Genomic DNA, 57346 nt, shown 5'->3' on the forward strand with positions numbered 1-57346 from the left:
CGGGGCGGAGCAGCGGCGGGCAGCGCTGAGGCCGGAGGCCGGGCAGCGACGGGCAACGCCGAGGCCAAAGGCCGGGCAGCGACGGGCGGCACCGAGGCCGGGGGCCGGGCAGCCGTGGGCGGTGCCGAGGCGCGGGGCGGAGCAGCGGTGGGCGGTGCCGAGGTACGGGGCGGGGCAGGGACGGGGAGTGGGCACATTCCCGTCTTTCTGTATCACGCCGTCATGGACGATCCGCCCTCCTGGATCGCCGAGTTCACCGTCACCCCCAAGGAGTTCGCCGCGCATCTGGACGCGATCGCCGACAGCGGTCTGACGCCCGTCACGATCAGCGCCCTCGCCGACCACCTCGCGGGCCTGGCGCCCCTGCCGGCCAGGCCGGTGCTGCTCACCTTCGACGACGGCTTCGCCGACCTTCCGGGTCCCACGGCCGAGACCCTGGCCGAGCGGGCGATGCCGGCCACCGCCTATCTCACCACCGGCGCCATCACCCCGGGCGGCCGCAGTCTGCTGCCACCGGCCCCGATGATGACCCTGGACCGGGCGGCCGACTTGGAGAGCGCCGGCATGGAGATCGGCAGCCACACCGTCACCCACGCCCAGCTGGACACCCTGTCCACCAGGGACCTGGCCCACGAACTGCGCGATTCCAAGGCCGTCCTGGAGGACGCCCTCGGCCACCCGGTCCGCCACCTGGCCTACCCGCACGGCTACAACAGCGGCAAGGTGCGCTCGCTGTCGGCCCGCGCCGGGTACGAGACGGCGACCGCCGTGCGGCACGCGCTCAGCTCGGACCGCGACGAGCGGTACCGGATCGCCCGGCTCATCGTGCGGCAGAGTCACACGGTCGCCGACGTCCGGGCGTGGCTGGCGGGACGGGGCGCCCGGATCGCCCCCTACCGCGACGGCCCGAAGACCGTGGCGTGGCGGTGGTACCGGCGTGGCCGCGCCCTGGTCCGGGGCCCCGAGTTCGCGGGCTGACCGGCGCGGTCACTTCAGTGGCTGGTTGAGGTAGGGGTCGGCGGCCACCTTGCGCAGGCTGGCCCACGCCCGGTCGTTGGCCACCGCCAGATTGCAGTGCGGCCCCGGGTCGCGGTAGTTCCACTGGAGGGCGGCCTTGACCCCCTCCAGTCCCTTCAGCACCCGGGGCACCTGCGCGTACCAGTCGGCCTGCCGGTCCGGCCGGTCGGCGTCGAAGGCGCTGCCGAACTCCGAGAGCATCAGCGGCTTGTCGTCGGAGAGGTGGGTGCGGATCCAGTCGTGCGTGGCGTTCTGGGTCTGGGCGAAGGACAGCCATTCCGTCTTGTGGCAGCGGTAGTAGTTGTACTGGTTGTAGCCGATCCAGTCGACGTACTCGTCCCCCGGGTACATCTGCTTGAACAGGTCGGCATGGTCCAGGTAGCCGGTGATGATCCAGGTCCACACGACGTTGTCCACGCCCAGCTCGCGGAACCGGTCGTGGATGTGCCGGTAGGCCCGGACGTACTCGGCGGGCGTGCCGGCGTCGGGCGTGCGGGTGTCCATCTCCAGGTCGAAGGAGAGGAACACCTTCTTCCCGGTGCGCTCCCCGTACTCCTTCACGCGCTGCGCCTGGACGTCGATCACGGAGGCGTCCAGGTCGCCGTCGGCGATCTGCTTCCAGGTGGGCTGCTGCTTCTTCGTGCCGCCCCACCACTTGCTCTCCCAGGACAGCAGCAGCATGCGGTCCTCGCCGACGCGCTGTTCCTGCTCGGTCAGCAGCTGGCCCTCCAGCCGGGTGCCCTCGACCGCGGACATGTCGTGGTAGGTGTACACGATGTCGAGCCTGCGGCCCACGTTCTTCTCGTAGGCCCGGACCTTCTCGGCGAGGTTCGCCTTGTCGTGCGGGACGAAGGCGCCGAACCAGGCGCCGCAGGGCGGTTCGAGGAGTGCGGTCGGGCGGCATCCGGCGTCGGCCGCCGGTTCGTCCGGTCCGGACGCCTCGCGCAGGGCGAGCATGGCGAGCAGGGCCGCGCAGGTGGCCGTGGCGGACGTGACCAGCAGCCGGCGCCGCCGGCTCGGGGCCTTCGGCCTGCGGTGCTGCCCGGTGGTCGTGGAGTCGGCGGACGTACGGCGGAACGGATGACGGCGAAGAGAGTCGCTGCGAAACGGATTACGGCGGTCGGGGCGGGCGAACCTCACAGAGTGGAACCCTTCCGTGTCCTCGGCGCCGCCCCCGGCGCCGTCCTCGGCGTCGGGGAGGCGCGCAGGCGCGGGCAGAACCCGGCGAGCGTGGTCAGCAGCGTGAGCGTCAGCAGCACGCGCTCGCCGCTGAAGGCGTGCGCGGCGATCAGCACCGTCGAGACGAGCATCACGGCGCTCACGCTCAGGAAGACGGCCAGCATCAGCCGCTCCAGCAGATCGGACTGGCGCTCGAAGTCCGCGTCCCGGCGCTCGACGGGTCCTTCGGCGCGGCGCGCCCGCAGCGCGGGCCCGCAGATCCTGACCAGGGCGGCGCCCGGCCCGGCGGCCAGGAAGACGGCGACCGCCGCCCCGCGCAGCGGTGAACCGCCGGGCAGGGCGAGCGCGGCCAGGGCGAGCCAGCCGCCGAACGGGGGCAGCATGCGGATCACGAGGTCCTGAGGTGTCATGGCTGTGACTCGCTCCCCTTCTCAGCTCGCCGGCTTCAGGACGTACAGCACGCCGGCGCTGTTCTCCGCCACGCGCTCGAAGCGCGGCGATGTGGCGACGGACTCCCGGATGCGGTCCAGCTGGGCCTTGTCGAGCTGGCCGTTCATCTCCGAGTTGGCCACCTGGCCCTGGGTGAGCAGGAAGTAGGCCCGGGCCGGACGCTCCACGGCGGCCATGTCGCGGGCGAGCGTGGTGGCGGGGTTCCGCACGATCTCGTCGACGTGACGCCGGTCGTCGTCGAGGAACCAGTAGTGGTCGACGCGCCAGTACGAGTCGTAGGCGAGCGGATAGTTCCGGTTCGCGGCGACCACGAGGGAGCCGTCGGGCGCCTGGTCGAAGAGCTGCCGGACGAGGGCCACTTCCCGTTGCGGGAAGTAGTTGATGCGGTCCTTGCCGGAGTAGCTCGGCACGAACGCGAGCGTGCCGGCGACCAGCGCGAGCAGCGGCATCCACGCCCCGTACCGCAGCCGGGGCAGGGGGAGGCCGCGGCGCCGGGCGGTGCCGGCGCGCGCTCTCCCGTCCCTCTCCGCCGCGGCGGCGTCGGCGGCCAGCGTGCGCACCTTGGGCAGCAGCGCGGCCGCGGCGAAGAAGGCCGCGCCGGGCAGCATGAACATCAGGACCCGGAAGATCATCTCGCTGCCGTAGCTGCTCGCCACGAACATCGGCAGCGGGGCCGCCGCGATCAGCAGCAGCGGCAGCGCCCGGTGTCTGAGCACCCGCTGGCGCAGGACGCCCACCAGCGCCAGCAGCAGCACCGAGCCCGACAGCAGCCGGGCCGCCCAGGAGGTCGCCACCGCGCCGGTGCCGGTCGGGGTGGCCCCGTAGCCGGTCTCGACGTTGGCGCCGACGTCGCCGATGGAGCGGATCATGTCCGGCATGGCGGCGGACAGGAAGGGCAGCGCGGCCGTCAGGCACCAGGCCAGGAAGATGACGACCGCCGTGACCACCGGGACCCAGTCGCGGTAGCGGCGCGTGAGGCACAGCGCGAGCAGCGAGACGACCAGCATGCCGGGCGTCAGCTGGTGCGAGACGACGATGGCGGTGACCAGCACGGTGACCAGCACCGTCCACACGGCCTGCCCCTGCCGTCCGCGCCGCCCACCGGAACGGCCGTACCGGCGCAGCACGACCGCCAGGACGCCCACGTGCAGGGCGAACGCGACGGACTGGGGCGAGAAGTAGTCCTGGCCCACCCAGTTGGCGACGAAGAACAGCCATACGGCGGTCCAGATCAGTCGCCGGTCCTGGGTGAAGGTGCGGTAGATCAGCAGCAGCGGGAGCAGCAGCATCAGGCTGGAGACCAGCGGCCACCACGCCATGTACATCGCGGTGCTGTCCACGCCGAGCAGCCGCACCAGCGCGGCCTGGGCGGCGAAGAAGCCGGGCCACTGGTCGTACACGGCCATGTCGCCGAGCTGGTCCTCCGTCTGGAGTCCGCCGGACGTGAGCAGGTGGTCGATGACCGCGTCGTGCTTCCACGCCCAGGCGTACAGGGGGGTCGGGTAAAGCACGGCCTGGGTGGCGCGCTCCATCACCAGCAGTCCTAGGACGTACGCCAGCGACCAGCCGTTGCCGCGCCGCGGGTTGCGGACCGTGAACCAGAAGCCGGCGGTGAGCACGACCAGGCCGGCCCAGAAGGCGGGGTGGAGTGCGGTGACGAGTCCGTAGTCGTCGAGGGCCGAGACGTCGGTGTGCCGCATCGCGTAGGCCCACAGGGCGAGTGCGGCGAGCAGGGGCAGGGCCGGCCAGGCCGCGGCGACGCGCCCTGGCCAGGCGGCAGGGGAGAGGTCGGACAGATCGGTCACGGGCGGCTCGGCTGCGGAGCCGGGTGACTCCGGGGTAGGGGGGCGGCTGCGCGACGCGCCCGGCGGGGTCGGGGTGTGTGAGGCGCGGGGCGGGGTCGGGGTGCGGGAGGCGCGGGGCGGGTGCGGACTCCGGGCGGTCACGTCCTGGCCGGGCCGGACGGCCGCTTCCTCGCCGGGCCGCGCTGCCGGCTTCCGCGCGGGCACCAGGACCGACTCCTCTTCCTGGGACAGGAGGGAAGGCTCGCCGACGGGGTGTACGGGCACGTCACCGGCAGGCCGGCCGGACGTCTCGCCGGTGGGCCGGGCGGAAGCGTCGCGCGACGGGCGGGGGGACGCCTCGTCCGAGGTCCTGGTGGCGGACTCCTGCGAAGCGCGGGGTGGCCCGTCGAGACGGGTGGCGACGACCGCCGCTTCCTGACGGGCTCCGGCGCGCACGGCGGCGGGCTCGGGCTCAGGACCGTGCTCGTGCTCGCGCTCCGGCTCGCGCTCGGCCAGGGCTTCCTCTTCGGGTTCGCGTCCGGCTGAAGACTGGTGCGCGGCTTCGGATTCGCGTCCGGCCGAAGGCTCGTGCGTGGCTTCGGACTCGCCTCCGGCCGAAGATCCGTGCCCACGCCCGGACTCGTGCCTGGACTCCGGATCGTCGTCGGACCTCGGCTGCTGCCCCGGACCCGAATCGCGCCGGGACGCCTGCTCGTGGCCGGCCCCGGCCCCCGGCTCACTCCCCGCGTGGGTGTCGGAGGTTGCCCCGGCTCCGGGTGCCGGCGTTTCCGGCTCGGCCGGGGCTTCCGGCGTGGCGGAGGTCGGCGCGTCCGGGGCTTCCTGCCCGGGCACGGGCTCTGGTGCGGATCTCTCCCGTGGAGTTGCTGGCGGACGCACGACGATTCCCCCCTGGCGGTTCGGCTCTCTGCTTGATCAGTCCCTGGATCTGTCGTTCGATCTGGTGCGGTGCGGGGGCTCCGTCGGGAATGCCGGGCGGCGCAGTGACAGGAGCAGGACGACGAGGACGAGGAGCAGGAGGAGAGGCGGCGCGACCTGCGCGAGCGCCTGCCGCCAGACCCAGCCCCCCACCGCGGCGAGATACAGAACCCCCCAGCGCCCGGACCACGGCAGCCGTCCGCGCAGGTGCGCGAGCAGCAGCCACAGCGGTACGAGGCACAGCAACTGCAGGACGAGCGGCGCCCAGCGCAGCAGTGGCCCGGGCCCGTCGAGCCCCACCGCATCCGCGAGAAAACCGGCCGTCTCCGAGTACAACGCCCCATCGACCGGCTGCGGTTCCCGGCCGAGGGCGACGGGTGCCGCGTACAGGGCGAGTACGGCGGCGCCCAGCGCGGCGCCCGGCAGCCACGGGTCGGGACGGGTGCACAAGGTCACCGAGGCCACGAACACCACGAGCAGTACGGCCCCGGCGAGGAGCGCGGTCAGGGGCAGTCCCTCCAGCAGTTCCCGCCCGGTCAGCTCCGCCCCGGTCCCCGGGTCACCGCTCAGCCAGGGCAGTTCTCGCAACGCCGCCCAGAAGGCCACGGTGGCGGCGCCGAGCAGCGCCCACAGGGCGATCCTGAGCCGCCGCTCCGCGGTTTCGCTCTCGTCGCCGTCCTGGCGGTACGACTCGCCGCCCTCGTACCACCCGCCGAGCCCGTACGGCCCGGCACGGTCGTACGGCGCGGCCCGCTCATTCGCCTCGGCCCCTTCCCCCGCCTCCGCTCCGCTCGCCGACCGCTTCCGATCGTCGGGGCCGCCGGAGTCCCCCGGACCGCCCGGACCGCCCGGACCGCCCCGGTCCTCGGCGGCCGTGCCCGCACCCGCCTCCCCGCCGGAGTCGGGCTGCTGAGGCCGCACGATCACCGCGAGGGCGTCCGCCTCCAGGGCCTCCCGCTCGTACCCGGGACGCCCGATGAACAGGGTGACCGTGTCCTCCCGCGCCGCCTCGTCGGACTGGTCGCGCTCCTCGTAGGCCGCCCGGCGCGCCCAGTTCGTGCCGTACCCGGCGGTGGCGTTCAGGCGTGCCCAGCGCGTGCCGTACGCGGGGCTGCCGGGGCGCGGTTCGCGGTCGTCGCCGGGCCGCACGGTGCCGCCCGAGGCGTCGATGCCGCGCAGCGCGGCACGCAGGCCGGGGACGCAGCCGACGGCGACCACCGTCATGCTCAGCAGCACCGCCCAGCCGGCTCCCGCGATCCCGGCCGGGGTGAAGAGCACGGCCGCGCTGCCCAGTACGAGGGTGCACATGGCGCCCTGCACGGCGGCGAGCACGCCGGTACGCCCCTGTACGCGCAGTACGCCGATGTACAGCTCGACGACGATCCTCGGCAGCGCCCCGATGGCCAGCAGCCGCAGCACCGTGGAGCCGTGCTCGGCGTAGTCCGCGTCGAAGGGCGCGAGGATCTGCGGGGCGAAGACGACCAGGACCAGCACGACCGGCACCAGCAGCAGCGTCATGCGGCGCAGCGCCCCGCGGACGCCGTCGGCGAGGCGCCGGGGGTCGTGCGAGGCGTGGGCGGTGAGGGAGGAGGCCATGTTGATGGCCATGAACTCCATGGTGCCGCCGACGGTGTAGGCCACGTAGAAGTAGCCGTTCTCCGCGGCGGTGAAGCGGACCGCGACCATCACGGGCAGCAGGTTGATCATCGCCAGGCTGAACAGCGCGCCCAGTGAGTCACCGGCCAGGAAGCGGCCCATCTCCCGGAACCTGGGCGGCTCCACGTCACGGTCGGCGGCGGCCTGGCGCGGGATGAGTCTGCGGAAGATCAGCCAGCCGAGCGGCAGCGTGGAGAAGGCGATGGCCACGGCCCAGGACACGAAGATGCCGAGCACCGGCAGCGCGGAGGCGAAGACGGCCAGCAGGATGAGCTTCCCGACCGAGAACACGGCGTTCCCGGCCGGCACCCACTCGGCCTTGCGCAGCCCGGTCAGCACCCCGTCCTGGAGGGTGAGCAGCGCCCAGGCCACGCAGGCGGCGACGAACAGCGTCCCCGCCTCCAGGGTGCCGAGCGGCGCGTACGACGCCCCCCACAGGTCGAGCGTGAGCAGGAAGACCACGGCGGCGAGGGCGACGATCACCGAACTGGCCGCGTACGTGCGCCACACCAGCGTCCCGGTCGCACGGCCGGCGCGCGGCACGAAGCGGACGACGGCGCCGATCATCGTGGTCGCCGTGATGCTGGCGAGCAGCCGCATCGCGGCGATCGCGGCGGAGCCCTGGCCGACGGCCTCCTCCGAGTAGTAGCGGGCGGCCACGAGCCAGAAGCCCAGCCCGAGCACGGCGGAGACGCCGGTGCTGAGCATGAGGAAGTAGGCGTTCTTGAACAGCGAGTCGGCGCCTCGCCCGCTGTCGGGCAGCTTCGAGTCGCCGTCCGCCGGTGCCGCGGCGGCTTCGTGCACCCGGGTCTCAGCCACCGAACGGTCCCAGCCCTTCCGGTGCCTCGGCCGGCCGCACCCCGGACTCCTCCAGCGCCTCGACGACCGTCCGGGCGCGCAGCGGATCGACGGGCAGCGCGTGCCGCGCGAACCAGCGCGCTCCCTCGGGCGAGGGGGACGGGTCGGTGAAGTCCGCGCCCGCGTAGTCGTCGAGCGGCGGGTCGTAGAGGTAGCCGACGACGACGCCCCGGCGGGCCAGCGCCGCGATCGCCGCGTCCCGGTCCGCCACGAGCAGCGGCACCCGGAACAGGGGCTGGGCTCTGCCCGACGGCCGGACACCGTCTCCGGTCCGCCCGGCGGGACCCGCCCAGCGCGTCGACAGCAGCAGCTCCGTACCCGCCCGGCAGCGGGCCAGCACGTCGTCCAGCCGGTCGAGCCTGCGGCCGATGCGGGTGAGCCGGAACCGGCCGGAGCGCAGGCGGTAGTCGTGCATGTCGACGCGGACCCAGGGATCGTGCGCGTCGAGGCCGGGGGCCGCGGCGACCGCGCGGGCCAGCTCCTCGGGACGCAGCGGCATCCGGATCTCCTCGCGCTCCATCAGGCCCAGCAGCCGCATCGCGGCCCAGGCGGCCCGGCGCAGCCGCAGCCCGCGCACGGCGGCCTCCGCGTACGGCCGGACGGCATAGGCGACTTCGGCGGTCGTCCGGCGCGGCAGCAGCAGGTCGTCGCAGGCCTTCTCCAGCGCTTCCCGCAGGCCGGGGTCGGCCATCGAGAGGATTCCTCCTGCCTGGGCACCGACGTGCTTGGACAGGCTGAAAACGGAGGCGTCGCCCCAGGCGCCGACGGGTCGTCCGCCCACCTCGCTGCCGATGGCGTGCGCCGCGTCCTCGAAGAGCGGGATGCCCGACGCGTCACAGCGCGCGCGCAGTCCGGGCGCCGGGTCCGGGTTGCCGTACAGGTTGGTCGTCAGCACCGCGGACAGCGAGCCCCACACCTCCTCGGGCACGGCGTCGACGTCGATGGACGCGTCCAGCGGGTTCAACGGCGCCTGCACGGGCCGCAGTCCGGCCGCGAGCACGACGAAGAAGATGACGTCGTCGTTGACCGGCGACATGAGCACCCGGCCGCCCGGCGGGCACCAGTGACGCAGTGCCGCGTAGAGCCCGAACCGGCACGACGGTACGTACACGCATTCCCGGCCGAGTCGGCTGCGCATGGTCTCTTCGAGCCGCTCTCTCGGCTGCGAAACAGACCGCGCCGGACCCGGACCGGCCTCCCCTGTGGCCATCCGCCCCCCTGGTGTGCCATGGGAACGCCCCCTCCCCGAGACCTTCCGGCACCCGCCCAGAGTCACCCCGTTCGCACCGCTCCGTCAAGATTGCGGTCCGGCCTGTGGACAACTTCCCGTACACAAGCGGAAGCGGAGCGCCACGCCCCGGGCCGCCCGCGGGGCGGTCCGCGAGCCGCCCCACCGGTCACTTTCTCTCCGCCGGTACCGGCCCGGGCCGCCTGCCGCTCCGGGTCGCCGTTCGCGCGAACCCGCACCGGCCCGTCCCGTACGGACCTCTCCCGTACCTCTCCCGTGGCGCGCCGCCACCTCCCCGCGCTCTGCCCAAGACCGGCGCGTCACCCGTAACGTGTGGCCCGACCACGGAACACGTGGCGCACGGCGAGCACGAAAGCGAGGCAGCACCCGATGCCCCCCTTCGATGTCCCCGAGGGCGATCCCTTCGGCCCGCACAACCTTCCGTACGGCGTGTTCTCGATCCCCGGCACGCGGGAGCGGACGGTGGGCGTCCGGCTCGGCGACCACGTCCTGGACGCCGGCGCTGCGGCCCACGCGCTCGGATCGCCGTACGCCTCCCTGCTCGCGCGTCCGACGCTGAACCCGCTGCTCGCGGCCGGCCGCACCACCTGGTCGGACGTCCGGCGCGCGCTGACGGCCTGGGTGACCGTACCGGCCCACCGGGAGACCCTCGAACCCCTGTTCCACCCGCTGTCGTCGGTGACCCTGCACCTGCCCTTCGAGGTCGCGGACTACGTCGACTTCTACGCCTCCGAGAACCACGCCCGGAACGTCGGCCGGATGTTCCGCCCCGACGCCGCGGACTCCCTCACCCCGAACTGGAAGCACCTCCCGATCGGCTACCACGGCCGCTCCGGCACGGTCGTCGTGTCCGGCACGGACGTCGTACGGCCGTCCGGGCAGCGCAAGGCCCCGTCCGACCCCGCTCCCGTGTTCGGCCCGTCCGTGAAGCTCGACATCGAGGCCGAGGTCGGCTTCGTGGTGGGCACGCCGTCCGAGCAGGGCAAGCCGGTCGCGCTCGGCGACTTCCGCGAGCACGTCTTCGGGCTGTGCCTGCTCAACGACTGGTCCGCGCGGGACGTCCAGGCCTGGGAGTACGTCCCCCTCGGCCCGTTTCTCGGCAAGTCCTTCGCCACGTCCGTGTCGGCCTGGATCACGCCGCTGGACGCCCTGGAGGAGGCGCGGGTGGCGCCGCCGGAGCGGACCCACGAGCTGCTGCCGTACCTGGACGACGCCGACGAGGAACCCGGCGGCTACGACCTGCGGATCTCCGTCGCCGTCAACGGCCACACGGTCTCCGAGCCGCCCTTCTCCACCATGTACTGGACGGCCGCCCAGCAGTTGGCCCACATGACCGTCAACGGCGCCTCGCTGCGCACCGGCGACCTGTACGGCTCGGGCACGGTGAGCGGACCCGCCGAGAGGGAGCGCGGCTCCCTGCTGGAACTGACCTGGAACGGGCGCGACCCGCTGGAACTCCCCGACGGCAAGCGGACGTTCCTGGAGGACGGGGACGTGGTGACCCTGTCGGCCTGGGCGCCGGGGCCGGACGGCACCCGGGTGGGGCTGGGCGAGGTGACCGGGCGCGTGGTCGCCGGCTGACCTCCGCACGCCGGGATCCGATGCCCTCCGGCACCTGACTCACACCGCCCGTCGCCGTCATACTGGCGACGGGCGGTGTGCGCGTGGCATGTTCACCCTGCCGGACGACGCCGCACGACCGGAGCCGCATCACCACCGCCCCCCGCACCACCGACCGTCGCACCACCCAGCACCACCACGACCAGAGCCGCCCTTCCGACCAGGATCCGGAGCCCGTGGCATGACCGTCTGCCTGCTCCTGCTGTTCGTCGTCGCCGTGACCGCCGCCGTGCCGGTGCCGCGCGCGCTGACCCGGTCCGCGTGGCCCGAACGGGAGCCCGTGGTCGCGCTGTGGGTGTGGCAGTGCCTGGTCGCCACCGTCCTGCTCTGCTGTCTGACGGCCCTGGTCCTAGGCGCCGCCGCCGTCTTCGGCACCGTCCGCGCCCAGCTCTTCGCCCCTGCGCCGCCGGCGGTGACCGCCGCCTACGACCTCTCCTCGGGCCCGCCCTGGGCGGCCGCCGTCACGCTGCTGCTGGCCTGCGGCGCGGCCTGGACGACCGCCATGCTCGCCCGCGAGCTCGTCGAGGCTCGCCGGCGCCGTGCCCAGGCCCGCGCGCACCTGCGCGAACGCGCCCCCGACCTGCCGGCCGGCCTCGGCGCGGACCGTGGCCCCCTGCTGGTCCTGGAGGACGAATATCCGGACGCCTGGTGGATGCCCGGCAGCCCCCCGCAGCTCATCGTCACCACCGGCGCCCTGCACCGCCTGACGGACCATCAGCTCGACGCCGTCCTCACCCACGAGCGCGGCCACGCCCGGGCCCGACACGACTGGCTGCTCCATCTGTCCACGGCGCTGGCCACCGGCTTCCCGCGGATCCCGCTGTTCGCCCACTTCTGCGACCAGACCCACCGCCTGGTGGAACTCGCCGCCGACGACACCGCCTCCCGCCGCTGCGGCCACCTGACCACCGCCCTGGCCCTGATCGAGCTGAACCAGCACCGCGGCGTCCTGTCCTGCGCCTCCAGCCACCGCCTCCTCGGCGAACGCGTCGACCGCCTCCTGGAGCCCCCGCCCCGCCTGGACCGCCGCCACAGGGCCCTGACGACGGCAACGGCCGCCCTGGTGCCGCTCCTGCCCCTGCTGATCACGTTCGCCCCGGGGCTGACGGCCCTCTCGTAAACCGCCGGCGCCCCTGTGCCTGCGGCTGACGCGCCGCCTATATCCAGTCCTCCGGCTCGGGCTCGGTCTCGGGCCACTCGTCCGAGTCCGGACCGGCACCGCTCACCGGTGCCGGGGCCGTGGTCGGGGTGGGGGCCGGAGCTGTCTCGTCGGCCGGTGCGCCCAGCCCGGCCAGCACCGCCAGCACGCCCTCCCCGTATGTCGCCAGCTTCTTCTCGCCGACGCCGCTGATGCCGCCGAGCTGCCCGATCGACGTGGGCCACGCGGTGGCGATCTCCCGGAGCGTGGCGTCGTGGAAGATGACGTAGGCGGGCACGCCCTGTTCGCGGGCCTGCTCCGCACGCCAGGCGCGCAGCGCCTCGAAGGCGGGAAGCAGCTCCTCGGGCAGCTCGGCCGCTGCGGCCTTGGCCTTGCGGTCCCCACGGTCTGCCGTCGTCCGCGCGGCGGCCGGCTTCTTGGGCTCCTTGCGCAGCGGCACCTCCCGCTCGCGCCGCAGCACCGACCCGCTGGCCTCGGTCAGCACCAGCGTGCCGTACTCCCCCTCGACCGCGAGCAGGCCCTGGGCGAGCAGCTGTCGTGCGACGCCCCGCCACTCGCCCTCGGTCAGCTCCTCGCCGATGCCGAACACGGAGAGCTGGTCGTGGTCGAACTGGATCACCTTGGCGGTGCGCTTCCCCAGCAGGATGTCGATGATCTGCCCGGCACCGAACTTCTGCCCGCGCTCCCGCTTCAGCCGCACCACCGTCGACAGCACCTTCTGTGCCGCGATCGTGCCGTCCCAGGTCTCCGGCGGGGTGAGACAGGTGTCGCAGTTGCCACAGCCCGCCGGGTCCGCGTCCTGCCCGAAGTAGGCGAGGAGCTGGCCGCGGCGGCACTGGGCCGTCTCGCACAGGGCGAGCATCGCGTCCAGGTGGGACTGGGCCCGCCGGCGGAACGCCTCGTCCCCCTCGCCGGACTGGATCAGCTTGCGCTGCTGTATGACGTCGTTGAGCCCGTACGCCATCCAGGCCGTCGAGGGGAGCCCGTCCCGGCCCGCGCGGCCGGTCTCCTGGTAGTAGCCCTCGACCGACTTGGGCAGGTCCAGGTGGGCGACGAACCGCACGTCCGGCTTGTCGATGCCCATGCCGAAGGCGATGGTCGCCACGACCGCCAGGCCGTCCTCCCGCAGGAAGCGTGCCTGGTGCGCCGCTCGGGTGCCCGCGTCCAGGCCCGCGTGGTACGGCACCGCCTCGATGCCGTTGCGCGACAGGAACTCGGCGGTCTTCTCGACGGAGTTGCGCGAGAGGCAGTAGACGATGCCCGCGTCCCCCGCGTGCTCCTCGCGCAGGAAGCTCAGCAGCTGCTTCTTGGGGTCCGTCTTCGGCACGATCCGGTACTGGATGTTGGGCCGGTCGAAGCTGGCCACGAAGTGCCGAGCCGTCGGCATGTTCAGCCGCTCGGTGATCTCCCGGTGCGTGGCGTGCGTGGCCGTCGCCGTGAGCGCGATCCGCGGCACGTCCGGCCAGCGCTCGCCGAGCAGCGACAGGGCCAGGTAGTCGGGCCGGAAGTCGTGGCCCCACTGGGAGACGCAGTGCGCCTCGTCGATCGCGAAGACCGAGATCTTGCCGCGTGAGAGCAGGTCGAGGGTGGTCTCCAGCCGCAGCCGCTCCGGCGCCAGGTACAGCAGGTCCAGCTCGCCGGCGAGGAACTCGGCCTCCACCACGCGCCGCTCGTCGAAGTCCTGCGTGGAGTTCATGAATCCCGCACGCACACCGAGGGCCCGCAGCGCGTCCACCTGGTCCTGCATCAGTGCGATGAGCGGTGAGATCACGATGCCCGTGCCGGGCCGGACCAGGGCCGGGATCTGGTAGCACAGCGACTTTCCGCCGCCGGTCGGCATGAGCACGACGGCGTCGCCGCCCGCCACCACGTGCTCGACGACCGCTTCCTGTTCGCCGCGGAAGGCCTCGAACCCGAAGACCCGGCGCAGCGTGGCCAGCACCTCACTGTCCGTGCCGCCGTCCGTGCTGCCCGTGTCCTTCGTCCCTGCCATCTCGCCGATCACGCCCGTCCCGCCCATCGTCCCGTCCCCCGTACGTCCTGCCTCGCCCGTCCTGGTCCGTCCTGTCCCGACCACTGCCTCCACGATAGGGGCCCGCACCGACAGCCCCGGAGTTATCCACAGGCGCCCTGCCGTCCCCCGCGTCAAGGACACGAATGTCGTTCACACGTTCGCGGGAGACCCGCCCGTTTCCGGCGGATAGTCTGTTTGCACCCGCGAGACTCCGTCCCATGGGAGCACTGATGAGCGGCGCACCGAAGGCGTCAACGCCCGCCTGGCCGATCCCCCCTGAGGGCGGCTGGACCGCAGACGACCTGGATCGGCTTCCGAATCTGCCTCCGCACACGGAACTGATCGACGGGAGTCTCGTCTTCGTGAGTCCGCAGACCCTTTTCCACTCACGCGCTGTCGACTACTTCAATTGGCAGCTTCAGTCCCTCGCGCCCGCGGAGTTCGAGGTCATCCGTGAGTTCACGATCGACATCGACCGGCAGAACCGGCCCGAACCGGACGTGATCGTCGTACGCGGCGACGTGGTCGACGACCCGGAGCAGACCCGCTACCCCGCCGAGGCCGTCACCCTGGCCATCGAGGTCGTCTCCGCCGACTCCGTCTCCCGCGACCGCGAGACCAAGCCCCTGAAGTACGCCCGGGCCGGCATCGCCCACTACTGGCGGGTGGAGAACGAGAAGGGCCTCGCGGCCGTCCACGCCTTCGAGCTGGAGCCCACCACCGGCGCCTACACCAGCGTGGGCATCTTCCGCGAGCGCATGAAGGTCAGCGCCCCCTTCCCGATGGACCTGGACCTGACCGCCATCAAGGCGCGTCGCAGCGGCGAGTAGGCCGGGCATACGGCGGCGGCCCGGCACCCCCCGAGGGTGCCGGGCCGCCGCCGTACCGGTGAGGGCATCGTCAGCGCACGAACACCCCCGCCTGCCCCGCGAGGTCCAGGAAGTACTGCGGCGCCACACCGAGCACCACCGTGACCGCGACGCCGATACCGATCGCCGTCATGGTCAGCGGTGAGGGAACGGCGACGGTCGGCCCCTCGGGCCGCGGCTCGCTGAAGAACATCAGCACGATCACGCGGATGTAGAAGAACGCCGCGACCGCCGACGAGATCACACCGATCACGACCAGCGGCGCCGCGCCGCCCTCCGCCGCCGCCTTGAACACGGCGAACTTGCCGGCGAAACCAGAGGTCAGCGGAATGCCCGCGAAGGCCAGCAGGAACACCGCGAACACGGCCGCCACCAGAGGCGACCTGCGCCCGAGCCCGGCCCACTTCGACAGGTGCGTCGCCTCGCCCCCCGCGTCGCGCACCAGCGTCACCACCGCGAACGCCCCGATGGTCACGAACGAGTACGCGGCCAGGTAGAAGAGGACGGAGGAGATGCCGTCCGGCGACGTCGCGATGACGCCCGCGAGGATGAAGCCCGCGTGCGCGATCGACGAGTACGCCAGCAGCCGCTTGATGTCGGTCTGCGTGATCGCGACGATCGCGCCGCCCAGCATGGTGACGATCGCCACGCCCCACATCACCGGCCGCCAGTCCCAGCGCAGGCCCGGCAGCACCACGTACAGGATCCGCAGCAGCGCGCCGAAGGCCGCGACCTTGGTCGCCGCCGCCATGAACCCGGTCACCGGCGTCGGGGCGCCCTGGTACACGTCCGGCGTCCACATGTGGAACGGCACCGCGCCCACCTTGAACAGCAGGCCCATGACGATCAGCGCGGCCCCGACGAGCAGCAGCGCGTCGTTGCCCATGGTGTCGGCGAGCGCCGGAGTGACGTTCTGGACGGTCCCGTCGACGACCTGCGCGATCGTGCCGTACGACATCGACCCCGCGTAGCCGTACAGCAGGGCGATGCCGAACAGCGTGAACGCGGAGGCGAACGCACCGAGCAGGAAGTACTTGACCGCGGCCTCCTGCGACATCAGCCGCTTGCGGCGGGCCAGCGCACACAGCAGGTACAGCGGGAGGGAGAAGACCTCCAGCGCCACGAAGAGCGTCAGCAGGTCGTTGGCCGCCGGGAAGATCAGCATGCCGGCGACCGCGAAGAGCAGCAGCGGGAACACCTCCGTGGTGGTGAACCCGGCCTTCACCGCCTTCTGCTCGCTCTCGCTGCCCGGCACGGAAGCGGCCTGTGCGGCGAAGGAGTCGACCCGGTTGCCGTGCGCCGCGGGGTCGAGCCGCCGCTCGGCGAAGGTGAACAGGCCGACGAGTGCCGCCAGCAGGATCGTGCCCTGGAGGAACAGGGCCGGTCCGTCGACGGCGATGGCGCCCATGGCCGCGATGCCCGCCTTTGTGGTGCCGTATCCGTCGGCCGCCAGCGCGACGACCGCGGCGAAGGCGGCGACGAGGGCGACGACGGAGACGAACGTCTGCGCGTAATAGCGTGACCTGCGCGGGACGAACGCCTCGATCAACACCCCGACGATCGCCGCGCCGACCACGATCAGGGTGGGCGCCAGCTGGCCGTACTCGATCTTCGGCGCGTCGATCTTCGAGATCGGATCGGCCGCCGTTGTCCACAGGCTGTGGACGGCTGTTGCACTCACTTGGCCGCCTCCACCTCGGGCCGGGGGTCCTGCTTCTGTACGTCGGACATGGTCTGCTTCACCGCCGGGTTGACGATGTCCGTGACGGGCTTCGGATAGACGCCCAGGAAGATCAGCAACACCACCAGCGGGGCGACCACCACCAGCTCGCGCACCCGCAGGTCGGGCATCGCGGACACCTCCGGCTTCACCGGACCCGTCATCGTCCGCTGGTACAGGACGAGGGTGTAGAGCGCGGCGAGGACGATGCCGAACGTGGCGATGATGCCGATCACCGGGTACCGCGTGAACGTGCCGACCAGGACCAGGAACTCACTGACGAACGGAGCCAGTCCCGGCAGGGACAGGGTCGCCAGACCACCGATCAGAAAGGTGCCGGCGAGCACCGGGGCGACCTTCTGCACACCGCCGTAGTCGGCGATGAGCCGCGAACCGCGCCGCGAGATCAGGAAGCCCGCCACCAGCATCAGCGCGGCGGTCGAGATCCCGTGGTTGACCATGTACAGCGTCGCGCCGGACTGGCCCTGGCTGGTCATCGCGAAGATGCCCATGATGATGAAGCCGAAGTGGGAGATCGACGCGTAGGCGATCAGCCGCTTGATGTCGCGCTGACCGACCGCGAGCAGCGCCCCGTAGATGATGCTGATGAGCGCCAGGACGAGGATGACGGGCGTCGCCCACTTGCTCGCCTCCGGGAACAGCTGGAGGCAGAAGCGGAGCATCGCGAACGTGCCCACCTTGTCGACGACCGCCGTGATGAGCACGGCGACCGGCGCCGTGGATTCCTGCATGGCGTTGGGCAGCCAGGTGTGCAGCGGCCACAGCGGCGCCTTCACCGCGAAGGCGAAGAAGAAGCCGAGGAACAGCCACCGCTCGGTGCTGGTCGCCATGTTCAGCTCGCCGCTCGCCCGGGCCTCGGCGATCTCGGTGAGGGAGAAGTTCCCGGCGACCACGTACAGCCCGATCACCGCGGCCAGCATGATCAGTCCGCCGGCCAGGTTGTAGAGGAGGAACTTCACCGCCGCGTAGGACCGCTGGGTGGCGGCCGCCTTCTCGCCGTGCTCGTGGGCCCGGTCCCCGAAGCCGCCGATGAGGAAGTACATCGGGATCAGCATGGCTTCGAAGAAGATGTAGAAGAGGAAGACGTCGGTGGCCTCGAAGGAGATGATCACCATCGCCTCGACGGCCAGGATCAGGGCGAAGAAGCCCTGCGTCGGCCGCCACCGGCTGCTGCCGGTCTCCAGCGGGTCGGCGTCGTGCCAGCCCGCGAGGACGATGAACGGGATCAGTACGGCGGTCAGGGCGATCAGCGCCACCGCGATGCCGTCCACGCCCAGCTCGTAGCGGACGCCGAAGTCCGCGATCCAGGAGTGGGACTCGGTGAGCTGGTAGCGGTCGCCGTCGGGATCGAAGCGGACCAGGACCGTGATCGCCAGCGCGAGCGTCGCCAGCGAGAACAGCAGCGCCAGCCACTTGGCCACGGTGCGCTTCGCGGCCGGCACGGCGGCCGTGGCGATGGCCCCGACGGCCGGGAGCACCGCCGTCGCTGTCAGCAGGGGAAAGGACATCGGTATCAGACCGCCCTCATCAGCAGGGTCGCGGCGACGAGGACCGCCGCGCCGCCGAACATCGAGACCGCGTAACTGCGCGCGAAGCCGTTCTGCAGCCGGCGCATCCGCCCGGACAGGCCGCCGACCGAGGCCGCCGTGCCGTTGACGACGCCGTCGACCAGGGTGTGGTCGACGTAGACCAGCGAGCGCGTCAGGTGCTCGCCGCCGCGGACCAGGACGACGTGGTTGAAGTCGTCCTGGAGCAGATCGCGCCGGGCGGCCCGGGTGAGCAGCGATCCGCGCGGGGCGACGGCCGGGACCGGGCGGCGTCCGTACTGCACCCAGGCGATCGCCACACCGATGACCATCACGGCCACCGTGGACACCGTGACCGTCAGGGCGCTGATCGGCGCGTGGCCGTGGTCGTGCCCGGTGATGGGCTCCAGCCAGTGCAGGAAGCGGTCGCCGATGCTGAAGAACGCGCCGCCGGCCACCGATCCCACGGCCAGCAGGATCATCGGAACCGTCATGACCCTCGGCGACTCGTGCGGGTGCGGCGGGGCGTACTCGCCGCGCGTCTCGGCCGCGGGCTCCACGTCCGGCTCGGCCGGGGACGGCGTCGGGGCGTTGCGCCAGCGCTCCTCGCCGAAGAACGTCATCAGCATCACGCGCGTCATGTAGTACGCCGTGATGGCCGCGCCCAGCAGGGCCGCGCCGCCGAGGATCCAGCCCTCGGTGCCGCCCTTGGCGAACGCCGCCTCGATGATCTTGTCCTTGGAGAAGAAGCCGGACAGACCCGGGAAGCCGATGATGGCGAGGTAGCCGAGGCCGAAGGTGATGAAGGTGATCGGCATGTACTTGCGCAGTCCGCCGTAGCGGCGCATGTCGACCTCGTCGTTCATGCCGTGCATGACCGAGCCGGCGCCGAGGAACAGCCCGGCCTTGAAGAAGCCGTGCGTCACCAGGTGCATGATCGCGAAGACGTAGCCGATGGGGCCGAGGCCCGCGGCCAGCACCATGTAGCCGATCTGCGACATGGTCGAGCCGGCCAGCGCCTTCTTGATGTCGTCCTTGGCGCAACCGACGATCGCACCGAACAGCAGCGTGACCGCGCCGACGATGGTGACCACCAGCTGTGCGTCGGGCGCACCGTTGAAGATCGCCCCGGACCGGACGATCAGGTACACGCCCGCGGTCACCATGGTCGCGGCGTGGATGAGGGCCGAGACCGGGGTCGGGCCCTCCATCGCGTCACCGAGCCAGGACTGCAGCGGCACCTGGGCGGACTTGCCGCAGGCGGCCAGCAGCAGCATCAGGGCGATGGCGGTCAGCTTGCCCTCGCCCGCCTCGCCCGCGAGACCGGCCTCCCCGTGGCCGCCGAGCACCGGCCCGAAGGCGAAGGTGCCGAACCACAGGAACATCAGCATGATCGCGATCGACAGGCCCATGTCGCCGACGCGGTTGACCAGGAACGCCTTCTTCGCGGCCGTGGCCGCGCTGGGCTTGTGCTGCCAGAAGCCGATCAGCAGGTAGGAGGCGAGGCCGACGCCCTCCCAGCCGACGTACAGCAGCAGGTAGTTGTCGGCGAGGACCAGCAGAAGCATCGCCGCGAGGAACAGGTTCAGGTAGCCGAAGAAGCGGCGGCGCCGTTCGTCGTGCTCCATGTACCCGACGGAGTACAGGTGGATCAGCGAGCCGACGCCGGTGATCAGCAGGACGAACGTCATCGACAGCTGGTCGAGCCGGAAGGCGACGTCGGCCTGGAATCCCTCCACCGGGATCCAGCTGAACAGGTGCTGGGTCAGGGTGCGGTCGTCGGCGCCGCTGCCGAGCATGTCGGTGAAGAGGACGACGCCGATCACGAAGGACGCGGCGGCCAGCAGCGTGCCGATCCAGTGACCGACGGCGTCCAGCCGGCGTCCGCCGCACAGCAGGACCGCCGCTCCGAGCAGGGGCGCCGCCACCAGCAGCGCAATCAGGTTCTCCACGATTCAGCGACCCCTCACAGCTTCATCAGGCTGGCGTCGTCGACCGAGGCCGAGTGGCGGGAACGGAACAGGGACACGATGATCGCCAGCCCGACCACGACCTCCGCGGCGGCGACGACCATCGTGAAGAAGGCGATGATCTGGCCGTCGAGGTTGCCGTGCATCCGGGAGAAGGCGACGAACGCGAGGTTGCAGGCGTTGAGCATCAGCTCGACGCACATGAACACGACGATCGCGTTGCGCCGGATCAGCACCCCGGTGGCGCCGATCGTGAACAACAGGGCCGCGAGATAGAGGTAGTTGACCGGGTTCACTTCGACGCCTCCTCGGCCCGCTTGAACTTCGCCCGTTGGATCGCGTCGCGCTCCAGGCGCTCCTCGGCCCGCTGCTCCAGGGCCTTGAGGTCGTTGAGCGCCTCCGCCGACACGTCACGGATCTGGCCCCGCTGGCGCAGCGTCTTGTTGACGGTGAGCTCCGACGGGGTGCCGTCGGGCAGCAGGCCGGCGATGTCGACGGCGTTGTGCCGGGCGTACACGCCGGGTGCCGGCAGCGGCGGCAGGTACTTGCCCTCCCGGACGCGCTGCTCGGCCATCTCCCGCTGGGTCCTGGCCCGCTCGGTGCGTTCACGGTGGGTGAGCACCATGGCGCCGACCGCGGCCGTGATCAGCAGGGCGCCGGTGATCTCGAAGGCGAAGACGTACTTGGTGAAGATCAGGGACGCGATGCCCTCGACGTTGCCGCCCGCGTTGGCCTGGCCGAGGCCGCTGAACTCCTCGAGGGAGGCGTTGCCGATGCCGCCGATCAGCAGGATGCCGAAGCCGAGCCCGCACAGCAGGGCCAGCCAGCGCTGGCCCTTGATCGTCTCCTTCAGGGAGTCCGCCGCGGTGACGCCGACGAGCATCACCACGAACAGGAACAGCATCATGATCGCGCCCGTGTAGACGACGATCTGCACGATGCCGAGGAAGTAGGCACCGTTGGCGAGGTAGAAGACCGCCAGGACGATCATGGTTCCGGCGAGGCAGAGCGCGCTGTGCACGGCCTTCTTCATGAAGACGGTGCACAGGGCGCCGATCACCGCGATCGTGCCGAGGGTCCAGAACTGGACGGCCTCTCCGGTGGAGGTGGAGTAGGCGGCGAGCTGCGCGGTCATGGGCGGATCACCTTCTCCGACGCCGGTTCCGCCTCGCCGAACGTGGAGGCGGCCTCCTGGACGACCTCGCCCTTGGAGTGCGCGACCTGCCGGACCGTGCCGGGCGCCGCCTCGGTCACCAGGCCCCGGTAGTAGTCCTGCTCGTCCGTGCCCGGATAGATGGCGTGCGGGGTGTCGACCATGCCCTCTTCGAGGCCGGCGAGCAGCTGCTCCTTGGTGTAGATGAGGTCGGCGCGGCTGGAGTCCGCCAGCTCGAACTCGTTGGTCATCGTCAGCGCGCGCGTGGGGCACGCCTCGATGCACAGGCCGCACAGGATGCAGCGGGCGTAATTGATCTGGTAGACGCGGCCGTACCGCTCGCCCGGCGAGTAGCGCTCCTCGTCGGTGTTGTCCGCGCCCTCCACGTAGATCGCGTCGGCGGGGCACGCCCACGCGCACAGTTCGCAGCCGACGCACTTCTCCAGGCCGTCCGGATGGCGGTTGAGCTGGTGCCGTCCGTGGAAGCGCGGAGCGGTGGTCTTCTGCTGCTCCGGGTACTGCTCGGTCAGCCGCTTCTTGAACATGGCCTTGAAGGTCACGCCGAAGCCGGCCACGGGGTTCTGGAAACCGGGCTTGGTGTCCTTGGGTTCCTCAGCCATCGGACGCCTCCTTTCCATCCGTAGATCCGCCCACAGATCCGTCACTGTGAGTATCGGGCCCGCCACTGACAATCAGCTCCCGCTCGCGGCGCGGGCGGCGTCGCGGTACGGGCGGCAGCTCCTGCCCCGGCAGCGGCGGCACGGGGAACCCGCCGGCCATCGGGTCGAAGGCGGCCGGCGCCTCGACGGGCCGCTCGGCCTGCCTGGCCTTGTCGCGGTACATGTCGACGACGAAGGACAGCAGCAGGAGGACCAGGACACCGCCGCCGATGTAGAGGGCGATGTCGGCGAAGTCGTAGTTCTCGTTCCTGAGGGCCCGGACGGTCGCGACGAGCATCAGCCAGACCAGGGAGACCGGGATGAGGACCTTCCAGCCGAGCTTCATCAGCTGGTCGTAGCGGACCCGTGGGAGCGTGCCGCGCAGCCAGATGAAGAAGAACAGCAGCAGCTGGACCTTGAGGACGAACCAGAGCATCGGCCACCAGCCGTGGTTCGCGCCCTCCCAGAAGGTGCTGACCGGCCACGGGGCCCGCCAGCCGCCGAGGAACAGGGTGGTGGCCACCGCCGCGACCGTCACCATGTTCACGTACTCGGCGAGCATGAACATCGCGAACTTGATCGACGAGTACTCGGTGTTGAAGCCGCCGACCAGGTCGCCCTCGGACTCCGGCATGTCGAAGGGGGCGCGGTTGGTCTCGCCGACCATCGTCACGATGTAGATCAGGAACGAGACCGGCAGGAGCAGGATGTACCAGCGGTCGCCCTGCTGTTCGACGATCGTCGAGGTCGACATCGATCCCGAGTAGAGGAACACCGAGGCGAACGCGGCGCCCATCGCGATCTCGTAGGAGATCATCTGCGCGCAGGACCGCAGTCCGCCGAGCAGCGGGTACGTCGATCCGGAGCTCCAGCCGGCCAGCACGATGCCGTAGATGCCGACCGAGGCGACCGCGAGGATGTACAGCACCGCGATCGGCAGGTCGGTGAGCTGCATGGTGGTGCGCTGACCGAAGACCGAGACCTCGTTGCCGGCCGGCCCGAAGGGGATCACCGCGATCGCCATGAAGGCCGGGACGGCCGCGACGATCGGCGCGAGGATGTACACCGCCTTGTCGGCGCGCTTGACGACGACGTCTTCCTTGAGCATCAGCTTCACGCCGTCGGCGAGCGACTGGAGCATGCCCCAGGGGCCGTGCCGGTTCGGGCCGATGCGCAGCTGCATCCAGGCGACGACCTTGCGCTCCCAGACGATGGAGAACAGCACGGTCACCATCAGGAAGGCGAAGCAGAAGACCGCCTTGACGACGACCAGCCACCAGGGGTCGTTGCCGAACAGCGAGAGGTCTTCAGCGGCGAGGTACGGGCTCATGCCTCCACCTCCTTGGGGGCCTCGCCGGCGAGCGTCGCCGGGCCGATGCGGACGAGTGAGCCGGGCAGCACCCCGGCGTCGGAGGCGACGCCGGTGCCGGCCGAGTTCAGCGGGAGCCAGACCACCCGGTCGGGCATGTCGGTGACCTGCAGCGGGAGTTCGACGACCCCCGCGGGACCGGTCACGGCGAGGACGTCGCCGTCCTTGACGCCGGCCTCGGCGGCCGTGGCGGCCGACAGGCGCGCGCGTGCGGCGTGCCGGGTGCCGGCGAGCGCCTCGTCGCCCTGCTGGAGGAGGCCCTGGTCGAGCAGCAGCCGGTGCCCGGCCAGTACGGCCTCGCCGGCGGCCGGCCTCGGCAGCGCGCCGGCGGTGTGCAGCGGCTCGGTGGCCCGCGGACCGTCCCAGGTGCCGAGCCGGTCGATCTCCGCGCGCGTGGTGCGCAGATCCGGCAGGCCGAGGTGGACGTCCATGGCGTCGGCCAGCATCTGGAGCACCCGCGCGTCCGAGGGCGCGAGGCGCTGGGTCATCTGGTCGGGCTTGAGCGCCGAGTCGAAGGAACGCACCCTCCCCTCCCAGTTGAGGAAGGAACCGGGCTTCTCGGCGACCGCGGCGACGGGCAGGACGACGTCGGCGAGTTCGGTGACCTCGCTGGGCCGCAGCTCCAGCGACACCAGGAAGCCGACCTCGGCGAGTGCCTCACGCGCGCGTGCCGGGTCGGGAAGGTCGGCGACCTCCACGCCCGCCACCAGCAGCGCCTGGAGTTCGCCCCCCGCGGCGGCCTCGACGATCTGGCCGGTGTCGCGGCCGTAGCGGTGCGGGAGGTCGGCCAGGCCCCAGACCGCGGCGACCTCCTCGCGCGCGCGGGCGTCGGTGGCCGGACGCCCGCCCGGCAGCAGCGTGGGCAGTGCACCGGCCTCGATCGCCCCGCGCTCCCCCGCCCGGCGCGGGATCCACACCAGCCGGGCCCCGGTCGCGGTGGCGGTCCGTACCGCGGAGGTGAGGCCGCCGGCCACGGACGCCAGCCGTTCGCCGACGACGATCACGGCGCCCTCGGCGCGCAGCGCCTCGGCGGCCGCGGCGCCGTCGCCCTCCAGGCCGACGCCGCTCGCGAGCGCGTCCAGCCACTCGGTCTCGGTACCGGGAGCGGCCGGCAGCAGGGTGCCGCCCGCCTTCTCCAGGCCCCGGGTGGCGTGCGTGGCGAGGGAGAAGACCCGCTGTCCGTGCTTGCGCCACGCCTTGCGCAGCCGCAGGAAGACGCCGGGCGCCTCCTCCTCGGCCTCGAAGCCGACCAGGAGGACCGCGGGCGCCTTCTCCAGGGAGGTGTACGTGACGCCCGTGCCGTCGAGGTCGCGGCCGCGGCCGGCGACCTGGGAGGCCAGGAAGTCGGCCTCCTCGAAGCTGTGCACGCGCGCGCGGAAGTCGATGTCGTTGGTGTCGAGCGCCACGCGCGCGAACTTGCTGTACGCGTAGGCGTCCTCGACGGTCAGCCGTCCGCCGGTCAGGACGCCGGTCCGGCCCCGTGAGGCGAGCAGCCCCTGGGCGGCGATCTGCAGTGCCTCCGGCCAGGACGCCGGCGCCAGCTCACCCTCGGCGTTGCGCACCAGCGGGGTCCGCAGCCGGTCCCGCATCTGCGCGTACCGGAAGGCGAACCGCCCCTTGTCGCAGATCCACTCCTCGTTGACCTCGGGGTCGTCGGCCGCGAGCCGCCGCATGACCTTGCCGCGCCGGTGGTCGGTGCGGGTGGCGCAGCCGCCGGAGCAGTGCTCGCAGACGGACGGGGAGGAGACCAGGTCGAAGGGGCGGGAACGGAACCGGTACGCCGCCGAGGTGAGCGCGCCGACCGGGCAGATCTGGATGGTGTTGCCGGAGAAGTACGACTCGAAGGGGTCGCCCTCGCCGGTGCCGACCTGCTGGAGCGCGCCCCGCTCGATCAGCTCGATCATCGGGTCGCCCGCGACCTGGTTGGAGAACCGGGTGCAGCGGGCGCACAGCACGCACCGCTCGCGGTCGAGCAGCACCTGCGTGGAGATCGGCACGGGCTTCTCATAGGTCCGCTTCTTTCCTTCGAAGCGGGACTCGGCGTTGCCGTGGGACATCGCCTGGTTCTGCAGCGGGCACTCGCCGCCCTTGTCGCAGACCGGGCAGTCCAGCGGGTGGTTGATGAGCAGCAGCTCCATCACGCCGTGCTGGGCCTTCTCGGCGACGGGCGAGGTGAGGTGGGTCTTCACCACCATGCCGTCGGTGCAGGTGATGGTGCAGGACGCCATGGGCTTGCGCTGGCCCTCGACCTCGACGATGCACTGGCGGCAGGCGCCGGCCGGGTCGAGGAGAGGGTGGTCGCAGAACCGGGGGATCTCGATGCCGAGCTGTTCGGCGGCGCGGATGACCAGGGTGCCCTTGGGCACGCTGATCTCGATGCCGTCGATCGTCAGCGTCACCAGGTCCTCGGGCGGGACCGCCGCCTCTCCCCCGCCGGAGGGAGCGCTCGTGGTCACGGTCATGCGTTCACCTCCGTGCGGTGATCGGCCCAGGCCGTCGACCTGGCCGGGTCGAAGGGGCAGCCACGGCCCGTGATGTGCTGCTCGTACTCCTCGCGGAAGTACTTCAGCGAGGAGAAGATCGGCGAGGCGGCACCGTCGCCGAGGGCGCAGAAGGACTTGCCGTTGATGTTGTCGGCGATGTCGTTGAGCTTGTCGAGGTCGGCCATGACGCCCTTGCCGGCCTCGATGTCGCGCAGCAACTGCACGAGCCAGTAGGTCCCTTCGCGGCAGGGCGTGCACTTGCCGCAGGACTCGTGGGCGTAGAACTCGGTCCAGCGGGTGACGGCGCGGACGACGCAGGTCGTCTCGTCGAAGCACTGCAGGGCTTTCGTGCCGAGCATGGAACCCGCGGCGCCCACTCCTTCGTAATCAAGAGGGACGTCGAGGTGCTCGTCGGTGAACATCGGCGTCGAGGACCCGCCCGGCGTCCAGAACTTCAGCCGGTGGCCGGGGCGCATGCCCCCGCTCATGTCGAGGAGCTGGCGGAGCGTGATGCCGAGCGGCGCCTCGTACTGGCCGGGGCTGGCGACGTGGCCGGAGAGGGAGTAGAGCGTGAAGCCCGGCGACCTCTCGCTGCCCATCGACCTGAACCAGTCCTTGCCCTTGTTCAGGATCGCGGGAACCGACGCGATCGACTCGACGTTGTTCACCACAGTGGGGCAGGCATAGAGGCCGGCCACAGCAGGGAAGGGGGGACGGAGCCGCGGTTGACCACGGCGGCCTTCGAGCGAGTCGAGCAGTGCGGTCTCCTCACCGCAGATGTACGCGCCCGCGCCCGCGTGCACGGTGAGTTGGAGATCGAGTCCGCTGCCCAGGATGTTCTCGCCCAGGAAGCCCGCCTCGTAGGCCTCGCGCACGGCCGCGTGCAACCGCCGCAACACGGGGACGACTTCACCACGCAGATAGATGAAGGCATGCGACGACCTGATGGCGTAACACGCGATGACGATGCCCTCGATGAGGCTGTGCGGGTTCGCGAAGAGGAGCGGGATGTCCTTGCAGGTCCCGGGCTCCGATTCGTCGGCGTTGACAACTAGATAGTGAGGCTTGCCATCCCCCTGGGGAATGAACTGCCACTTCATCCCCGTCGGGAACCCCGCGCCGCCGCGTCCGCGCAGACCGGAGTCCTTGACGTACGCGATCAGGTCGTCCGGAGACATCGCCAGCGCCTTGCGGAGCCCCTCGTACCCCTCGTGCCTCCGGTAGACGTCCAGAGTCCAGGACTCGTCCTCGTCCCAGAAGGCCGACAGCACGGGTGCGAGCAGCTTCTCCGGGCTGGTGTCCTTGATCTCGGCTGCCAAGGTCATCACTCCCCCTCCTCGGCGGTAGGCCCTGCCGGGTGGGCTGGGTCGGATGCCGATGTGTCCTGCGGCGCGTCGTGCGAGCTCAGGTGCTCCGCCGGGGACGGGTCGTGCACGGCCCGGTCCTGCGGCGTCTCGTGCGGCCCGCCGTCCCGCGGGTGCACCACGCGCGCGGGTGCGGTCTCCCCCTTGGCCAGGCGGAGGCCCACCAGCGAGGCGGGACCCGCGCTGCCGCCGGCCGCGACGGCGCCGTCCCGCTCGTCGGGGAAGCCCGCCAGGATCCGGGCGGTCTCCTTGAAGGTGCACAGCGGCGCACCGCGCGTGGGCGTCACCGGCCGTCCCGCGCGCAGGTCGTCGACGAGGCGCCTGGCGCTCGCCGGGGTCTGGTTGTCGAAGAACTCCCAGTTGACCATCACGACCGGCGCGAAGTCACAGGCCGCGTTGCACTCGATGTGCTCCAGGGTGACCTTGCCGTCCTCGGTCGTCTCGCCGTTGCCGACGCCCAGGTGCTCCTGGAGGGACTCGAAGATGGCGTCGCCGCCCATCACCGCGCACAGGGTGTTGGTGCACACACCGACCTGGTAGTCGCCGCTCGGCCTGCGCCGGTACATGGTGTAGAAGGTGGCGACCGCGGTGACCTCGGCGGTGGTGAGGCCCAGCATGTCCGCGCAGAACTGCATCCCGGTGCGCGTGACGTGCCCCTCCTCCGACTGCACGAGGTGCAGCAGCGGCAGGAGGGCGGACCGGGAGTCCGGGTAGCGGGCGATGATCTCGCGCGCGTCGGTCTCCAGACGCGCTCGGACGTCGTCCGGGTAGGCGGGCGCGGGCAGTTCGGGCATGCCCAGGCTGACGCCCCGCTCCGAAGAACTGGTGGTCACCGGTCGACGCCTCCCATCACGGGGTCGATGGACGCGACGGCGACGATGACGTCGGCGACCTGGCCGCCCTCGCACATCGCCGCCATGGCCTGCAGGTTGGTGAAGGACGGGTCGCGGAAGTGGACCCGGTAGGGGCGGGTGCCGCCGTCGGAGACGACATGCACCCCGAGTTCGCCCTTGGGCGACTCGACCGCCGCGTACGCCTGTCCCGGCGGGACGCGGAAACCCTCGGTGACCAGCTTGAAGTGGTGGATCAGGGCCTCCATGGAGGTGCCCATGATCTTCTTGATGTGGTCGAGGGAGTTGCCCAGTCCGTCCGGCCCGAGCGCGAGCTGGGCGGGCCAGGCGATCTTCTTGTCGGCGACCATGACCGGGCCGGGCTGGAGCCGGTCCAGGCACTGCTCGATGATCCTGAGCGATTGGCGCATCTCCTCCAGCCGGATCAGGAAGCGGCCGTAGGAGTCGCAGGAGTCGGCGGTCGGGATGTCGAAGTCGTACGTCTCGTAGCCGCAGTACGGCTGGGTCTTGCGCAGGTCGTGGGGCAGGCCGGTGGAGCGCAGGATCGGGCCGGTGGCGCCGAGGGCCATGCAGCCGGCCAGGTCCAGGTAGCCGACGTCCTGCATGCGGGCCTTGAAGATGGGGTTCCCGGTGGCGAGCTTGTCGTACTCCGGGAGGTTCTTCTTCATCTTCTTCACGAACTCGCGGATCTGGTCCACCGCGCCGGGCGGCAGGTCCTGGGCGAGTCCGCCGGGGCGGATGTACGCGTGGTTCATCCGGAGGCCGGTGATCAGCTCGTAGATGTCGAGAATCAGTTCACGATCACGGAAGCCGTAGATCATGATCGTGGTGGCGCCGAGCTCCATGCCGCCGGTGGCGATGCACACCAGGTGGGAGGAGAGCCGGTTCAGCTCCATCAGGAGAACCCGGATGACCGAGGCCCGGTCCGGGATCTCGTCCTCGATGCCGAGGAGCTTCTCGACGCCCAGGCAGTACGCCGTCTCGTTGAAGAACGGCGTCAGGTAGTCCATGCGCGTCACGAAGGTGGTGCCCTGCGTCCACGTCCGGTACTCGAGGTTCTTCTCGATGCCGGTGTGCAGGTAGCCGATGCCGCAGCGGGCCTCGGTGACGGTCTCGCCCTCGATCTCCAGGATCAGGCGGAGCACGCCGTGCGTGGACGGGTGCTGCGGCCCCATGTTGACGACGATGCGCTCGTCGTCGGCGCGGGCGGCGGACCGGACGACCTCGTCCCAGTCGCCTCCGGTGACCGTGTAGACGGTGCCTTCCGTGGTCTCGCGCGCCGAGGCGGCGGACGCCGCGGATGCGTTCGACGTGCTCATGAGTACGACCTCCGCTGGTCCGGAGCCGGGATCTGGGCGCCCTTGTACTCGACGGGGATGCCGCCGAGGGGGTAGTCCTTGCGCTGCGGGTGGCCCTGCCAGTCGTCCGGCATCATGATCCGCGTCAGGGCCGGGTGACCGTCGAAGACGATGCCGAAGAAGTCGTACGTCTCGCGCTCGTGCCAGTCGTTCGTCGGATAGACGGAGAACAGCGACGGGATGTGCGGGTCGCTGTCGGGCGCGCTGACCTCCAGGCGGATCACCCGGTTGTGGGTGATCGAGCGCAGGTGGTAGACGGCGTGCAGCTCGCGGCCCTTGTCGTTCGGGTAGTGGACGCCGCTGACGCCGGTGCACAGCTCGAAGCGCAGGGCCGGGTCGTCGCGCAGGGTGCGGGCGACCCGGACCAGGTGTTCGCGTTCGACGTGGAAGGTCAGCTCGCCGCGGTCGACGACCGTCTTCTCGATGGCGTTGTCGGGGAGGAGTCCCTGTTCCTCCAGCGCGCCCTCCAGCTCGTCGGCGACCTCGTCGAACCAGCCGCCGTAGGGCCTGCTCGCCGGTCCCGGGAGGCGGACCGAGCGGACCAGGCCGCCGTAGCCGGAGGTGTCGCCGCCGTTGTTGGCGCCGAACATGCCGCGCTGGACGCGGATCTCCTCGCCGCCCTGGCCGCGCTGACCGGGGAGGTTCTCGGCGGAGAGGTCCTTTTCGGGGTTCACCCCGTTGCCGCCCGCGTCGCTCATCGCAGCAGCCCCTTCATCTCGATGGTGGGCAGGGCCTTGAGCGCCGCCTCCTCCGCCTCGCGGGCCGCCTCCTCGGCGTTCACGCCGAGCTTGGAGTTCTGGATCTTGTGGTGGAGCTTGAGGATGGCGTCCATCAGCATCTCGGGCCGCGGCGGGCAGCCTGGGAGGTAGATGTCGACCGGGACGATGTGGTCGACGCCCTGGACGATCGCGTAGTTGTTGAACATGCCGCCGGAGGAGGCGCAGACCCCCATGGAGATCACCCACTTGGGGTTCGGCATCTGGTCGTAGACCTGCCGCAGCACCGGCGCCATCTTCTGGCTGACCCGGCCCGCGACGATCATCAGGTCCGCCTGCCGCGGCGAGCCGCGGAAGACCTCCATGCCGAAACGCGCCAGGTCGTAGCGGCCGGCACCGGTGGTCATCATCTCGATGGCGCAGCAGGCGAGGCCGAAGGTGGCGGGGAAGACCGACGCCTTGCGCACCCAGCCCGCGGCCTGCTCGACGGTGGTGAGCAGGAAGCCGCTCGGCAGCTTTTCTTCGAGTCCCATGACTAAAGGCCCCTCAGTCCCATTCCAGGCCGCCGCGCCGCCATACGTACGCGTACGCGACGAAGACGGTGAGCACGAAGAGCAGCATCTCCACGAGCCCGAAAATCCCCAGGGCGTCGAAGGTGACGGCCCAGGGGTAGAGGAAGACGATCTCGATGTCGAAGACGATGAAGAGCATCGCCGTCAGGTAGTACTTGATGGGGAAGCGCCCGCCGCCGGCCGGCGTGGGGGTCGGCTCGATGCCGCACTCGTAGGCCTCGAGCCTGGCGCGGTTGTACCGCTTCGGACCGATCAGCGTGGCCATGACCACGGAGAAGATCGCAAAGCCTGCCCCGAGGGCTCCCAGTACGAGGATGGGCGCATACGCGTTCACCGCTCCTCGCTCCTCTCAGTCGGCACTGACTGCTGGCGGTTTGCCGTGGACTCACAAGCGCCTCACAAGTCCCACGAGCCCCGCTCGTCCCGGCGAAGATCGCGAACATGTGAAGCAGGTCACAAGCCCAACTGCCACGCATCTTATGCCCGCCGCTCTGTGATCTGCGACACGGGGTATTACACAAGCTTTGTGATCTCCACCACCTGACGAAGGATCATGAAGTCGGATGAGCGGTGATCTTCGTACAAGAAGCGTTCGACTGATCACCAGAGGTGACAATTTTACTCATCGACCCTGATCAGATGGGTCGTCTCAATATCAAGATGCTTCCCTTGCATGCAAATTGGCGCTGGACGCGATCTCTTGATGGAGGAGCCGTTCACACATCAGAGGGAGAGACCGGAGCCGATGTGGACGCGTGCACGCGTTCACGAGCGCGGCGGGCCGGAATCCGCGACGGGGACGCGCCCGCCCGAGTAACCGTTCCGTGACCTCCGCCACATCCGTGAGAGGCGTCTGAGAACCGGGCTTGGCCAACTGCCTCAACAAGTGGTAAGCGGGGGGCAATTCGGGCGTAACGATCAAAGCCCGTGATCACAGGCCGGTTACGGCGCGTCCGCAATGTCCGTTACGGCGTCAATAAAGGCCGACACGCCCGGGATTCGGGCACCCCGTTGAACAATTGTGGCGCAGGACACGTTTCTTGAAGGTATGGAGGAGCTCCTGATACCGGTTGTTCCCATGTCCCACACCGCTCACATACGCAGCCACCGGAAGCCCCGCCGCAGCGCGTCCACTCTCGCGATGCGGGCCGGAGTTGCCGGTGGCGTCCTCAGCACCCTGGCAGTCGCCGGGGCGTCCGGCTCGGCGAACGCGGCCGAGCCGGTGACGCAGACCCTCGAACTGCCCACCCTGACGGCCGACCTGGCCGCCCAGGTCGCCCAGTCCGCGGACGCCACGCAGCAGGCCGCCGCGAACTACGAGCTGCGGGCCGAGCGTGACGCAGCCGCCGCCCAGGCGGCCAAGGAGGCCAAGGCGGACCTCGCCGAGGCCAAGAAGAAGGCCGCCGAGGCCAAGAAGAAGGCCGAGGAGGCCGCCCGCAAGGAGGCCGCCGAGCGCGCCTCCCGCACCTCCGAGCGCGCCACCCTCAGCGCGTCCGTGGACACCGGCACCTCCGTCGGCACGGGCAGCGGCACGAGCGCCGGCTCCAGCACCAGCACCAACACGTCCACGCCCTCCGGTTCGGCCGCCGCCGTCGTCGCCTTCGTCCAGGCGCAGGTCGGCGACGCCTACGTCTCCGGCGGCACCGGCCCCAACTCCTGGGACTGCTCCGGCCTCGTGCAGGCCGCGTTCAAGCAGGTCGGCGTCGACCTGCCGCGCGTCTCCCAGGCCCAGTCGACCGCCGGCACCCAGGTGTCGCTGAGCAACCTCCAGCCGGGCGACATCCTCTACTGGGGCGGCGCGGGCAGCGCCTACCACGTCGGCGTGTACGTCGGCGACGGCATGTTCGTCGGCGCGCAGAACCCGTCCACCGGCGTCATCAAGGCGTCGCTGTCGTACGACCCGCCGAGCGGCGCGGTGCGCGTGCTGTAGGGCTCACACCGGGCACCACCGTACGAAGGGCCGCAGCCGCTCCGGGGCTGCGGCCCTTCGCAATCCCGCCGCCCTCAGGGATCCGGAGCCCTCGGCATCTCGCGGCCCTCAGGCATCTCGCGGCCCTCAGGCATCTCGCGTCCCTCAGGCATGTCATGGCCCTCAGGCGTCTCGTGACCCTCAGGCATCTCGCCCCCGTTCGGCGCTCCTGGCATGCTCGGCGCGGGCCGGTTCTCCACCGGCCCGTCCACGAGCCGAAGGAGAGAACATCATGCCGAGCGTGTTCGTACAGGGGCGGCCCGTCGCCTCCTACCCCCCGCTCGCGCCGGAAGCCCTGCGCGGGTCGGTCCGGCGTGTCACCGAGGTCGGCGAAGAGGTGCTGCACAAGCCCTGCCGCGACGTCACCGAGTTCGGACCCGACCTCGCGGCGCTCATCGACGACATGTTCCGGACGATGTACGTCGCCGAGGGAGCCGGCCTGGCTGCCAATCAGGTCGGCGTCGGTCTGCGCCTGTTCGTGTACGACTGCCCCGACGACGACGGTGTCCGGCATGTCGGGCACATCGTGAACCCGGTGCTGGAACCGCTCGACCCGGCCGGGCGGCGGCTGCTGGACGAGGGCGAGGGATGCCTGTCGGTGCCGGGCGCCGTCATGGACGTACCGCGGCCCGACCGGGCCGTCGTACGCGGCCTCGACAAGGACGGCAACCCGCTCCTCGTCGAGGGCACCGGCTACTTCGCACGCTGCCTCGCCCACGAGACCGACCACGTGAACGGCCACGTCTACCTGGACCGGCTCTCCAAGCGGGACCGCAGGGCGGCGCTGCGGCAGTCGGCGGACCGGCGCGAGGAGGTGTTCGCCCGCCGGGCCGCCAACGCCGCCGCTCTCGCCAAGGGCTGATCAGGCCTTTGGGGCCACCTTGCTCAGCCCGTTGATGATGCGGTCCATCGCGTCGCCGCCCGTCGGGTCCGTCAGGTTGGCGAGCATCTTCAGGGTGAACTTCATCAGCAGCGGGTGGGTGAGTCCGCGCTGGGTCGCGATCTGCATGACCTTCGGGTTGCCGATGAGCTTCACGAAGGCGCGGCCCAGCGTGTAGTAGCCGCCGTAGGTGTCCTTCAGGACGCGCGGGTAGCGCTGGAGGGCCGTCTCGCGCTGGGCCGGCGTCGCCCGCGCGTGCGCCTGGACGATGACGTCGGCGGCGATCTGCCCGGACTCCATGGCGTAGGCGATGCCCTCGCCGTTGAAGGGGTTCACCAGGCCGCCGGCGTCGCCGACCAGCAGCAGCCCGCGCGTGTAGTGGGGCTGGCGGTTGAAGGCCATGGGGAGGGCGGCGCCGCGGATCGGGCCGGTCATGTTGTCCGGGGTGTAGCCCCAGTCCTCCGGCATGGACGCGCACCAGGCCTTCAGGACCTCGCGCCAGTCCAGTTCCTTGAAGGAGGCGGAGGTGTTCAGCACACCGAGGCCGACGTTGCTGGTCCCGTCGCCCATGCCGAAGATCCAGCCGTAGCCCGGCAGGAGGCGGTCCTGGAGGCCGCGGCGGTCCCACAGCTCCAGCCAGGACTCCAGGTAGTCGTCGTCGTGGCGCGGGCTGGTGAAGTAGGTGCGGACCGCGACGCCCATCGGGCGGTCCTCGCGGCGGTGCAGGCCCATCGCCAGCGACAGGCGCGTGGAGTTGCCGTCCGCGGCGACGACGAGCGGCGCGTGGAAGGTGACCTCGCGCTTGTCCTCACCGAGCTTGGCGTGCACGCCGGTGATGCGGCCGGTGCGGTCGTCCACGATGGGGGCGCCGACGTTGCAGCGCTCGTGCAGGCGGGCGCCCGCCTTCTGGGCCTGCCGGGCCAGCTGCTCGTCGAAGTCGTCGCGCTTGCGGACGAGTCCGTAGTCGGGGAAGGAGGCGAGATCCGGCCAGTCCAGCTGGAGCCGCACACCGCCGCCGATGATCCTCAGGCCCTTGTTGCGCAGCCAGCCGGCCTCCTCGGAGATGTCGATGCCCATCGCCACGAGCTGCTTGGTCGCGCGCGGGGTGAGCCCGTCGCCGCAGACCTTCTCGCGCGGGAACGCGGTCTTCTCCAGCAGGAGGACGTCGAGTCCCGCCTTGGCCAGGTAGTACGCCGTGGTGGAGCCGGCTGGCCCCGCGCCCACGACGATCACATCGGCGGTGTTGTCGGAGAGGGGCTCGGTCACGGCGGGATCTCCCCAAGTTCGAAATCTGCGTGCCGACGGGCACTGGACATGGGCAGTCTATTCAGCGTCACCGATCACCGGCTGAAGGGCTGTCCCCCGTGAACCGAGCTCTCCCCGCCGTACGGCTGCGCGTCCCCACGGACGAGGACGCGGTCGCCTGGCACCGGATCTTCGACGACCCGGACGTCATGGAGTTCCACGGCGGGAGGTCCGCCGAGCTGTCCGTCTACGAGGAGCTCACCGCCCGCCAGCGCCGGCACGACGCCGAGCACGGCTTCTGCCTGTGGACCATGCTGGACGAGTCCGACCGGGTCATCGGCTTCACGGGCGCCCAGCCGTGGCCGCAGGACTGGGGCCCCAAGGGCGAGATCGAGATCGGCTGGCGGCTGGGCAGGGACCACTGGGGCAAGGGGTACGTCACCGCGGCGGCCCGGCAGACGCTGGACCGGGTCCGCGCGGCCGGGGTGGCGGAGGTGGTGGCGATGGTCAACGCCCGCAACACACGGTCCATCGCGGTCACCGAGCGCCTCGGCATGCGGCTCGCAGAGGTCTTCACGACGCCGTCGCAGCAGCAGGGCCACTGCTACCGGCTCCAGTTGTGACGCACCGTAATCGAATGTCACGGAACGCCACTTGATGCTTCCGGGCGGTGCCCCGCGGAGTTACCCTGCCCGTACCGCTGGGGGTGACGTCCGTGCGCCTGACACCCAAGACACCCGATGTGCGCGTGCCGCGCCTGGTCGGCCTGATGGCCGTGGACGCGCGGGAGGCGGCCCGTTCCCGGGGCCTGTCCCTCACCGCGCCGGACCGGCCCGACTTCCACCTCGCCGTCGTCGACTACGTCGTACGCCAGTACCCGCAGCCCGGAGCGGAGGTGCCGCGGGAGTCGCCGGTGTACGTGTGGTTCGACTTCGGGGAGGGTGAGGGCGGCGGAGGCACCCGCGAGCCGCGCGTGCCCGGCCCGCCCCGCGGCGGGCTGCGGCGGGAGCTGGCCGAGCCGCGCGAGCCCTACTGCGCGGTCCTCAGCTCTCCTTGAAACCCCGGTGCAGCGCCACCACGCCGCCCGTCAGGTTCCGCCACGCCACCTTCGACCAGCCGGCCCCGCGCAGCCGTTCGGCCAGGGCGGGCTGGTCGGGCCAGGCGCGGATGGACTCGGCGAGGTAGACGTAGGCGTCGGGGTTGGACGACACCGCGCGGGCCACCGGCGGCAGCGCGCGCATCAGGTACTCGGTGTAGACGGTGCGGAACGGCGTCCAGGTCGGGTGCGAGAACTCGCAGATCACGACCCGGCCACCGGGCTTGGTCACCCGGTACATCTCCCGCAGCGCCGCGTCGGTGTCCTGCACGTTGCGCAGCCCGAAGGAGATGGTGACCGCGTCGAAGACGTCGTCCCGGAACGGCAGCCGCGTCGCGTCGCCCGCCGTGAGCGGCAGCCAGGCGTGCCGCTGCTTGCCCACCCGGAGCATGCCGAGGGAGAAGTCGCAGGGGACGACGTACGCGCCGGTCCGGGCGAAGGGGAGGGAGGACGTCGCCGTGCCGGCGGCCAGGTCGAGGACCTTCTGCGCGGGGCGGGCGTCGACGGCTCTGGCGACCTCCTTGCGCCACACCCGGTCCTGGCCGAGCGAGAGCACGTCGTTCGTCAGGTCGTACCGTTCCGCGACGTGGTCGAACATCGAGGCGACTTCGTTCGGCTGCTTGTTCAGGGAAGCGCGGGTCACGGGCCCATTGTTGCAGCCCGGGATCAGGGCAGCAGGCGCGGCCTCCGCCGCGCGGCGACGTCCTCCACCCAGCCCGCCAGCAGCACGAACACCACGATCAGAACCCAGCCGACGCCGAACAGGAACCACTGGCTGCCCAGCGGCAGGTACGCCTCGAACGCGGGCACCCGCCAGCACAGGTCGATCAGCGGCACGGCCAGGACCAGCGCGATCTCGTGCCACAGGTAGATCGTCACCGCCCGCGCGTTGAAGACGGTCACCAGCCGGTCCAGGCGCGGGAACCGGGCCGGGCCGGCGCAGCCGGTGCCGAGCCGGGCCTTGGCGTGCATCAGCAGTGTCACGGCGCCCGCCGACCACAGCGCCTGCGCGAACGGGTTCTCGTCGAGGTCGTACGTGCCGTACGCGGCCCGGTCCGCGAAGGCGTACCAGCCGCCGCACGCGAGCGCCGCGACGCACAGCGGGACGACGGCACCGGGCCTGAGCCGCCGCAGCACCCCCTCGTGGTGCGCGAAGCCGAGGATCCAGCAGAACAGGTACGTCGCCAGGTCCGTGAGCGCGCTCCCGAGGCGGTCCTCCGGCGGCTGCCAGGCGAACCGGAGGACCAGGGCCGGGGCGAGGGACAGCAGCAGCACCGGGACCGGGGCGAGCCGGAACAGGCGCAGCAGCAGCGGGGAGAGCAGGACGAACCACACGTACGTCCGCAGGTACCAGAGGATCTCCCAGACCTGCTCGGCCCAGGCGTCGCCCGGCGGGTCGCCGAGCGGCACCACCCAGTACACGATCCGCCACCCCGGCATCCAGCCGTGCACCAGCATCGCGGCCACCACGAACAGTCCCCAGAACCAGTACGGCGGCAGGAGGCGGCGCAGCCGGCTCCGGATCACCGTGGGCGCGGGACGCCGCAGCGACCCGGCCATCAGGGTGCCGGCCAGGCCGAACATGATCCCCATGGAGGGCAGGACCAGTCCGGCCCAGGGCCAGCCGAAGGCGTGGTACGCCACGACCCGGACGAGGGCGAGGGCCCGGAGGGCGTCGAAGTAGCGGTCCCGGCCGCCGGCCGCGGGGAGCCCGGCCGCCGGGCCGGCCCCCTTGCGGTGCGCACCCATCACCCGGTCCCCGCCGGCGTGCCCACCTCGCCCGTCCGCTTCAGCTTCTGCCAGCGCAGCCGGCCGCCGGTGAGGGCGGTGACGCAGGAGTGGATGAGGACGAGGTACATCATCTGCCGGTACGCCAGCTGCTGGAGCGGCATCATCAGCAGGTACCGGTACTTCTCGCGGTCGAGGCGGAAGGCGTAGGCCGCGCACAGGAGCTGGACGCCGAGCACCGCCAGCCAGGCGAGCAGTGCCGCACGGAAGTCGATGAAGATCATCGAGTAGGCGGTGAAGACGTCGATGAGCGGGGCGAAGAGCGGCGTGACCACCTGGAAGAGCACCACCAGGGGCATGCCGACCCGCCCGAAGCGGCCGGAGGGCCCCCGGTCCGTGAGGGACCCGCGGTGCTTCCACAGCGCCTGCATGGTGCCGTACGACCAGCGGTAGCGCTGGGACCAGAGCTGTTTCAGCGAACCCGGCGCCTCCGTCCAGGCCCGTGCGTGCTCCTGGTAGACCACCCGCCGGCCGGCGCGGTGCAGGGCGATGGTGATGTCGGTGTCCTCGGCGAGCGTGTCGTCGCTCATGCCGCCGACCTGGAGGACGGCCTCGCGGCGGAAGGCGCCGATCGCGCCGGGGATGGTCGGCATGCAGCGCAGCAGGTCGTACATGCGCCGGTCGAGGTTGAAGCCCATCACGTACTCGATGTGCTGCCAGGCGCCGATGAGCGTGCGCCGGTTGCCGACCTTGGCGTTGCCCGCGACCGCGCCGACGTCCGGGTCGGCGAAGGGCTGGACGAGCTGCCGTACGGTGTCGGGCTCGAAGACGGTGTCGCCGTCCATCATCACGACGATGTCGTACCGGGCGTTGCGCACCCCGTTGTTGAGGGCGGCCGGCTTGCCCGCGTTGGCCTGCCGCAGGACGCGGACGTTGGGCAGGCCGAGGGACTCGGCGATCTCCGCGGTGCCGTCCGTGGAGCCGTCGTCCACGACGATGATCTCGATCGGGTGGGTGCTGCGCGCCAGCGACCGGAGGGTGTTGGCCATGCACTCCTTCTCGTTGTACGCCGGGACGATCACGCTCACCGGCCCGGTGACGGGTGGTCCCCAGGTGAACCGGCGTCTGTTGCGCTGCCGGTGGTGGCGGCGGGCGAGGACCAGCATCATCCCGAACCGGCCCATGACGGCCACGCCCACGACCACGAGCCCGGCCGACAGCGCGGGCACCGTCCACTCGGCGACGGCGACGGCCGCGACGAGGGCCTTGCCCTCGTAGAGGGTGGTGCCGGTGGCCTTGTGGTGGGCGGCCTGGAGGGCGTCCGCGGTGCCGGCCCGGCCGGCGTCGGGACCGCCGGCGGGCTGCTGCGCGGCCATGACGCCGCTGATGGTGGTGAAGGTGTAGCCCGCCGCCTTCATCTTCTCGATGTACTTCGGCAGCGCCTCGATGGTCTGCGAACGCTCGCCGCCGGCGTCGTGGAAGAGGACCGAGGCACCCTCGCCGTCCTCGGGCGTGGCCCACTCGACGATCTTCGACACCCCGGGCCGCTTCCAGTCGTCGCTGTCGGTGTCGATGAAGACGCTGGTGTAGCCGTCCTGGCCGAGCTTCTCGTAGACGGGCCAGCTGTAGTTGTCGATGGCGTCCGTCTGGGAGGAGTACGGCGCCCGGAACAGCGTGGTGGTGATGCCGGCCGCGCCGGCGAGGGCGAGCTGGGTCTGCTCGATCTCGCGCGTGACGCGGGATTCGCTCTGGTAGGAGAGGTCGACGTGGGTGAAGGTGTGGACGCCCACCTCGTTGCCCTGCTCGACCATGTCCTGCACGATGTCCGGGTAGCGCGCGACCATCGATCCGACCAGGAAGAACGTGCCGGGCACGTCGTACTTCTCCAGGATCTCCAGGACCTTCGGCGTCCAGGTGGCGTCCGGGCCGTCGTCGAAGGTCAGCGCGATCGTCTTGTCCGGCACGGAGACGGTCGTGGCCTGTCCGCCGCGGAAGGTGAGGATCGGCCCGCCGTCGAGGATGTCGTCGGGTACGTCACTGGCACTGGCCCCGGTGCGGACGCGCTGGTCCCCTCCGACCTCCGCGCGCAGATAGCCGTCGAGGAGCATCACGCAGGTCAGCGCGAGCAGCAGGAGCAGGGCGAGGAGGACCCGCGGGCGCTGCAGCGCGGCGGCCCGTCCGGCGGCCCGCTCGATGCGGGAGGGGGCGCGGCGGCGGCCCCGTGAGGGTGTGGTCGTGGTCATGGAAGCGGCGGCGTCCCGGTCAGTCGGTGGCGGCGGAGGCGGTCGGGGCGGGGGTGCGGCCGGGTGCCGCGGTGCCGGTGGGCGGGGCGCCCGTGGGGGCGACGGCGCCCTGCGGGCCCAGGTCCCCGCCCGGGGCCCGGCCGTCCTGCCCGTCCGCGAAGGGCAGCAGGGAGGACGGGTTGACCGAGGTGCCGATGCCCATGAAGGCCAGCCCGAGGACGGCCGCGTAGCCGAGGCAGACGGCTCCGAGGAGGAGGCCGAGCCGGCGCAGCAGCCTGGCCCGGCGCCCGGAGTTGTCCACGAACACGGGCCCCTCGGCGGACCCGTTGCCGCGTTTGCGGCGGCGACCGCGCACGGCGGCGCGGCTCTGAGAGACAGGCTCGGAATGCATTCCCCGGACGCTAGGCAGCTTTGCCTGCCGCAACCTCTGGCTTTGCTGTGAGATCCCGGTGAAGGACGGCGCAGCCTGTCCGTGACCTGAGAGTTGCCGCACACGTGCGCACTTTGCTCAGGAAACGCCCAGCCACGTGTGGGACGTTCACTCGTCCGACGACGAGAACGGAGCGTGTGCGATGAGGGCTTTCCGGAAACCGGCGGCCGGGCTGGCCCTGCTGTTCACCCTGGCCGCCGCGGGCTGCTCGGGCGGCGGGGGGACCGGCACGACGGACGCGGCACCCGAGCCGCCCGGGTCCGCCGCGCCGACCACCGCCTACGCCCCCTACGTCAGCGCCACCACGGCCTCGGACAACGACTCCGCGGGCTCCCCGGCGACGTACAACCTGGCCTTCGTGATCTCCTCCGGCAGCGACTGCGCCCCGCGCTGGAACGGCGTCCAGGACATCGACGACACCGCGGTCGCCGCCCGCGTCGCCGCGCTGAAGGAGTCCGGCGCCACCGTCCGCGTCTCCTTCGGCGGCGCCTCCGGCACGGAGCTGGCCGCCGCCTGCGACAGCGCCGAGGACCTGGCGGCGGCCTACGGCGAGGCCCTGGACGCCGCCGGTTCCGCGCAGGCCGACTTCGACGTCGAGGGCGACGAGCTGACCGACGCCGGCTCCGTCGCCCTGCGTTCGGAGGCGATCGCGCTGCTCCAGCAGGAGCGGAGCGACCTGGAGATCTCCTTCACGCTGCCGGTCATGCCCTCCGGCCTCGACACCGACGGGGTGACGCTGCTGGAGTCCGCCAACGACCACGGCGTACGGGTCTCCACGGTCAACCTCATGACGATGAACTACGGCGAGTCCTACGACGGCGACATGGGCGACTACGCCCGCACCTCGGCCGAGGCCGCCCACACCCAGCTGAAGGAGGTCTTCGGGACGTCGGACGCGGAGGCCTGGCGGGGCATGGCGCTCACCTCGATGCTGGGCGTCAACGACGTCGACGGGGAGACGTTCACGCTCGCGGACGCGGCCGAGGTCCGGGCCTTCGCCGAGGAGAAGGGCATCGCCTGGGTGTCGGTGTGGGCCACCTTCCGGGACCGGCAGTGCACGGACGACGCCGGGTCTGACGACGCGGCGACCGACTGCAGCGGGGTGACGCAGCAGGCGGGCGCCTTCGGGGAGGCGTTCGGGGGCTGAGTCAGCGCCGGCGGTGGACCAGGCGTCCGGCGAGCACCGTCGCCACGCAGGTGCCGGCCCCGCGTTCCACGAGCGCCGCCTCGTCGGGGACGTCGAAGACCGCGAACGTCGCGTCCGTGCCGGTCACGCCGTCGTGCGGCAGCGGCAGCGTGATCGCCTCCGGCAGGCTCCGCCCCGCCAGCGAGTCGAAGGTCGCCGGGCCGGCGGGGTCCTCGAACCGCTGTTCCACGCTCAGCCCCGCCCGGTGCAGGGCGTCCACGACGGCGGGCCGCCACAGGTCGCCCGCCACGGCGACGGCCCCGTGCGCCAGCAGCAGCCGCACGCCGCGCCGCGCGCTCGCGCCCCAGCGGGCCTCCGTCATGGCGAGCCCCGCGAGCGCCGCGCCGGTGAGCGGTTCGGTGCCCAGCTCGTCCGCCTCGCGCGGGTCCGGGTGGTAGGCCGCCTCCAGCAGTTCGGGACCGTACGGATTGAGCAGCCCCGGCGTGAGCACCCCCGGCCAGCGCCGGGTCCGCGCCGCCGGGTGGGCGGCCGCCAGCTCCTCGTACGGGCCGACGGCCGCGAGTTCCCGGCCGTCGACCAGGACGGCGCCGCCGGGCAGGGGCGGCCGCCGGTCCCCGGCGATCACGAGGTCCGCGGCGTGGATCGTCAGCACGGGCGCGTCAGTTGGAGGCGAGCAGCTTCAGCTCGGGGTGGGCCGTGCCGCCCTCGATCGCCGTGGACGAGATGTGGGAGACGACCCGCTCGTCGACGGGGTCGTTCGCCGGGTCGTCGTGCACCACGAGGTGCTCGTACGTCGTCGAGCGCTGCGCCGGGACGCGCCCCGCCTTGCGGATCAGGTCGATGATCTCCAGCCGGTTGGAGCGGTGCTTCGCGCCGGCCGACGACACGACGTTCTCCTCCAGCATGATCGAGCCGAGGTCGTCGGCGCCGTAGTGCAGGGAGAGCTGGCCGACCTCCTTGCCCGTGGTCAGCCACGAGCCCTGGATGTGGGCCACGTTGTCGAGGAAGACGCGGGCGATGGCGATCATCCGCAGGTACTCGAAGAGGGTGGCCTGGGTGCGGCCCTTCAGGTGGTTGTTCTCGGGCTGGTAGGTGTACGGGATGAAGGCGCGGAAGCCGCCGGTGCGGTCCTGCACGTCCCGGATCATCCGCAGGTGCTCGATGCGCTCGGCGTTGGTCTCGCCGGTGCCCATGAGCATGGTGGACGTCGACTCCACACCCAGGTTGTGCGCCGTCTCCATGATCTCCAGCCAGCGCTCGCCGGACTCCTTCAGCGGCGCGATGGCCTTGCGCGGCCGCTCCGGGAGCAGTTCCGCACCGGCGCCGGCGAAGGAGTCGAGCCCGGCCGCGTGGATCCGGGTGATGGCCTCCTCGACCGACACACCGGAGATCCGGGCCATGTGCTCGACCTCGCTCGCCCCCAGGCTGTGGATGACGAGCTGCGGGAACTCCTTCTTGATGGCGGCGAAGTGCTTCTCGTAGTACTCCACGCCGTAGTCCGGGTGGTGGCCGCCCTGGAACATGATCTGCGTGCCGCCGAGCTCGACCGTCTCCGCGCAGCGGCGCAGGATGTCGTCGAGGTCGCGGGTCCAGCCCTTGGCGGTGTCCTTGGGCGCGGCGTAGAAGGCGCAGAACTTGCACGCCGTGACGCACACGTTGGTGTAGTTGATGTTGCGCTCGATGATGTACGTCGCGATGTGCTCCGTACCGGCGTACTTCCGCCTGCGCACGGCGTCGGCGGCTGCCCCCAGCGCGTGCAGCGGGGCGTCGCGGTAGAGGACGAGGGCCTCTTCGGGGGTGATCCGCCCACCGGCGGCTGCGCGGTCGAGGATGGGCTGAAGGTCGGCCTTCTCGGTCACCGGCGCCCCTTTCGCAAAGGTTCGTAAGGGTTGTGGACGGACCCGACCAGCCTACGACAGCGGGTTTTCGGGATCGCGGTCAGGCCGTGTACGCGCCGGTCAGCAGGCCGAGGTACGCGCCCGTGATGAGGAACGGCCCGAACGCGAGGGAGGTGCCGCGACCGATCCGCCCCGCCACGACGAGCGCGCCGCCGTACAGCGCGCCGAGCAGGAACCCGGCGAAGGCGCCCAGCATCAGCGTCGGCCAGCCGTACCAGCCGAGGACGGCGCCCGCCCCGAGTGCCAGCTTGACGTCGCCGAAGCCCATGCCGTCCGGGTTGACGAACCACAGCACGAAGTACCCGGCGCCCAGCGCGAGGGCGCCCAGCAGGGCGGTGGTCCACTCCCCGGCGTGCTCGGGCACCAGCGCGGCCAGGCCCAGCAGGGCGAGGGCGGCACCGGCGAGCGGCAGGGTGAGGGGGTCGGGCAGCCGCCGCACCCTGAGGTCGACGTGGGCCAGCAGCACGCCGACGGGCGCGAGCAGCAGCCAGACGGCCAGCTCCGGCCGGGTTCCGGTGGCGGCGGCGAGGACGGCGCAGACGAGGGCGGTGACGGTGGCGAGGGCGGCCGTGCCGGGCCCGTACTCCGGGACGCGCGGCGCGCCGAGCGGTACGCCGGGCGCGTCACCGCCTGCCGCACGGTCCGCCGTGCACTGCCCGCACCGCGCCCGGCCGAGCCATCCCGGGACCGGGTGCCCGCCCGGGCACCGGTCCCGCCAGTCCTCACCGGCCGGGGCGGAGAACCGGTACGCGGCCCGCGGCAGCACCGCCCCCGCCGCCGCACCCCACAGCGCGGCGACGGCCACCACCAGCAGCTCGATGCTCATCCGGCACCTCACACGGCGGGCAGCGCGTAGATCTCATGACCGTGCGTCACCAGCAGCCGGTTCCCGGAGAGGGCGACCTGCCACGGCTCGCCCACCGTCTTGTTGTCGCTGTAGACCCAGCGGAACTTGCCGGTCCGGGCCTCCAGGGCCACGATGCCGCCGTCCAGGGATCCGGTGGCCCCGTACAGCGTCGCCCCGGCCCGCAGGAACGTCTCCGGGCCCTCGACGTCCAACTCGTCGCACAGCCACACCCGCTCACCGGTCTTCACGTCCACGGCCCACACGCCGTCGTCGTGGTCGCTGGTGTAAAGGACGCCGTCGACGACCGTCGGATTGCCGAAGCCCCGGCGGCCGTTGGGGGACAGCGTCCAGACGGTACGGCCCGTGTCCGCGTCGACGGCCGTCAGCTTCTCCCCCGGCAGGAAGACCAGGCCGTTCGCGACCGTGGGCCGCCAGGACCAGTCGTCGCCGATCTTCTTCGTCCACAACTGGCCGCCGGTCGCGGTGTCCCGGGCGGTGAGGTTGAAGTTCGAGTCGGCGTAGACCAGGTACCTGCCCGAGACCGTGCCCTGGACGTCGTAGTCCTTGGTCCCCCAGTCCCGGTGCTGGAGCCACACCTTCCTGCCGGTGGTGTGGCTGATGGCCGCGACGGCCGTGCGGTACTTGGTGGCGCTCTGCGACTGGCCGTAGTCGGTCGCCGTGACGTACACGTTGTCGTCGTCGATGGCGATCGTGTCCTCGACGGACAGCTGCTTGCCGAGGCGGCTGCGCCATGCCTCCTCGCCGGTCCTGACGTCGTAGGCGACCAGGACGCCGTCGTAGTCGCCGTCGGCCAGGAACACCTTGCCGCCGTGGAAGAGGAGCTGGGCACCGGGGCGGCAGACGCCGGGCTTGGACCAGCGCGCCTTGCCCGTCTTCACGTCGTACGCCACGAGCGGGTCGCCGCTGACCAGCAGCAGTCCCTCGTGCGTGAGCAGCGGTACGCCGGTGGTCGTGCTGTCCTCCGCGGCCGACTCGTGCCACAGCGGCTGGGGCGCCACACCGGCGGGCGGGGTTGTGAAGTGCTCGTCGGCCGGTCCGGCCGAACCGCCCCTGCCCCGACCGCCCGCCGGCGTGTCGGAGGCGTCGTCGCCGGAGGCGAACACCCACGCGGCACCGCCGCCGACCGCCACGACGGCGGCGGCTCCGCCCAGCGCCAGGCCGAGCACCCGGCGCCGGGAGCGGCGGGGGGCGGACGTCCCGTCCGCGCCGAGCCGGACCGTGCCGGGAAGCTGCGTGCCGGGGCCCTGACCGGCGGCCGGAGTGCCGCCCGGGGGCGTGCCGTACGGCGACGCGGGCGTGCCGCCGGGCGGTGTTCCGTACGGCGACGCCGGAGTGCCGCCGGGCGGTGTGCCGTACCCGGGTGTTCCGGGCGGCGGTGTCGCGGCCGGCATCGCCGGGGCCGGGCCGAAGGAGGTCGCGGCCCCGGGGGCTTCGAGGTCCAGGATGCCCGCGGCATGCGTCGCGATCGTCGACGCCACCGCCGACGGCAGCCAGTCGTGCAGGGCGGCGTCGATGCCGTGCGGAGCCAGTGCCGCCACGATCTCCGAGGGCGCCGGCCGCTGCGCCGGGTCCTTCATCAGGCAGGCGCGGACCAGCCCGAGCAGGGACGCGGGTACGCCGGTCAGGTCGGGCTCTCCGTGCACGATCTGGTAGAGCAGCGACGCGTGCGAGGCGGCGCCGTCGCCGAAGGCGCTCCGCGCGGTCGCCGCGAAGGCGAGGACGGTCCCCAGCGAGAAGACGTCCCCCGCCGTGCCGACGTCCTTGCCCATCGCCTGCTCCGGCGACATGAAACCGGGCGAACCGACCACGACTCCGGTCTGCGTCATGCGGTTTCCGTCCACCGCCCGCGCGATGCCGAAGTCGATGACGCGCGGCCCGTCGGCGGCCAGCAGCACGTTCGAGGGCTTCAGGTCACGGTGGACGAGGCCCGCCGCATGGACGTCCTGAAGCGCCGCCGCGAGCCCGGCGGCCAGTGCCCGGACCGTGTGCTCCGGCAGCGCGCCGTGCGCGTCGACCACGTCCGCGAGGTCGGGTCCGAGGACGTAAGACGTCGCCAGCCACGGCAGCGCCGCGTCCGGGTCGGCGTCCACGACGGGGGCCGTGAACCGGCCGGAGACCGCCCTCGCCGTCTCCACCTCCTGCCGGAATCGGCTGCGGAAGCCGCCGTCCGCCGCCAGATCGGGGCGCACCACCTTCACGGCGACCGTCCGCCCGCCGGGCGAACGGGCCAGGTACACACGGCCCATGCCGCCGGCGCCGAGTCTTCGCAGCAATCGGTAGCTGCCCAACTCGTGCGGATCGTCCGGGTGCAGTGTCTCCATGGCGGGCCTTCTCCGTCGTGGCGCGTTCACGAGCGCCGGGCTCGTGCGAGGGTGTTCGCTGTCGCAACACAGTAAGTGACGGGTGTTGTCGGGGAGTTCGAAGGGGCTGGGGCGCAATCGCCGTCACCAGGCGCCCCGCCGGTTACTTGATCTTCGACATCCGTGCCTCCGGCCGGCCCGACCCCTTGCTGTCGGACTCGTAGCGCAGGTCGTCGCCGACGGGGGTGAGGCGGACGGTGTGCGAGGTCTGGACGCACACGCCTCGGTTGCCGTCCACGCCGGTGGCGGTCGCGACGAGCTGCTTTCCCGACACCTGCTTCAGCGTCAGTACGTCGTCGCACGTGCCGCCGATCAGGTCGGTGTGGCGCATGGTGCCGATCTTCTCGCCGACCTCTGCCTGACGGACGGTCAGCCGGAAGGTGCCCATCGGCAGGTTGCCGTCACGGGCGACGGCCTGGCCCTCCCAGGTGCCGAGGTAGGCCGAGGGGACGGTGCGCTCCTCGCCGCCGCCCGCCCCGGCATCGGAGGGGGCGCTCGCCGACGGGGAGTGGTCGGCCCCGCCCGCGGTGTCCCGGCTGGTGCCCGGCAGCAGGTCGAAGACGAAGACCGAGCCGACGGTCACCGCGGCCAGCGCCCCCGCGACCGCGAGAGCCACGGTGCAGCTGAGCCGCCGGCCGCGTCCCCCACTCCCCGCCGTGGAGGCGGCCGCCACGGAGACGGAGAACTTGCCGGGCGCCCGGCCGGGGACCAGCGTCGGCTCGTGCGACTGCCCGTCGCGAGGGCCGGGGACGGACGTGGGGACGGGCGCGGGCGCATACCCGGAGCCGGGCGCATGTCCGGAGCCGGGCGCATGTCCCGGCACAGGTGCCGCAGGCCCGGGTACGGGAGCCGCAGGACCGGGTACGGGCGCCCCAGAAGCCGACAGAGGCGCCCCAGGCCCAGGTACGGGCGCCCCAGGGCCCGACACAGGCGCCCCAGACCCCGGTACGGACGCCGCGGGCCCAGAGACAGGCGCCGCAGACCCCGGCACCGGCGCCGCAGGCCCCGGCATGGCCGGTGGTGGTCCGAATTCACCGGCCGCCGTCTCCGGAACCCCCACCGACGGACTGCTGAACCCCACGGGCCCCGAAGGCGCCCCCTCCCCCGCCGCCTCCAGGTTCAGCAGCCGTACGGCGCTGCGGCTGACCTGCTCCACCAGCGCCCCCGGCAGCCAGCCGCCCGCGACGAGGCGGGCCGCGCCCTCGGGGGCCAGCCGCCGGGCGACCTCGGCGGGCGTGGGACGGGCGCCGGGGTCCTTGGCCAGGCACGCCCGCACCAGTTCCCGCAGCTCGCCGTCGAGCCCGGCGATCTCCGGCTCCTCGTGGACGACCTTGTACAGCAGCGCGGCCGAGGAGTCCCCGGGGAAGGGCGGCTCGCCGGTCGCGGCGAAGGCGAGGACGGCACCGAGCGAGAACACGTCGGCCGCGCCCGTCACCCCCTTGCCCAGGATCTGCTCGGGCGACATGTAGCCGGGCGAGCCGATCGACACGCCCGTGGAGGTCAGGGAGGCGGTGCCGTCCGTGGCGCGGGCGATGCCGAAGTCGATCAGGAGGGGGCCGTCGAGGGTCAGCAGGACGTTGGAGGGCTTGACGTCCCGGTGCACCAGGCCCAGTTCGTGCACGGCCGCCAGTGCCTCGCCCAGGCCCGCGCCCAGCGCCCGTACCGAGTGGGCGGGCAGCGGGCCGCCGTCCGCGACCGCCGACGCCAGGGAGGGGCCGGCCGCGTACGCCGTGGCGACCCACGGCACCCGCGCCTCGGGGTCGGCGTCCAGGACGGGCGCGGTCCAGGCGCCGCCGACCCGGCGCGCGGCCGCCACCTCGCGCCGGAAACGGGCCCGGAACTCCTCGTCGAGCGCGAAGTGCGGGTGCACGATCTTCACGGCGACCGTGCGGCCACCGGCGCTGCGGCCCAGGTAGACCCGGCCCATGCCGCCGGAGCCCAGCCGGCCGAGCAGCCGGTAGGGACCCACGGCGGTGGGTTCGTCGACTTCGAGCGGCCGCATGGCGTCCACCCCTCCCCCGTACGCCTGCCGGTACCTGCCAGCAGGGTAGTGGGCCGCCCGCGAAAGGCCCCCGTACGGAAAAGCACCCCATACGGATCAGGGCTCCAGCAGGTCCACCTTCACGTCCGCCGGGAAGCCCGTGGTCGGGCCGACGCGGCGGGCGAACTCGGTGACCGCCTCCAGCTGCGGCGCGCCGAAGCGGAAGTCGAGGGTCGTGAAGTACTGCTCCAGGGTCTTCTCGTCGAACGCCTCCCAGCGGGCCGCCTGCTCGGCGACCTTGCCGACCTCTTCCAGGGAGAGGTTGCGGGAGGCGAGGAACGCCTCGTGCACCTTGCGCGTGATGACCGGCTCACGCTCCAGGTAGTCGCGCCGGGCCGCCCAGACCGCGAAGACGAACGGCAGGCCCGTCCACTCCTTCCACAGCGCGCCCAGGTCGTGCACGTCGAGGCCGAAGCGCGGCCCGTCGAGCATGTTGGCGCGCAGCGCCGCGTCGCCGATGAGGACGGCCGCGTCGGCCTCCTGCATCATCAGGCTCAGGTCCGGCGGGCAGGTGTAGTAGTCGGGCTGGACGCCGAAGCGCTCGGCGAGCAGCAGCTGGGCGAGGCGGACGGAGGTGCGCGAGGTCGACCCGAGGGCGACCCGGGCGCCGTCCAGCCGCTCCAGCGGGACCTGCGAGACGATCACGCAGCTCATCACCGGGCCGTCGCAGCCGACGGCGATGTCGGGGAAGGCGACCAGTCGGTCGGCGTGCTTGAGGAACTCGACCAGGGTGACCGGCCCGATGTCGAGGTCTCCCTGCACCAGCTGCTCGCTGAGCTTCTCCGGGGTGTCCTTGGTCAGCTCGAAGTCGAGGAGCGTGCCCGTTCTCGCGAGCCCCCAGTAGAGGGGCAGGCAGTTCAGGAACTGGATGTGGCCGACGCGCGGCCGGGTGCGAGAATTGTCCACATCGTGAGGCTAGCCCTCGCCCGACGCCCGCCCTGCGCCGACCCGGTGTCGGCCGGACGGCGCATCTGTTCAAACATTCGGGTGAAGTGATCTTGACCTCTGTTGCTTTCGGGGGCCCCCGTGCTAGGCTCACAGCAAGTTGCAGTTTGGTTTCCCTTGCAGTACAGAGCCTGCGGAGCATGTGACCGCGGGCTCTCGTCATTCTCAGACATATGCAGTTGTGCGGAATTGGTCTTCACACTTGCTGGTTCTGGAGCAGGGCAACCCTTTGAGCCCAAGGAGGGCTTATGGCTACCGGAACCGTGAAGTGGTTCAACGCCGAAAAGGGCTTTGGTTTCATCGCCCAGGAAGGCGGCGGCCCCGACGTCTTCGTCCACTACTCCGCGATCAACGCGACCGGCTTCCGGTCCCTCGAGGAGAACCAGCAGGTGTCCTTCGACGTCACGCAGGGCCCGAAGGGCCCGCAGGCGGAGAATGTCACTCCTGTCTGATTGACAGCAGTACCCAAGGAGCCCCGCGCCGTTTCGGCGACGGGGCTCCTGCCCTTTCCCGGAATGCCTCACCCACGCATTCCGGAGCGTTTCTGAATTCTTGGTGAATTCCTCTCGCACACCGCTCATACGTGCTGCATGATCAGCACGAACGACGTGCCCGGCACCATCGCCTCGTACGCGTGCGGCACGTCCCCGCGGTAGGTCATGTAGTCACCGGGCCCCAGTTCCACGCTTTCCCCGCGCGGGCCCGCCTTGACGCGCCCGGTGGCGACGATCAGGTGCTCGACCGTTCCCGGAATATGGGGCTCGGATTCCCGTGCGGCACCCGGCTCGGCCCGCAGGTGGTAGATGTCCCGCCGCGCGCCGGGCGGACTGGAGGACAGCAGCGTGGCCACGTAGTTGGCCTGCTCGGACGCGACCTCGGGCCCCTCTCCCGCCCGGATCACCCGTACCGCGGGCGCCGGCGGCTCCACGAGCGCGCTGAACGGCACGCCCAGCGCCACCGCCAGCGCCCACAGCGTCTCCACACTCGGATTGCCGCCGGCCGTCTCCAGCTGCGACAGCGTCGACTTCGCGATGCCGGCCCGCTTGGCCAGCTCGGACAGGGACAGCCCGGCCCGTGTGCGCTCACGGCGCAGGGACGCGGCGATCCAGTCGAGGGGCAGGCGGGAGGGCCGTTCGGTCCGGTCTGTCATGGGCGTTCGCTCCACAGGTACGATCGTTCGCCTTGACGAACAGGGTGCGCTCTGTTCATTGTAGAAAACATGCGTTCGACACAGCGAACCCGATCCGGGCCGCCCGACCGGCCGGCCCAGGACCCCGCACTGCTCAGAGACGTGGCCCTCGTCAGCGTCGCCGGCGGCATCGTCGGCGTGTCGTTCGGGGCGATCACCGTGGCCGGCGGCCTGCCGGTGTGGGTGCCGGTGGTGATGTCGCTGGTCGTGTACGCGGGCTCCGCCCAGTTCAGCGCGGTCGGTGTGCTCCTGGCCGGCGGCGGTCCGGTCGCCGCCGCGGCCACGGGCCTGCTGCTGAACACCCGTACGGCGGCCTTCAGCCTGGCGGTCGCGGAGACCATCGGCCGGGGCCGGGTGGCCCGGCTGCTGGGCGCCCATCTGGTCACCGACGAGACGGTGGCGTTCGCGCTCGCCCAGTCCGACCCGGCGCGGCGCCGGGCGGCGTTCTGGCTGTCGGGCATCGCCCTGTTCGTGGTGTGGAACGCGGGCGTCCTGCTCGGGGCGCTGGCCGGGAGCGCGCTCGGCGAGACGGCGACGTACGGCCTGGACGCGGCCTTCCCCGCCGTCCTCGTCGCCCTGGTCCTGCCCGCCCTGCGCGAGGACGCCGGCCTGCGCCGGGCCGCGCTGCCCGGGGCCGCGCTGGCCCTGGCGGTGACGCCCGCCGTGCCGCCTGGGGTACCGGTGCTGGTGGCGCTGGCCGGACTGTTCCTGTACGGGACGCGGGGACGGAAGCGGTCGGCATGAGCGCGACGGTCGCCGTGATCCTGGTGCTGGCGGTCGGGACGTACGCCTTCCGCCTGGTCGGCCCGGTGCTGCACGGACGGGTCACCCTCCCGGCACGGGCACAGGAACTGCTGTCCGCCGGTGCGGTGGTCCTGCTGGTCGCGCTGCTGGCGACGGGCGCGCTGACGGAGGGCGGGGGCTTCGCCGGCTGGGCGCGTCCGGCGGGGGTGCTGGCGGGTGGCGTACTGGCGTGGCGGCGGGCGCCGTTCGTGGTGGTGGTGCTGGGTGCGGCGGCGGTGACGGCGGCGCTCCGGGCGGCGGGGCTGGAATGAGACGCCATTGTCGGTGGGTGCCGTTAGGGTCCGCGCCATGACCGACGACACCGGATTCCTGGACACGACCCGGACCTTCTACGACGCCATCGCCGAGGACTACGCCGACCGCTTCCGCACCGCGCTGGACGCCGCCCCGCTGGACCGCGCGCTGCTGGCCGCCTTCGCCGAACTGGTGGGACCCGAGGGGGAGGTGGCCGACCTCGGCTGCGGACCGGGGCGGGTCACCGCCCACCTCGCCTCGCTCGGCCTGCGCGTCTTCGGCCTCGACCTGTCCGCGTCGATGGTCGCGATCGCCCGCCGGGAGAACCCGGGCCTGCGCTTCGAGCAGGGCTCCATGCTGGAGCTGGACCTGCCCGACGGCGCGCTCGCGGGCGCGGTCTCCTACTACTCGTCCATCCACATCCCGTGGGAGCGGATGCCGGACCTCTTCGGGGAGATGCGGCGCGTGCTGGCGCCGGGCGGGCACCTGCTCCTCGCCTTCCAGGTCGGCGACGAACCCCTCCGCCTCGACCGGCCCTTCGGCCACCCGGTGTCCCTGGACTTCGAGCGGCGGCGGCCGGAGCGGATGGCGGAGCTGCTGGAACGGGCCGGTTTCACCGTGCTGTCGCGGACGGTGCGCGTGCAGGAGGAGGACACCTCCTCGAAGGTCCCGCAGGCGTGTCTGATCGCCCGCCGCTGAGGCCGGCCCCGGCTACCCCTCGTACAGCCGCTCCACCTCGTCGGCGAAGTCCCGCATGATCACATCGCGTCGGAGTTTCATCGACGGGGTCAGGTGGCCGTCCTCCTCCGTGAAGTCCCTGGGGAGGACGGCGAAGCGGCGGATGGACTCCGGGCGGGAGACCAGCTTGTTGGCCTCCTCGACCGCCCGTGCGAGCAGTGCCCGCACCTCCTCGTCGTCGGTCAGGAGCTCCGGCGGCACCGGGTGCTTGCCGTTCATGCGGCGCCAGTGGGTGATGCCGTCGGGGTCGAGGGTGAGCAGGGCCGTGACGTAGGGGCGGCGGTCGCCGAGCACCATGCACTGGGAGATCAGGGGGTGGGCGCGGAGCCAGTCCTCCAGCGGGGCGGGGGCCACGCTCTTGCCGCCCGCCGTGATCAGCAGTTCCTTCTTGCGGCCGGTGATCGTCAGATAGCCCTCGTCGTCCAGGCTGCCCAGGTCGCCGGTGGCGAGCCAGCCGTCGGGGGCGGCGGAGACCACGCCGCCCGCCTGCGGGTCCCAGTAGCCGTGCAGGACCTGGTCCCCGGCGATCAGGATCTCGCCGTCCGCGGCGATCCGGATGCGGGTGCCCGGCAGGGGCCAGCCCACCGTCCCCAGGCGCGGTCTCAGCGGGGGCGTGACCGTCGCGGCCCCGGTGGTCTCCGTCAGGCCGTAGCCCTCGAAGATCTCGATGCCGGCCCCGGCGTAGAAGGCGGCCAGGCGGCGGCCGAGCGGGGAGCCGCCGCAGATGGCGTAGCGGACGCGGCCGCCCATCGCGTTCCGGATCTTGCGGTAGACGAGGGGGTCGTAGAAGGCGCGCTGGGTCTTCAGGGCGCGGCCGGGGCCGCTGCCCGTCCCGGCGTGCTGGGCCTCCAGCGCCTCCCCGTACCGCACGGCCACCGAGACCGCGCGGTCGTAGACGGCGCCCCGGCCGCCCGACTCGGCCTTGGCGCGGGCCGCGTTGAAGACCTTCTCCAGCATGTACGGGATGGTCAGCAGGCAGGTCGGCCGGAAGGCCGCGAGGTCGGGGAGCAGGTCGTCCGCCTTCAGGCTCGGGGCGTGGCCGAGGCGGACCCGGGCGCGGACGCAGGCGATGGCGACCATGCGGCCGAAGACGTGGGACATCGGCAGGAAGAGCAGGATCGAGGGCTCCTCGCCGGTCCTCGCCCGGAAGACCGGGTAGAGCAGCTCGATGGCGTTGTCCACCTCGGCGAAGAAGTTGCCGTGGGTCAGCGCACAGCCCTTCGGGCGGCCCGTCGTGCCGGAGGTGTAGATGAGGGTGGCGAGCGTGCTGGGGCTCAGCATGCCGCGGCGCACGGCCACTTCGGCGTCCGGCACGTGCGCGCCCAGTTCGGCCAGGCGGTCCACGTGGCCGCTCTCCATGACCCACAGGTGCCGCAGGTCGGGGAGGTGTTCGAGTTCGGGCCCGATGGCGGCGGCCTGGGCGGACGTCTCGGTGACCAGGGTGACCGCGCCGGAGTCCTGGAGGATCCAGCGGGTCTGGAAGAGGGAGGAGGTCGGGTAGACGGGGACGGTCACCAGGCCGGCGGCCCAGGCGGCGAAGTCGAGGAGCGTCCACTCGTAGGTCGTACGGGCCATGATCGCCACGCGGTCGCCCGGCATCAGGCCCTCGCCGATCATCCCCTTGGCCACGGCCAGCACCTGGCCGGCGAACTCCGCCGCCGTCACGTCCGCCCAGGTGCCGTCCGGCAGCCTGCGGCTGAGCACCACCCGGTCCGGGACCGCCTGCGCGTTGTCGAACGGCAGGTCCGCGAGGGAGCCGTGGCGCACCGGCGGGGCGAAGGGCGGTACGTACGCCTCCCGTACGGCCCCGTCCAGGCGCCGCGTCTCGGGCTCCACGAGGGTGGGGGCGGGAGCGTCGGCGAACGCGGCGGAGGCGGCGAAGGAGGGAAGCGGGGTGGACACGGGCGGCTCCTGGGACGTGCAGCGGCGACACTGCTCTGCTGCATGACGTACGTGCCTCGCGCGCCGAGGCGTTCAGCGCCGGCCCCGGGGACAAGGGGGGTTACCGGCGGTCAGGAACGGGATGCTACGGGGTTGAGGTGGGGAGTTCGTGCGGGTTCCGGGTCGGTCCCGCGCCAGGGCTGTGCAGTCTCGGGGGTTACCTGCGGGTAGGTCACGTTCCTTCCGGTATGCGCCTCCGTCGGCGCGATGTGCGTTACCTGCGGTAACATTACTCCACAGTAAGCCCGTGCGGGCACGGGCGCGCAGGACCCGACCGTGGGGGAGACAGAACATGGCCACGCTGACGCGCTCCCCCGCCCTGGCGCCGCTGCTCGCGCGCGGCGCCCTGCTGTCGCCCTTCAAACGGCCCCGCCCGGACGCGGACTTCCCCCGCACCCGGCTGGAGCTGCCCCGCCTGCGCGCGGACCCCGCGCGGCTGTCCGCCTACGAGCGGGTGTGCGGATTCCCCGCCGGAGCGGGCACGCTGCCGCCGACGTACCCGCACGTGCTCGGCTTTCCGACGGCCATGCGCCTGATGAGCGGCCGGGACTTCCCGCTGCCGCTGCTCGGCCTCGTCCACACGTCGATCGCCCTCACCCGGCGGGCCGCCCTCCCCGCGGACGGGGAGTACGGCCTCACCGTGCACATCGACGCGCTGGTGCCGCACCGGCGCGGCACCGAGGCCGCGGTCGTGACGCGGATGCGGTCCGGCGGGGACGTCGTATGGGAGTCGCGGAGCACGTATCTGGCGCGGCACCGCACGGACGGGCGGGCCTGCGCCGGTGCCGCCCGGCAGGAGCACGCGCCGCTGCCCGCCCGTGCCGAGTGGCGGCTCGACGGCGGACTCGGACGGCGGTACGGTGCCGCGTCCGGCGACCGGAACCCCATCCACCTGCACCCGCTCACCGCCCGCCCCTTCGGCTTCCCCCGGGCCGTCGCGCACGGCATGTGGACCGTGGCCCGGTGCCTCGCCGAGCACGGGACGCCACAGGCGGTCGCGGTGCGGGCCGAGTTCCGGGCGCCGGTGCTGCTGCCGGGGACGGTGACCTACGGCGCGGAGGGCGGGCGGTTCGAACTGCTCGACGCGCGCGGCCGGGTCCACCTGACCGGGAGCGTCTACCCGGCCTGAGCCACCGGCTCCTCCTCGGACTCCTCCGGCGCCGGCCAGGGGCTGCCCGCCATGAGGTCGCCGAGGCCCGCCCAGGCGAAGTTCATCAGGGTCGCCGCCGCCTGCTTCGCCGTGACACCGGGCGTCGCGTTGGCCCAGTCGGCCAGTGACTCGGCGGCGCCGACCAGGGCCTCGGCCAGTCCGGCGACCTCCCGCTCGGGCAGGTCCGGGTCGCGGTGCGCCTCGCGGGCGGCGGCCGCGATCAGCTGCGTCACGAACGCGACGATCTCCTCCCGCATCGCCGCGACCTCGGCGGCGAACCGCTCGCCGTGGGTGCGGGCCTGGAGGTGCAGCACCGCCCAGCCGTCCGGGTTGCGGGCGGTGTGCGTGAAGAACGCCCGCAGCCCGGACCAGAGCTGTCCGTCGGCCGGCAGACCGGGGCGGACACCGGCGCGGACGGCCTCGGTGAGGGCCCGCGCCTCACGGCGGATGCACGCGGTGAAGAGGTCTTCCTTGGAGTTCAGGTACAGGTACACCAGCGGCTTGGACACGCCCGCGAGTTCGGCGATCTCGTCCATCGACGCCGCCATGTACCCGCGTTGTCCGAAGGTGCGCACGGCGGCGTCCAGCATCTGCTGCTCACGGACCGCACGCGGCATCCGCTTGGTCTTCCCAACACCCATGCGCATCAGCGTACGGTCCGTGCGGCCGTGGCCCGGACCGCCGGTGGCGGGGGTGTCGGCCGCACACGGCGAACCCCGCCCACCGGTGTCGGTGGGCGGGGTCCGGGATGCTTCGGGGTACGGCGCCTAGGCCGCGACCGGCACCCGCTCGGGCTCCCGCTCCGGCTCGTCGATCGGCGAGCTGTGCGCCTCGTCGTACGCCTTGCGGTCCAGCAAGCCCTCGCGGGCCGAGACGAGGACCGGCACCAGCGCCTGGCCGGCGACGTTGGTCGCGGTGCGCATCATGTCCAGGATCGGGTCGATCGCGAGGAGCAGACCGACGCCCTCCATGGGCAGGCCCAGCGTGGACAGGGTGAGCGTCAGCATGACCGTCGCGCCGGTGAGACCGGCCGTGGCGGCGGAGCCGACCACCGAGACGAAGGCGATCAGCAGGTAGTCGCCGACGTTCAGCTGGATGTCGAAGATCTGCGCGACGAAGATCGCGGCGATCGCCGGGTAGATGGCGGCGCAGCCGTCCATCTTGGTCGTCGCGCCGAACGGCACCGCGAAGGACGCGTACTCCTTCGGCACGCCGAGGCGCTCGGTGACCTTCTGGGTCAGCGGCATGGTGCCGACCGACGAGCGGGAGACGAAGGCCAGCTGGATCGCGGGCCAGGCGCCCTTGAAGAACTGCAGCGGGTTGGCCTTGGCGACGGTCGCCAGCAGCGCCGGGTAGACCACGAACAGGACGATCGCGCAGCCGACGTAGATGTCGGCGGTGAAGGTGGCGTACTTGCCGATCAGGTCCCAGCCGTAGGTGGCGATCGCCTTGCCGATGAGGCCGACGGTGCCGAGCGGGGCCAGGCGGATGACCCACCACAGGGCCTTCTGGAGGAGTTCGAGGACGGACTCGCTCAGGTTCAGGATCGGCTGGGCCTTCTCGCCGAGCTGGAGGGCGGCGATACCGGCGACGGCGGCCATGAAGACGATCTGGAGCACGTTCAGCTCGGTGAACGGCGTGATCACGTCGGTCGGCACGATGCCGGTGAGGAAGTCGATCCAGGAGCCGGTGTGCTCGGGCTTCGCACCGTCCGCCGGCGTGAGGCCGGTGCCGGCGCCGGGGTTGGTGACCAGGCCGATGACGAGGCCGATGGCCACCGCGATCAGCGACGTGATCATGAACCACAGAAGGGTGCGGGACGCCAGGCGGGCCGCGTTGTTGACCTTCCGCAGGTTGGTGATCGAGACGAGGATCGCGAAGAAGACG

51 protein-coding genes (1 of these 51 cut by a window edge) are annotated in these 57346 nt (G+C 71.9%); 15 read left to right on the forward strand and 36 right to left on the reverse strand.

Annotated features, from left to right (window positions below; genetic code table 11):
- A partial coding sequence (locus H0H10_RS40290) for a hypothetical protein (protein ID WP_223180780.1) occupies window positions 1–195 on the reverse strand: 195 nt, incomplete at its 3' end.
- A 27-nt stretch (window positions 196–222) separates the two neighbouring features.
- Between H0H10_RS40290 and H0H10_RS32410 the strand changes: the two genes are divergently transcribed.
- A complete protein-coding gene (locus H0H10_RS32410; protein ID WP_188184741.1) occupies window positions 223–978 on the forward strand; it encodes a polysaccharide deacetylase family protein in 756 nt (251 codons plus the stop codon).
- A 9-nt stretch (window positions 979–987) separates the two neighbouring features.
- Here the strand turns inward: H0H10_RS32410 and H0H10_RS32415 are convergent, their stop codons facing one another.
- The 3 genes from H0H10_RS32415 to H0H10_RS32425 are packed head-to-tail and all read right to left on the reverse strand — an operon-like array spanning window position 988 to window position 4451.
- On the reverse strand, window positions 988–2157 hold the full coding sequence (locus H0H10_RS32415) for a glycosyl hydrolase (protein WP_188184742.1): 1170 nt from the start codon (window positions 2155–2157) through the stop codon (window positions 988–990).
- Complete coding sequence (locus tag H0H10_RS32420) at window positions 2154–2606, reverse strand: hypothetical protein (RefSeq protein WP_188184743.1); 453 nt, start codon at window positions 2604–2606, stop codon at window positions 2154–2156. Before H0H10_RS32420 ends, H0H10_RS32415 begins: the two co-directional genes overlap by 4 nt.
- Window positions 2607–2627: 21 nt before the next feature.
- The gene (locus H0H10_RS32425) at window positions 2628–4451 is read right to left on the reverse strand and encodes a glycosyltransferase (protein ID WP_188184744.1); all 1824 of its coding nucleotides are present in this window, start codon (window positions 4449–4451) and stop codon (window positions 2628–2630) included.
- A gap of 120 nt (window positions 4452–4571) precedes the next feature.
- Between H0H10_RS32425 and H0H10_RS32430 the strand changes: the two genes are divergently transcribed.
- Entirely contained in the window at window positions 4572–4976 is a 405-nt protein-coding gene (locus H0H10_RS32430) for a hypothetical protein (RefSeq protein WP_188184745.1), read from the forward strand.
- Window positions 4977–5363: 387 nt separating this feature from the next.
- On the opposite strand, the gene H0H10_RS32435 is transcribed toward H0H10_RS32430, so the two are convergent.
- Both H0H10_RS32435 and H0H10_RS32440 read right to left on the reverse strand, forming a co-directional pair.
- Window positions 5364–7841, reverse strand: a complete 2478-nt coding sequence (locus tag H0H10_RS32435; protein ID WP_188184746.1) for a lipopolysaccharide biosynthesis protein — start codon at window positions 7839–7841, stop codon at window positions 5364–5366.
- A complete protein-coding gene (locus H0H10_RS32440; RefSeq protein WP_188184747.1) occupies window positions 7834–9090 on the reverse strand; it encodes a DegT/DnrJ/EryC1/StrS family aminotransferase in 1257 nt (418 codons plus the stop codon). The genes H0H10_RS32435 and H0H10_RS32440 overlap by 8 nt, the downstream gene beginning before the upstream one ends.
- A gap of 408 nt (window positions 9091–9498) precedes the next feature.
- Here H0H10_RS32440 and fahA point away from each other — a divergent pair, with 408 nt between their 5' ends.
- A complete protein-coding gene (fahA, locus tag H0H10_RS32445) occupies window positions 9499–10710 on the forward strand; it encodes a fumarylacetoacetase (protein ID WP_188184748.1) in 1212 nt (403 codons plus the stop codon).
- A gap of 220 nt (window positions 10711–10930) precedes the next feature.
- Window positions 10931–11869, forward strand: coding sequence for a M56 family metallopeptidase (locus H0H10_RS32450; RefSeq protein ID WP_188184749.1), 939 nt, complete (start codon window positions 10931–10933; stop codon window positions 11867–11869).
- 37 nt (window positions 11870–11906) lie between these two features.
- Here the strand turns inward: H0H10_RS32450 and recQ are convergent, their stop codons facing one another.
- Window positions 11907–13928 (reverse strand): DNA helicase RecQ, encoded by a 2022-nt coding sequence (gene recQ, locus H0H10_RS32455; RefSeq protein WP_188184750.1) that lies wholly within the window; start codon window positions 13926–13928, stop codon window positions 11907–11909.
- Between the two features lie 224 nt (window positions 13929–14152).
- Here recQ and H0H10_RS32460 point away from each other — a divergent pair, with 224 nt between their 5' ends.
- Window positions 14153–14752: a Uma2 family endonuclease gene (locus tag H0H10_RS32460; protein ID WP_188184828.1), complete on the forward strand. Its 600-nt coding sequence runs from the start codon at window positions 14153–14155 to the stop codon at window positions 14750–14752.
- Between the two features lie 70 nt (window positions 14753–14822).
- Here H0H10_RS32460 and nuoN read toward each other — a convergent pair whose 3' ends face one another.
- The 14 genes from nuoN to H0H10_RS32530 are packed head-to-tail and all read right to left on the reverse strand — an operon-like array spanning window position 14823 to window position 30887.
- On the reverse strand, window positions 14823–16472 hold the full coding sequence (nuoN, locus tag H0H10_RS32465; RefSeq protein WP_188184751.1) for an NADH-quinone oxidoreductase subunit NuoN: 1650 nt from the start codon (window positions 16470–16472) through the stop codon (window positions 14823–14825).
- Window positions 16469–18040 carry an NADH-quinone oxidoreductase subunit M gene (locus tag H0H10_RS32470; protein WP_188184752.1) on the reverse strand — a complete coding sequence of 524 codons (1572 nt, stop codon included), beginning with the start codon at window positions 18038–18040 and terminating at the stop codon, window positions 16469–16471. Before H0H10_RS32470 ends, nuoN begins: the two co-directional genes overlap by 4 nt.
- Before the next feature lie 5 nt (window positions 18041–18045).
- Window positions 18046–20010, reverse strand: a complete 1965-nt coding sequence (nuoL, locus tag H0H10_RS32475) for an NADH-quinone oxidoreductase subunit L (RefSeq protein ID WP_188184753.1) — start codon at window positions 20008–20010, stop codon at window positions 18046–18048.
- Window positions 20011–20024: 14 nt separating this feature from the next.
- The gene (gene nuoK / locus H0H10_RS32480) at window positions 20025–20324 is read right to left on the reverse strand and encodes an NADH-quinone oxidoreductase subunit NuoK (RefSeq protein WP_004927567.1); all 300 of its coding nucleotides are present in this window, start codon (window positions 20322–20324) and stop codon (window positions 20025–20027) included.
- Window positions 20321–21163 (reverse strand): NADH-quinone oxidoreductase subunit J, encoded by an 843-nt coding sequence (locus H0H10_RS32485; RefSeq protein WP_188184754.1) that lies wholly within the window; start codon window positions 21161–21163, stop codon window positions 20321–20323. Before H0H10_RS32485 ends, nuoK begins: the two co-directional genes overlap by 4 nt.
- The gene (gene nuoI, locus H0H10_RS32490; RefSeq protein WP_188184755.1) at window positions 21160–21801 is read right to left on the reverse strand and encodes an NADH-quinone oxidoreductase subunit NuoI; all 642 of its coding nucleotides are present in this window, start codon (window positions 21799–21801) and stop codon (window positions 21160–21162) included. Before nuoI ends, H0H10_RS32485 begins: the two co-directional genes overlap by 4 nt.
- A complete protein-coding gene (nuoH, locus tag H0H10_RS32495) occupies window positions 21794–23170 on the reverse strand; it encodes an NADH-quinone oxidoreductase subunit NuoH (RefSeq protein ID WP_188184756.1) in 1377 nt (458 codons plus the stop codon). The genes nuoI and nuoH overlap by 8 nt, the downstream gene beginning before the upstream one ends.
- A complete protein-coding gene (locus H0H10_RS32500; RefSeq protein ID WP_188184757.1) occupies window positions 23167–25671 on the reverse strand; it encodes an NADH-quinone oxidoreductase subunit G in 2505 nt (834 codons plus the stop codon). The genes nuoH and H0H10_RS32500 overlap by 4 nt, the downstream gene beginning before the upstream one ends.
- Window positions 25668–27020, reverse strand: coding sequence for an NADH-quinone oxidoreductase subunit NuoF (gene nuoF, locus H0H10_RS32505; RefSeq protein WP_188184758.1), 1353 nt, complete (start codon window positions 27018–27020; stop codon window positions 25668–25670). Before nuoF ends, H0H10_RS32500 begins: the two co-directional genes overlap by 4 nt.
- Window positions 27017–27889, reverse strand: coding sequence for an NADH-quinone oxidoreductase subunit NuoE (gene nuoE, locus H0H10_RS32510; protein ID WP_188184759.1), 873 nt, complete (start codon window positions 27887–27889; stop codon window positions 27017–27019). The genes nuoF and nuoE overlap by 4 nt, the downstream gene beginning before the upstream one ends.
- Window positions 27886–29226: an NADH-quinone oxidoreductase subunit D gene (locus tag H0H10_RS32515; protein WP_188184760.1), complete on the reverse strand. Its 1341-nt coding sequence runs from the start codon at window positions 29224–29226 to the stop codon at window positions 27886–27888. The genes nuoE and H0H10_RS32515 overlap by 4 nt, the downstream gene beginning before the upstream one ends.
- Window positions 29223–29963 (reverse strand): NADH-quinone oxidoreductase subunit C, encoded by a 741-nt coding sequence (locus H0H10_RS32520; protein WP_188184761.1) that lies wholly within the window; start codon window positions 29961–29963, stop codon window positions 29223–29225. Before H0H10_RS32520 ends, H0H10_RS32515 begins: the two co-directional genes overlap by 4 nt.
- Window positions 29960–30514: a NuoB/complex I 20 kDa subunit family protein gene (locus tag H0H10_RS32525; RefSeq protein ID WP_055635348.1), complete on the reverse strand. Its 555-nt coding sequence runs from the start codon at window positions 30512–30514 to the stop codon at window positions 29960–29962. Before H0H10_RS32525 ends, H0H10_RS32520 begins: the two co-directional genes overlap by 4 nt.
- 13 nt (window positions 30515–30527) lie before the next feature.
- Window positions 30528–30887, reverse strand: coding sequence for an NADH-quinone oxidoreductase subunit A (locus H0H10_RS32530; protein WP_030420561.1), 360 nt, complete (start codon window positions 30885–30887; stop codon window positions 30528–30530).
- Window positions 30888–31631: 744 nt separating this feature from the next.
- Between H0H10_RS32530 and H0H10_RS32535 the strand changes: the two genes are divergently transcribed.
- Both H0H10_RS32535 and def read left to right on the forward strand, forming a co-directional pair.
- Window positions 31632–32483 (forward strand): C40 family peptidase, encoded by an 852-nt coding sequence (locus tag H0H10_RS32535; RefSeq protein WP_188184762.1) that lies wholly within the window; start codon window positions 31632–31634, stop codon window positions 32481–32483.
- Window positions 32484–32754: 271 nt separating this feature from the next.
- Window positions 32755–33384, forward strand: coding sequence for a peptide deformylase (def, locus tag H0H10_RS32540; RefSeq protein WP_188184763.1), 630 nt, complete (start codon window positions 32755–32757; stop codon window positions 33382–33384).
- Here def and H0H10_RS32545 read toward each other — a convergent pair whose 3' ends face one another.
- Window positions 33385–34668 carry a geranylgeranyl reductase family protein gene (locus H0H10_RS32545; protein WP_188184764.1) on the reverse strand — a complete coding sequence of 428 codons (1284 nt, stop codon included), beginning with the start codon at window positions 34666–34668 and terminating at the stop codon, window positions 33385–33387.
- A 98-nt stretch (window positions 34669–34766) separates the two neighbouring features.
- Here H0H10_RS32545 and H0H10_RS32550 point away from each other — a divergent pair, with 98 nt between their 5' ends.
- Complete coding sequence (locus H0H10_RS32550) at window positions 34767–35270, forward strand: GNAT family N-acetyltransferase (RefSeq protein WP_188184765.1); 504 nt, start codon at window positions 34767–34769, stop codon at window positions 35268–35270.
- Window positions 35271–35362: 92 nt separating this feature from the next.
- Window positions 35363–35704: a PASTA domain-containing protein gene (locus H0H10_RS32555; protein WP_188184766.1), complete on the forward strand. Its 342-nt coding sequence runs from the start codon at window positions 35363–35365 to the stop codon at window positions 35702–35704.
- Here the strand turns inward: H0H10_RS32555 and H0H10_RS32560 are convergent.
- Genes H0H10_RS32560 through H0H10_RS32575 form a run of 4 tightly spaced genes read right to left on the reverse strand, consistent with a single transcriptional unit; the run spans window position 35691 to window position 40105 of the window.
- Entirely contained in the window at window positions 35691–36386 is a 696-nt protein-coding gene (locus H0H10_RS32560; RefSeq protein WP_188184767.1) for a demethylmenaquinone methyltransferase, read from the reverse strand. The two genes, H0H10_RS32555 and H0H10_RS32560, sit on opposite strands and share 14 nt — an antisense overlap.
- Window positions 36387–36409: 23 nt before the next feature.
- The gene (locus H0H10_RS32565) at window positions 36410–37492 is read right to left on the reverse strand and encodes an acyltransferase family protein (RefSeq protein ID WP_188184768.1); all 1083 of its coding nucleotides are present in this window, start codon (window positions 37490–37492) and stop codon (window positions 36410–36412) included.
- Window positions 37492–39714, reverse strand: coding sequence for a bifunctional polysaccharide deacetylase/glycosyltransferase family 2 protein (locus H0H10_RS32570; protein ID WP_188184769.1), 2223 nt, complete (start codon window positions 39712–39714; stop codon window positions 37492–37494). Before H0H10_RS32570 ends, H0H10_RS32565 begins: the two co-directional genes overlap by 1 nt.
- A gap of 19 nt (window positions 39715–39733) precedes the next feature.
- Entirely contained in the window at window positions 39734–40105 is a 372-nt protein-coding gene (locus H0H10_RS32575) for a hypothetical protein (protein WP_223180783.1), read from the reverse strand.
- A 181-nt stretch (window positions 40106–40286) separates the two neighbouring features.
- Between H0H10_RS32575 and H0H10_RS32580 the strand changes: the two genes are divergently transcribed.
- Window positions 40287–41291, forward strand: a complete 1005-nt coding sequence (locus H0H10_RS32580) for a chitinase (RefSeq protein ID WP_188184770.1) — start codon at window positions 40287–40289, stop codon at window positions 41289–41291.
- A gap of 1 nt (window position 41292) precedes the next feature.
- Here the strand turns inward: H0H10_RS32580 and H0H10_RS32585 are convergent, their stop codons facing one another.
- From H0H10_RS32585 to H0H10_RS32610, 6 genes are all read right to left on the reverse strand, one after another.
- Entirely contained in the window at window positions 41293–41943 is a 651-nt protein-coding gene (locus H0H10_RS32585) for an imidazolonepropionase-like domain-containing protein (RefSeq protein WP_188184771.1), read from the reverse strand.
- A 7-nt stretch (window positions 41944–41950) separates the two neighbouring features.
- Window positions 41951–43150, reverse strand: coding sequence for a cyclic dehypoxanthinyl futalosine synthase (gene mqnC, locus H0H10_RS32590; protein WP_188184772.1), 1200 nt, complete (start codon window positions 43148–43150; stop codon window positions 41951–41953).
- 79 nt (window positions 43151–43229) lie between these two features.
- Window positions 43230–44015, reverse strand: coding sequence for a prepilin peptidase (locus H0H10_RS32595; protein WP_188184773.1), 786 nt, complete (start codon window positions 44013–44015; stop codon window positions 43230–43232).
- A gap of 8 nt (window positions 44016–44023) precedes the next feature.
- Entirely contained in the window at window positions 44024–46378 is a 2355-nt protein-coding gene (locus tag H0H10_RS32600) for a serine/threonine-protein kinase (protein WP_188184774.1), read from the reverse strand.
- 142 nt (window positions 46379–46520) lie between these two features.
- A complete protein-coding gene (locus H0H10_RS32605) occupies window positions 46521–48419 on the reverse strand; it encodes a serine/threonine-protein kinase (RefSeq protein WP_188184775.1) in 1899 nt (632 codons plus the stop codon).
- Window positions 48420–48515: 96 nt separating this feature from the next.
- The gene (locus H0H10_RS32610; protein ID WP_188184776.1) at window positions 48516–49364 is read right to left on the reverse strand and encodes a menaquinone biosynthetic enzyme MqnA/MqnD family protein; all 849 of its coding nucleotides are present in this window, start codon (window positions 49362–49364) and stop codon (window positions 48516–48518) included.
- Between the two features lie 287 nt (window positions 49365–49651).
- On the opposite strand from H0H10_RS32610, the gene H0H10_RS32615 reads away from it, so the two are divergent.
- A complete protein-coding gene (locus tag H0H10_RS32615) occupies window positions 49652–49855 on the forward strand; it encodes a cold-shock protein (RefSeq protein ID WP_004984723.1) in 204 nt (67 codons plus the stop codon).
- Window positions 49856–49980: 125 nt separating this feature from the next.
- On the opposite strand, the gene H0H10_RS32620 is transcribed toward H0H10_RS32615, so the two are convergent.
- Entirely contained in the window at window positions 49981–50553 is a 573-nt protein-coding gene (locus H0H10_RS32620; RefSeq protein WP_188184777.1) for a helix-turn-helix domain-containing protein, read from the reverse strand.
- A gap of 69 nt (window positions 50554–50622) precedes the next feature.
- Between H0H10_RS32620 and H0H10_RS32625 the strand changes: the two genes are divergently transcribed.
- Genes H0H10_RS32625 through H0H10_RS32635 form a run of 3 tightly spaced genes read left to right on the forward strand, consistent with a single transcriptional unit; the run spans window position 50623 to window position 52329 of the window.
- Window positions 50623–51336, forward strand: coding sequence for an AzlC family ABC transporter permease (locus H0H10_RS32625; protein ID WP_188184778.1), 714 nt, complete (start codon window positions 50623–50625; stop codon window positions 51334–51336).
- The gene (locus H0H10_RS32630; protein ID WP_188184779.1) at window positions 51333–51647 is read left to right on the forward strand and encodes an AzlD domain-containing protein; all 315 of its coding nucleotides are present in this window, start codon (window positions 51333–51335) and stop codon (window positions 51645–51647) included. Before H0H10_RS32625 ends, H0H10_RS32630 begins: the two co-directional genes overlap by 4 nt.
- Before the next feature lie 37 nt (window positions 51648–51684).
- On the forward strand, window positions 51685–52329 hold the full coding sequence (locus H0H10_RS32635) for a class I SAM-dependent DNA methyltransferase (protein WP_188184780.1): 645 nt from the start codon (window positions 51685–51687) through the stop codon (window positions 52327–52329).
- 12 nt (window positions 52330–52341) lie between these two features.
- Here the strand turns inward: H0H10_RS32635 and H0H10_RS32640 are convergent, their stop codons facing one another.
- The gene (locus H0H10_RS32640; protein ID WP_188184781.1) at window positions 52342–54270 is read right to left on the reverse strand and encodes an AMP-dependent synthetase/ligase; all 1929 of its coding nucleotides are present in this window, start codon (window positions 54268–54270) and stop codon (window positions 52342–52344) included.
- 331 nt (window positions 54271–54601) lie between these two features.
- Here H0H10_RS32640 and H0H10_RS32645 point away from each other — a divergent pair, with 331 nt between their 5' ends.
- Window positions 54602–55438 (forward strand): MaoC family dehydratase, encoded by an 837-nt coding sequence (locus tag H0H10_RS32645; protein ID WP_188184782.1) that lies wholly within the window; start codon window positions 54602–54604, stop codon window positions 55436–55438.
- On the opposite strand, the gene H0H10_RS32650 is transcribed toward H0H10_RS32645, so the two are convergent.
- Both H0H10_RS32650 and H0H10_RS32655 read right to left on the reverse strand, forming a co-directional pair.
- Window positions 55426–56100, reverse strand: a complete 675-nt coding sequence (locus H0H10_RS32650; protein ID WP_188184783.1) for a TetR/AcrR family transcriptional regulator — start codon at window positions 56098–56100, stop codon at window positions 55426–55428. The genes H0H10_RS32645 and H0H10_RS32650 overlap by 13 nt on opposite strands.
- A gap of 126 nt (window positions 56101–56226) precedes the next feature.
- Window positions 56227–57346, reverse strand: the 3' portion of a protein-coding gene (locus H0H10_RS32655; RefSeq protein WP_188184830.1) for a dicarboxylate/amino acid:cation symporter. 215 nt of this gene lie beyond the right edge of the window; the window shows 1120 of its 1335 coding nt (coding positions 216–1335); its start codon lies beyond the right edge, outside the window; the stop codon is at window positions 56227–56229.

Origin of the sequence: Streptomyces griseicoloratus (genome assembly GCF_014534645.1) — a bacterium.
Classification (GTDB): Bacteria; Actinomycetota; Actinomycetes; order Streptomycetales; family Streptomycetaceae; genus Streptomyces; species Streptomyces griseicoloratus.

Coding starts and splice junctions, on each gene's coding strand:
- nuoH (WP_188184756.1), bottom strand. CDS start 23,170: ATGAGCCCGTACCTCGCCGCTGAAGACCTCTCGCTGTTCGGCAACGAC.
- H0H10_RS32635 (WP_188184780.1), top strand. CDS start 51,685: ATGACCGACGACACCGGATTCCTGGACACGACCCGGACCTTCTACGAC.
- H0H10_RS32575 (WP_223180783.1), bottom strand. CDS start 40,105: ATGCATTCCGAGCCTGTCTCTCAGAGCCGCGCCGCCGTGCGCGGTCGC.
- H0H10_RS32500 (WP_188184757.1), bottom strand. CDS start 25,671: ATGACCGTGACCACGAGCGCTCCCTCCGGCGGGGGAGAGGCGGCGGTC.
- recQ (WP_188184750.1), bottom strand. CDS start 13,928: ATGGGCGGGACGGGCGTGATCGGCGAGATGGCAGGGACGAAGGACACG.
- H0H10_RS32595 (WP_188184773.1), bottom strand. CDS start 44,015: ATGAGCATCGAGCTGCTGGTGGTGGCCGTCGCCGCGCTGTGGGGTGCG.
- def (WP_188184763.1), top strand. CDS start 32,755: ATGCCGAGCGTGTTCGTACAGGGGCGGCCCGTCGCCTCCTACCCCCCG.
- H0H10_RS32535 (WP_188184762.1), top strand. CDS start 31,632: ATGTCCCACACCGCTCACATACGCAGCCACCGGAAGCCCCGCCGCAGC.
- H0H10_RS32630 (WP_188184779.1), top strand. CDS start 51,333: ATGAGCGCGACGGTCGCCGTGATCCTGGTGCTGGCGGTCGGGACGTAC.
- H0H10_RS32420 (WP_188184743.1), bottom strand. CDS start 2,606: ATGACACCTCAGGACCTCGTGATCCGCATGCTGCCCCCGTTCGGCGGC.
- H0H10_RS32460 (WP_188184828.1), top strand. CDS start 14,153: ATGAGCGGCGCACCGAAGGCGTCAACGCCCGCCTGGCCGATCCCCCCT.
- H0H10_RS32625 (WP_188184778.1), top strand. CDS start 50,623: ATGCGTTCGACACAGCGAACCCGATCCGGGCCGCCCGACCGGCCGGCC.
- H0H10_RS32615 (WP_004984723.1), top strand. CDS start 49,652: ATGGCTACCGGAACCGTGAAGTGGTTCAACGCCGAAAAGGGCTTTGGT.
- H0H10_RS32450 (WP_188184749.1), top strand. CDS start 10,931: ATGACCGTCTGCCTGCTCCTGCTGTTCGTCGTCGCCGTGACCGCCGCC.
- H0H10_RS32645 (WP_188184782.1), top strand. CDS start 54,602: ATGGCCACGCTGACGCGCTCCCCCGCCCTGGCGCCGCTGCTCGCGCGC.
- H0H10_RS32520 (WP_188184761.1), bottom strand. CDS start 29,963: ATGAGCGACGCGGGCGGCAACGGGGTGAACCCCGAAAAGGACCTCTCC.
- H0H10_RS32440 (WP_188184747.1), bottom strand. CDS start 9,090: ATGGCCACAGGGGAGGCCGGTCCGGGTCCGGCGCGGTCTGTTTCGCAG.
- H0H10_RS32600 (WP_188184774.1), bottom strand. CDS start 46,378: ATGGAGACACTGCACCCGGACGATCCGCACGAGTTGGGCAGCTACCGA.
- H0H10_RS32605 (WP_188184775.1), bottom strand. CDS start 48,419: ATGCGGCCGCTCGAAGTCGACGAACCCACCGCCGTGGGTCCCTACCGG.
- H0H10_RS32570 (WP_188184769.1), bottom strand. CDS start 39,714: ATGACCACGACCACACCCTCACGGGGCCGCCGCCGCGCCCCCTCCCGC.
- fahA (WP_188184748.1), top strand. CDS start 9,499: ATGCCCCCCTTCGATGTCCCCGAGGGCGATCCCTTCGGCCCGCACAAC.
- H0H10_RS32650 (WP_188184783.1), bottom strand. CDS start 56,100: ATGGGTGTTGGGAAGACCAAGCGGATGCCGCGTGCGGTCCGTGAGCAG.
- H0H10_RS32485 (WP_188184754.1), bottom strand. CDS start 21,163: ATGACCGCGCAGCTCGCCGCCTACTCCACCTCCACCGGAGAGGCCGTC.
- H0H10_RS32515 (WP_188184760.1), bottom strand. CDS start 29,226: ATGAGCACGTCGAACGCATCCGCGGCGTCCGCCGCCTCGGCGCGCGAG.
- nuoI (WP_188184755.1), bottom strand. CDS start 21,801: ATGGCTGAGGAACCCAAGGACACCAAGCCCGGTTTCCAGAACCCCGTG.
- H0H10_RS32565 (WP_188184768.1), bottom strand. CDS start 37,492: ATGGGTGCGCACCGCAAGGGGGCCGGCCCGGCGGCCGGGCTCCCCGCG.
- H0H10_RS32525 (WP_055635348.1), bottom strand. CDS start 30,514: ATGGGACTCGAAGAAAAGCTGCCGAGCGGCTTCCTGCTCACCACCGTC.
- H0H10_RS32620 (WP_188184777.1), bottom strand. CDS start 50,553: ATGACAGACCGGACCGAACGGCCCTCCCGCCTGCCCCTCGACTGGATC.
- H0H10_RS32410 (WP_188184741.1), top strand. CDS start 223: ATGGACGATCCGCCCTCCTGGATCGCCGAGTTCACCGTCACCCCCAAG.
- H0H10_RS32580 (WP_188184770.1), top strand. CDS start 40,287: ATGAGGGCTTTCCGGAAACCGGCGGCCGGGCTGGCCCTGCTGTTCACC.
- H0H10_RS32470 (WP_188184752.1), bottom strand. CDS start 18,040: ATGTCCTTTCCCCTGCTGACAGCGACGGCGGTGCTCCCGGCCGTCGGG.